The organism is Camelimonas sp. ID_303_24, from assembly GCF_053543495.1.
On record NZ_JBLLJM010000020.1, the window covers coordinates 1 to 57,118 of the forward strand.

General features: G+C 67.5%; 47 protein-coding genes, 1 tRNA gene and 1 other RNA gene (1 of these 49 cut by a window edge). 24 read left to right on the forward strand and 25 right to left on the reverse strand.

From position 1 onward, the window contains the following. Together ACERNI_RS15230 and ACERNI_RS15235 are read left to right on the forward strand one after the other, a co-directional pair. Positions 1-402 (forward strand): MucR family transcriptional regulator (locus ACERNI_RS15230; protein WP_448834109.1); only part of this gene is annotated, 402 nt, incomplete at its 5' end. 1,004 nt (positions 403-1,406) lie between these two features. Continuing rightward, on the forward strand, positions 1,407-2,486 hold the full coding sequence (locus ACERNI_RS15235; protein ID WP_448834110.1) for a helix-turn-helix transcriptional regulator: 1,080 nt from the start codon (positions 1,407-1,409) through the stop codon (positions 2,484-2,486). 304 nt (positions 2,487-2,790) lie between these two features. On the opposite strand, the gene ACERNI_RS15240 is transcribed toward ACERNI_RS15235, so the two are convergent. Further along, positions 2,791-2,867, reverse strand: a tRNA-His gene (locus ACERNI_RS15240). A gap of 299 nt (positions 2,868-3,166) precedes the next feature. Between ACERNI_RS15240 and ACERNI_RS15245 the strand changes: the two genes are divergently transcribed. Further along, positions 3,167-6,547 carry an ATP-binding protein gene (locus ACERNI_RS15245; RefSeq protein WP_448834111.1) on the forward strand — a complete coding sequence of 1,127 codons (3,381 nt, stop codon included), beginning with the start codon at positions 3,167-3,169 and terminating at the stop codon, positions 6,545-6,547. Positions 6,548-6,734: 187 nt separating this feature from the next. Here the strand turns inward: ACERNI_RS15245 and bfr are convergent, their stop codons facing one another. The 7 genes from bfr to ACERNI_RS15280 form a co-directional block, all read right to left on the reverse strand. Continuing rightward, positions 6,735-7,229 (reverse strand): bacterioferritin, encoded by a 495-nt coding sequence (gene bfr, locus ACERNI_RS15250; protein ID WP_448834112.1) that lies wholly within the window; start codon positions 7,227-7,229, stop codon positions 6,735-6,737. A gap of 468 nt (positions 7,230-7,697) precedes the next feature. Beyond that, complete coding sequence (locus ACERNI_RS15255; RefSeq protein WP_448834113.1) at positions 7,698-8,186, reverse strand: (2Fe-2S)-binding protein; 489 nt, start codon at positions 8,184-8,186, stop codon at positions 7,698-7,700. A gap of 281 nt (positions 8,187-8,467) precedes the next feature. Continuing rightward, positions 8,468-8,689, reverse strand: coding sequence for a hypothetical protein (locus tag ACERNI_RS15260; protein ID WP_448834114.1), 222 nt, complete (start codon positions 8,687-8,689; stop codon positions 8,468-8,470). Between the two features lie 88 nt (positions 8,690-8,777). Next, positions 8,778-9,461, reverse strand: coding sequence for a LutC/YkgG family protein (locus ACERNI_RS15265; RefSeq protein WP_448834115.1), 684 nt, complete (start codon positions 9,459-9,461; stop codon positions 8,778-8,780). Next, the gene (locus tag ACERNI_RS15270) at positions 9,458-10,927 is read right to left on the reverse strand and encodes a LutB/LldF family L-lactate oxidation iron-sulfur protein (protein ID WP_448834116.1); all 1,470 of its coding nucleotides are present in this window, start codon (positions 10,925-10,927) and stop codon (positions 9,458-9,460) included. The genes ACERNI_RS15265 and ACERNI_RS15270 overlap by 4 nt, the downstream gene beginning before the upstream one ends. 1 nt (position 10,928) lies before the next feature. Continuing rightward, on the reverse strand, positions 10,929-11,738 hold the full coding sequence (locus ACERNI_RS15275; RefSeq protein WP_448834117.1) for a (Fe-S)-binding protein: 810 nt from the start codon (positions 11,736-11,738) through the stop codon (positions 10,929-10,931). A 110-nt stretch (positions 11,739-11,848) separates the two neighbouring features. Then, positions 11,849-12,268 (reverse strand): c-type cytochrome, encoded by a 420-nt coding sequence (locus ACERNI_RS15280; protein ID WP_448834166.1) that lies wholly within the window; start codon positions 12,266-12,268, stop codon positions 11,849-11,851. Positions 12,269-12,604: 336 nt separating this feature from the next. On the opposite strand from ACERNI_RS15280, the gene ACERNI_RS15285 reads away from it, so the two are divergent. Beyond that, positions 12,605-13,486 (forward strand): DUF2076 domain-containing protein, encoded by an 882-nt coding sequence (locus tag ACERNI_RS15285; RefSeq protein WP_448834118.1) that lies wholly within the window; start codon positions 12,605-12,607, stop codon positions 13,484-13,486. Between the two features lie 198 nt (positions 13,487-13,684). Here ACERNI_RS15285 and ACERNI_RS15290 read toward each other — a convergent pair whose 3' ends face one another. Both ACERNI_RS15290 and ACERNI_RS15295 read right to left on the reverse strand, forming a co-directional pair. After that, on the reverse strand, positions 13,685-14,476 hold the full coding sequence (locus ACERNI_RS15290; RefSeq protein WP_448834119.1) for a L,D-transpeptidase: 792 nt from the start codon (positions 14,474-14,476) through the stop codon (positions 13,685-13,687). Between the two features lie 378 nt (positions 14,477-14,854). Continuing rightward, positions 14,855-15,352, reverse strand: a complete 498-nt coding sequence (locus ACERNI_RS15295) for a MarR family winged helix-turn-helix transcriptional regulator (protein ID WP_448834120.1) — start codon at positions 15,350-15,352, stop codon at positions 14,855-14,857. A 414-nt stretch (positions 15,353-15,766) separates the two neighbouring features. Here ACERNI_RS15295 and groES point away from each other — a divergent pair, with 414 nt between their 5' ends. From groES to ACERNI_RS15310, 3 genes are all read left to right on the forward strand, one after another. After that, complete coding sequence (gene groES / locus ACERNI_RS15300; RefSeq protein WP_132010087.1) at positions 15,767-16,054, forward strand: co-chaperone GroES; 288 nt, start codon at positions 15,767-15,769, stop codon at positions 16,052-16,054. Positions 16,055-16,201: 147 nt separating this feature from the next. Continuing rightward, a complete protein-coding gene (gene groL / locus ACERNI_RS15305) occupies positions 16,202-17,848 on the forward strand; it encodes a chaperonin GroEL (protein ID WP_448834121.1) in 1,647 nt (548 codons plus the stop codon). Positions 17,849-18,860: 1,012 nt separating this feature from the next. Further along, on the forward strand, positions 18,861-20,690 hold the full coding sequence (locus ACERNI_RS15310; RefSeq protein ID WP_448834122.1) for an ABC transporter ATP-binding protein/permease: 1,830 nt from the start codon (positions 18,861-18,863) through the stop codon (positions 20,688-20,690). 218 nt (positions 20,691-20,908) lie between these two features. On the opposite strand, the gene ACERNI_RS15315 is transcribed toward ACERNI_RS15310, so the two are convergent. The 5 genes from ACERNI_RS15315 to ACERNI_RS15335 form a co-directional block, all read right to left on the reverse strand. Continuing rightward, a complete protein-coding gene (locus ACERNI_RS15315) occupies positions 20,909-21,391 on the reverse strand; it encodes an META domain-containing protein (protein ID WP_448834123.1) in 483 nt (160 codons plus the stop codon). A gap of 278 nt (positions 21,392-21,669) precedes the next feature. Further along, positions 21,670-22,650, reverse strand: a complete 981-nt coding sequence (hisG, locus tag ACERNI_RS15320; protein WP_448834124.1) for an ATP phosphoribosyltransferase — start codon at positions 22,648-22,650, stop codon at positions 21,670-21,672. A 13-nt stretch (positions 22,651-22,663) separates the two neighbouring features. Continuing rightward, positions 22,664-23,800 (reverse strand): ATP phosphoribosyltransferase regulatory subunit, encoded by a 1,137-nt coding sequence (locus tag ACERNI_RS15325; RefSeq protein WP_448834125.1) that lies wholly within the window; start codon positions 23,798-23,800, stop codon positions 22,664-22,666. 304 nt (positions 23,801-24,104) lie between these two features. Further along, positions 24,105-25,652 (reverse strand): histidine--tRNA ligase, encoded by a 1,548-nt coding sequence (hisS, locus tag ACERNI_RS15330; RefSeq protein ID WP_448834167.1) that lies wholly within the window; start codon positions 25,650-25,652, stop codon positions 24,105-24,107. A gap of 215 nt (positions 25,653-25,867) precedes the next feature. After that, complete coding sequence (locus tag ACERNI_RS15335; RefSeq protein ID WP_448834126.1) at positions 25,868-26,737, reverse strand: VOC family protein; 870 nt, start codon at positions 26,735-26,737, stop codon at positions 25,868-25,870. A gap of 134 nt (positions 26,738-26,871) precedes the next feature. Here ACERNI_RS15335 and ACERNI_RS15340 point away from each other — a divergent pair, with 134 nt between their 5' ends. Further along, entirely contained in the window at positions 26,872-27,594 is a 723-nt protein-coding gene (locus tag ACERNI_RS15340; RefSeq protein ID WP_448834127.1) for an alpha/beta fold hydrolase, read from the forward strand. A gap of 437 nt (positions 27,595-28,031) precedes the next feature. Next, a complete protein-coding gene (locus ACERNI_RS15345; RefSeq protein ID WP_448834168.1) occupies positions 28,032-28,952 on the forward strand; it encodes a 50S ribosomal protein L11 methyltransferase in 921 nt (306 codons plus the stop codon). Positions 28,953-29,237: 285 nt separating this feature from the next. Here ACERNI_RS15345 and ACERNI_RS15350 read toward each other — a convergent pair whose 3' ends face one another. Continuing rightward, positions 29,238-29,456 carry a hypothetical protein gene (locus tag ACERNI_RS15350; protein ID WP_448834128.1) on the reverse strand — a complete coding sequence of 73 codons (219 nt, stop codon included), beginning with the start codon at positions 29,454-29,456 and terminating at the stop codon, positions 29,238-29,240. Between the two features lie 323 nt (positions 29,457-29,779). Between ACERNI_RS15350 and ACERNI_RS15355 the strand changes: the two genes are divergently transcribed. Continuing rightward, positions 29,780-31,606: an aminopeptidase P family protein gene (locus ACERNI_RS15355; protein WP_448834129.1), complete on the forward strand. Its 1,827-nt coding sequence runs from the start codon at positions 29,780-29,782 to the stop codon at positions 31,604-31,606. 106 nt (positions 31,607-31,712) lie between these two features. On the opposite strand, the gene ACERNI_RS15360 is transcribed toward ACERNI_RS15355, so the two are convergent. Next, on the reverse strand, positions 31,713-32,141 hold the full coding sequence (locus ACERNI_RS15360) for a hypothetical protein (RefSeq protein ID WP_448834130.1): 429 nt from the start codon (positions 32,139-32,141) through the stop codon (positions 31,713-31,715). Between ACERNI_RS15360 and ACERNI_RS15365 the strand changes: the two genes are divergently transcribed. Then, positions 32,131-32,448 carry a hypothetical protein gene (locus ACERNI_RS15365; protein WP_448834131.1) on the forward strand — a complete coding sequence of 106 codons (318 nt, stop codon included), beginning with the start codon at positions 32,131-32,133 and terminating at the stop codon, positions 32,446-32,448. The genes ACERNI_RS15360 and ACERNI_RS15365 overlap by 11 nt on opposite strands. Positions 32,449-32,551: 103 nt before the next feature. On the opposite strand, the gene ACERNI_RS15370 is transcribed toward ACERNI_RS15365, so the two are convergent. Next, the gene (locus ACERNI_RS15370; protein WP_448834132.1) at positions 32,552-35,020 is read right to left on the reverse strand and encodes an ATP-dependent helicase; all 2,469 of its coding nucleotides are present in this window, start codon (positions 35,018-35,020) and stop codon (positions 32,552-32,554) included. Positions 35,021-35,540: 520 nt separating this feature from the next. Between ACERNI_RS15370 and ACERNI_RS15375 the strand changes: the two genes are divergently transcribed. The 4 genes from ACERNI_RS15375 (at position 35,541) to ACERNI_RS15390 (ending at position 42,919) form a co-directional block, all read left to right on the forward strand. Then, the gene (locus ACERNI_RS15375) at positions 35,541-35,954 is read left to right on the forward strand and encodes a hypothetical protein (RefSeq protein ID WP_448834133.1); all 414 of its coding nucleotides are present in this window, start codon (positions 35,541-35,543) and stop codon (positions 35,952-35,954) included. Positions 35,955-36,523: 569 nt separating this feature from the next. Next, positions 36,524-37,516: an NADPH:quinone oxidoreductase family protein gene (locus ACERNI_RS15380; protein ID WP_448834134.1), complete on the forward strand. Its 993-nt coding sequence runs from the start codon at positions 36,524-36,526 to the stop codon at positions 37,514-37,516. An 82-nt stretch (positions 37,517-37,598) separates the two neighbouring features. Continuing rightward, on the forward strand, positions 37,599-39,044 hold the full coding sequence (locus ACERNI_RS15385; RefSeq protein WP_448834135.1) for an FAD-binding oxidoreductase: 1,446 nt from the start codon (positions 37,599-37,601) through the stop codon (positions 39,042-39,044). A gap of 95 nt (positions 39,045-39,139) precedes the next feature. Beyond that, entirely contained in the window at positions 39,140-42,919 is a 3,780-nt protein-coding gene (locus ACERNI_RS15390) for a hypothetical protein (protein WP_448834136.1), read from the forward strand. Positions 42,920-43,038: 119 nt separating this feature from the next. Here the strand turns inward: ACERNI_RS15390 and ACERNI_RS15395 are convergent, their stop codons facing one another. From ACERNI_RS15395 to ssrA, 5 genes are all read right to left on the reverse strand, one after another. Continuing rightward, a complete protein-coding gene (locus ACERNI_RS15395) occupies positions 43,039-43,281 on the reverse strand; it encodes a ribbon-helix-helix domain-containing protein (RefSeq protein WP_448834137.1) in 243 nt (80 codons plus the stop codon). Beyond that, positions 43,278-43,487, reverse strand: coding sequence for a DUF4169 family protein (locus ACERNI_RS15400; protein ID WP_448834138.1), 210 nt, complete (start codon positions 43,485-43,487; stop codon positions 43,278-43,280). Before ACERNI_RS15400 ends, ACERNI_RS15395 begins: the two co-directional genes overlap by 4 nt. Positions 43,488-43,710: 223 nt before the next feature. Further along, a complete protein-coding gene (locus ACERNI_RS15405; RefSeq protein WP_448834139.1) occupies positions 43,711-44,331 on the reverse strand; it encodes a glutathione S-transferase family protein in 621 nt (206 codons plus the stop codon). A 258-nt stretch (positions 44,332-44,589) separates the two neighbouring features. Beyond that, positions 44,590-45,312 (reverse strand): SspB family protein, encoded by a 723-nt coding sequence (locus tag ACERNI_RS15410; RefSeq protein ID WP_448834140.1) that lies wholly within the window; start codon positions 45,310-45,312, stop codon positions 44,590-44,592. A 23-nt stretch (positions 45,313-45,335) separates the two neighbouring features. Further along, positions 45,336-45,689, reverse strand: a transfer-messenger RNA (tmRNA) gene (ssrA, locus tag ACERNI_RS15415). A gap of 239 nt (positions 45,690-45,928) precedes the next feature. Between ssrA and ACERNI_RS15420 the strand changes: the two genes are divergently transcribed. From ACERNI_RS15420 to ACERNI_RS15455, 8 genes are all read left to right on the forward strand, one after another. After that, complete coding sequence (locus ACERNI_RS15420) at positions 45,929-46,771, forward strand: thymidylate synthase (protein WP_448834141.1); 843 nt, start codon at positions 45,929-45,931, stop codon at positions 46,769-46,771. Between the two features lie 67 nt (positions 46,772-46,838). Beyond that, positions 46,839-47,231 carry a DUF2946 family protein gene (locus ACERNI_RS15425; RefSeq protein ID WP_448834142.1) on the forward strand — a complete coding sequence of 131 codons (393 nt, stop codon included), beginning with the start codon at positions 46,839-46,841 and terminating at the stop codon, positions 47,229-47,231. 104 nt (positions 47,232-47,335) lie between these two features. Further along, the gene (locus tag ACERNI_RS15430; RefSeq protein WP_448834143.1) at positions 47,336-48,334 is read left to right on the forward strand and encodes a DUF1775 domain-containing protein; all 999 of its coding nucleotides are present in this window, start codon (positions 47,336-47,338) and stop codon (positions 48,332-48,334) included. Positions 48,335-48,477: 143 nt separating this feature from the next. Continuing rightward, on the forward strand, positions 48,478-49,017 hold the full coding sequence (locus ACERNI_RS15435) for a dihydrofolate reductase (protein ID WP_448834144.1): 540 nt from the start codon (positions 48,478-48,480) through the stop codon (positions 49,015-49,017). 389 nt (positions 49,018-49,406) lie between these two features. Further along, positions 49,407-50,570 carry an FtsH protease activity modulator HflK gene (gene hflK / locus ACERNI_RS15440; protein WP_448834145.1) on the forward strand — a complete coding sequence of 388 codons (1,164 nt, stop codon included), beginning with the start codon at positions 49,407-49,409 and terminating at the stop codon, positions 50,568-50,570. After that, positions 50,567-51,475 (forward strand): protease modulator HflC, encoded by a 909-nt coding sequence (gene hflC / locus ACERNI_RS15445; RefSeq protein WP_448834146.1) that lies wholly within the window; start codon positions 50,567-50,569, stop codon positions 51,473-51,475. Before hflK ends, hflC begins: the two co-directional genes overlap by 4 nt. Positions 51,476-51,577: 102 nt before the next feature. Further along, positions 51,578-51,784, forward strand: coding sequence for a DUF2065 family protein (locus ACERNI_RS15450; RefSeq protein ID WP_448834147.1), 207 nt, complete (start codon positions 51,578-51,580; stop codon positions 51,782-51,784). Positions 51,785-51,899: 115 nt separating this feature from the next. Further along, positions 51,900-53,378 carry a Do family serine endopeptidase gene (locus ACERNI_RS15455; protein ID WP_191320149.1) on the forward strand — a complete coding sequence of 493 codons (1,479 nt, stop codon included), beginning with the start codon at positions 51,900-51,902 and terminating at the stop codon, positions 53,376-53,378. A 160-nt stretch (positions 53,379-53,538) separates the two neighbouring features. On the opposite strand, the gene serB is transcribed toward ACERNI_RS15455, so the two are convergent. Further along, positions 53,539-54,492: a phosphoserine phosphatase SerB gene (gene serB / locus ACERNI_RS15460; protein WP_448834148.1), complete on the reverse strand. Its 954-nt coding sequence runs from the start codon at positions 54,490-54,492 to the stop codon at positions 53,539-53,541. Positions 54,493-54,542: 50 nt separating this feature from the next. On the opposite strand from serB, the gene miaA reads away from it, so the two are divergent. Then, complete coding sequence (gene miaA, locus ACERNI_RS15465) at positions 54,543-55,433, forward strand: tRNA (adenosine(37)-N6)-dimethylallyltransferase MiaA (RefSeq protein WP_448834169.1); 891 nt, start codon at positions 54,543-54,545, stop codon at positions 55,431-55,433. 1,554 nt (positions 55,434-56,987) lie between these two features. On the opposite strand, the gene ACERNI_RS15470 is transcribed toward miaA, so the two are convergent. Beyond that, positions 56,988-57,118 carry the final stretch of a hypothetical protein gene (locus ACERNI_RS15470; RefSeq protein ID WP_448834149.1) on the reverse strand. The gene runs 532 nt beyond the window's last position, so 131 of the gene's 663 nt are visible here — the last part of the coding sequence; its start codon lies beyond the right edge, outside the window; its stop codon occupies positions 56,988-56,990.

Sequence of the window (57,118 nt, forward strand, 5' to 3'; positions counted from 1 at the left end):
TTTTTACACAGCCTCGACTCGCTGGTGAAGCTGGCGACCGGCGTGACGGAAGTTGTTGCGGAGCCGCAGCAGCCGGCCGTGCCAGTCAAGCGCTCCGTGACGCCAGACTACATCGTCTGTCTGGAGGACGGCAAAAAGTTCAAGTCGCTGAAGCGCCACCTGCGCACGTCGTATGATCTGACGCCCGAGCAGTACCGCGCCAAGTGGGGTCTGCCGTCTGACTATCCGATGGTTGCTCCCAACTATGCGGCGTCCCGTTCGGCGCTTGCCAAGTCAATGGGCCTCGGCCAGCAGCGCCGTCGCGGCGCCGCCAACGATGCGCCGGTTGCCCGGACCGCGAACGCCGCCAAGAGCGCCGCGACGAGCACCCGCAAGCGCGGCCCGGCCAAAAGCGCCGAGTAAACCGCGGCGTCAGGTGCGCAGGAACGCTGGGTAATCATGCGGGATCTGCGCGCTGTCTGAAGGTCGCTGGGAAGTCTGGTTTCAGATTCTTTCAGTGAGCATGCCTGGAAGTATTGGCAGGCGCGGTCAATTTGGCCGCGCCTGTTTTTTTATTGGCGTGGTGGAGATGCGGCGCAAAAGCCGGTCCCATGCCGGGGCCCGGTGAGCCCCGGGCGCCGGGTTCAGGCCAGGCCATGCCAGGTCGGTCATTTCCGGCTCATTTCAGGTCAATACAAGTGGAGCCAAAGCAAGCCAGGCGGTTCATGGGTGTCGCTGGGCATCATGTCGCCGTCGTCTGACGCGCGTGGATGCGCCGGCAAGTTTGTGATCCCCCGTCAGAAACGGGTTGACGGCGTGCGGGCGGGCCATGGCGGCGACGGCGCGCCTGCGCCGCCTCCGGCAGTCTTCGAAGGACGGCGGGCGTCAGTTGTGAGTCTTGCGGGTTTCCCGCCCCGCGTTCGCAAAGTCCTGACAGGAATGGCCGCAACGTGACGCTGTCCCGTTGCCAGATGCGGCCATGGCCGGGCCAGTGTTTCAGGCGGCGGGGGCGGTGCGTGGTGCCTTTTTGTGCGGTCGCCTGCCTTCTGGCTGATGAAACTGCTGTCTGGTAATCTGCGTGCGCGGCCATCAATTTGTGCGCAAGCGCACATTGCGGACATTCAGAATGAATGCCGGACCCGGATTCAGAATACTCCGGTGGATGGGCGCGAGGATTTGCGTCTGGGTGCAGTTGTTCCATAAAACGCGATCGTTTATACGATGGCGATGTCAGGCGGCGGAGAGAATGGTTATCATCTGTGCGTCCATATCAAACGTTGTTTTCAGATCGCGCGCGCTGCCTCTTCTATAGTCGGCCTGGATATTATTTCAGCTTTCATAAAATTGCTCAAATTCCAAACGAGGACATATTTTCGAATATTATTACTGTTGAGGCATGAATATCAGGGGGCGGATGGTGGTGTACAGTGAATTTTCTTTTCCCAAGAGGGTCGGTCCAGAGCGTGCCGGTTGGCGCGCGCCTGCAGCTATGCGCTGAGGTGCTGACCAATTTGGCTGGATGCCGTTCGGGCATTCTGGCTCTGGTAAACGCGTCTGGCTTCGTGCAGGAATCCGTTCGCATCGGGCCGGCATCCGATGGTCCGGCGGGCGCGTCGGTCAACGATGACCTCCGGCTGCTTGCGCGCCAGGTGCCCCACGGCGCGGACCAGTTTGTTGGCCTGGCGCCCTGTCATCCTCTCATCGCCCGGCTGTTTGGCGAGCCGCCGGTTGGCAAGGCGCACAGCGTCATCGGTCGCATCGGCTGGCAAGCCGAGTGCGACCTCGTGCTGGTGGCCGGGTGGCGGCCGGCGTGCCTGGAGCCGCTGGAGGCGGCGCTGCTGGCGCGCGGCGCCAATGCCTGCCGCAACGCCGTTCAGGCCGATCGCGCCGATGGGGCGTCGGAGGGCGCGGGGCTTGATCTGATCAATTCCGTGGTTTCACCCGTCATTCGCGTCGACGAGCGCCTCACGATCGTCAACCTGAATGAGCCGGCCCGCAGAGAGCTTGCCCATGGCGGCGTCCTGTGTGAGCAGGCCGGCCGGCTGGCCAGCGCCACCTGCCACGCCATGGAGGAATTGCGCGCCGCCGTGCGCAGGTCCGTGCGCGAGATGGGAACTGAAGGGCGTCGTTCATCGATCATCCCCCTGACAGGCGACGCCGGACTGCCGCGTTTCGCCATTGTGGCGCCGTCGCCGTCCCATGGCGAGGACCCGACCGCGGTGGTTGTGTTGCCGGAGGTTGACGGCGAGGAGGGCGCCCGGCGGCTGTCCGCGCTTTACAATCTGACCAGGGCCGAGGAGGGGGTGGTCAGATTGATCCTCGTCGGCGCCGCGCCTGTGGGGATCGCTGCGGAGCTGGGGCTGACCGAGGCGACGGTGCGCACCTACATCAAGCGCATCATGCTCAAGCTGGGCATCAACCGCCGCTCCGAATTCTTCCTGCTTTATATATTGACCATGTCGCCGTTTCGTTTTCCGGCAGGGGCGCCCCAGGCCGGGGGCGCCTGACGTCAACGCCTGTTGGGTCTGGCCCATCGGGATCTGGCATGGGTGAAATCGCGCCGGGTTTCTGGCGCGCTTTCCGGCCGGACGGAATCGCCTGGTCGATCAGGGCCGGTTCAGGGCGAGGGCGCGCTGGAGCCATTCCCGATCCGTATCGATTGGAAATCGCGCCAGCCCCCGGCCGGGCGGTCTTGTGGGTGGCTCCTGGCCTGTCCGGGGGGGCGCTGTCCGGAAGGCGCTGCCCGGTGCGAACTGGCGGCAAAGAAAAAGCCGCCTCGCGGCGGCCTGTCATCCACGGCGGGATGAGAAATGGTACAGCTGCCCCGGCTCGAACGGGGGACCTCTAGATCCACAATCTAGCGCTCTAACCAACTGAGCTACAGCTGCATTCTGGGGCGGAACCTATGGCGGTCGGGCCGGGAAGGCAATACCCCGTCAACGCTCCGTCGCATTTATTCAACGACTTCTTTTGCGACATTCCGTCCCGTCAGGCGGTCTCTGGCGAAAACCGGGGAAAAAACGCCCCGCCCAGGCTCCGGCGCTGGTCCGGGCAAAAGCCGTTAACCTTTCCCTGGACGGCCCTGGGCCAATGGCTCTGTCGTCGCCGGATATTCTGCTAGTATATTGCGGAACTTGACCAAGTCGCGTTTGACCAGGTCGCGTCAGCAGGAGCACTGACCCTATCGATGACCGACCCGGCCAGCCACATATCGCTGACGGACTTGCTGGCCCGACCGGCTGACGCGCCTGTGGTCGCGGCGGCTGATGTCGCGTGCCTGCTGGCGGCAGACGGCTCCGTGTTGTGGGCGACGGGACCTGGACGGGCGCTGGCCGCGAGACTTGACCGCCCCTCACGGGCGCGCCTGTCGGCGCTGGCTGCCAGCGCGCCGGGCGCCGGGCGTGAGGCCATTCCCGTGCGGGCTGGCGGCGTTGGTTTTTCAGGGCGCGGCCACGTGTTGCAGCGCCATGACGGCGGGCGGGCCGTTCTGGTGCAGATCGCCGGCCGGATTCCCCGTGCGTGGGGCGCGGCTCCAGAACGTCTGGCGGCAGCGGAAATGGCCGGAGACCGCGACGCGCCGGCGAACGCCCTGAAAAAGCTGGCGGGCGCCCGGCCGACCTTGCGGTTCGTCTGGCATACGGACGCTGCGGGCGTCATCCGCTCCGTGTCAGCGGCGCTGGCCAGGGCGCTGGGCGGCGAGACGGTCATCGGCAAAACCTGGGCCGAACTTGCTGTGGGGATCGCCGCCGCGCCGGAGCTCGACGCGCGCGTTCGCTCCGGCCGGGCCTGGTCTGGGCTGGCGACCACCTGGCGTCTCGATGCGCTGGGGGCCAACATTCCCGTTGAGTTCGGCGGGGCTCCCATTCGTGACGCGGCTGGCGCGCCGGCGGGGCAGCGGGGCTATGGCCTGATGCGCCTGGATGCGGCGCAAGCCGTTGCGCCGCCGCCGCGGGCCGATGCCCCAGTGACAGACGTCCCAGTGGCAGACGCTCCAGTGGCAGACGCTCCAGTGACAGGCGCCGCTATGGCGGGCGCTCCGGTGGCAGGCGATCTGATGGCAGGCGTGGCCAGGGCCGGCGTGTCGACGGCGAGGTCGCAGGACGCGGTTTTTGAAGCAGAGGCGCGGCGCGTCATCCGGCAGCCGGAGGAGCCGGCGGCGGAGCCCGCCGAATCCGAGCTTGCCCAGGCGACTTCCACTGCCCAGGCGACTTCCACTGCCCAGGCGACTTCCACTGCCCAGGAGACTTCCACTGCCCAGGAGACCTCCACTGCCCAGGAGACCTCCACTGTCCAGGAGGCTTCCACTGCCCAGGAGGCTTCCACTGCCCAGGAGGCTTCCACTGCCCAGGATGCTTCCACTGCCCAGGAACCTTTCACCACCCGAGGGCCTGTTGCTGCTGAAGGGCCTGGGTCTGCCCAGGCGGCTGACGACGGTTTGTCCAGCATTGTCGCCAGGGTGGCGTCGGGCGGTCGGCTGCATGAGCCGGCGTTGCCCCTGTTTCCGCCCCTGGCCGATGCGCCGCCGGTTGAGCCCGGTCCCGCGCCATCCGTCCGGCATGCGGACATCAGGCGCAAGTCCGGCGTTGGCGGCTTGAGCCACGGCGAACGCCAGACCTTGCGCGATATCGCCCGGGCGCTTGGCGCGCGCGTGAGCGAGGATGACGTGCGGCGTCAGGCATCCATTATCCAGGCTTCCGCTATCCAGGAGCCGGAGGCGCCTGAAGGTCACGCCTCGGCGAGCGCCAGTTCCGCTGGTCCCGCCGCCGGCGCAGATCTGACGGTTTCTCCCGATCTCGCGCGCGCTGGGCCTGCCACCGTCGACGCGGTCTCGATCGAGCCGGCCCCTTTGGCGTCGTCAGTGGCGGCCGCCGGCGATGGCGTTGTCCTCACGACGCCTGACGCGCCTGCGGCGCCAGTGACGGCGCCAGCCAGCCAGGCGTTGACGGCTGAAGCGGCGCGCCCGTCCCGGGCGGCGGCTGCGGACAAGCCCGCTGATCCCGCGCCAGTTCAGGCGCTCGCTGGGGACGTTGCCCACAACCTGGCCCGGGATATTGAGAGGCAGCTTGGGAAGGAGCGCGCCGCCATTGCCCAGGAAGCCCGGGTCGAGGCGCTTCGCGGGCTGGTTCAGTCCATGCCGGTCGCTGCTTTGGTAAGCAGGGACGGGGTGGCGGTGCACGCCAACAATGCGTTTCTCGCCTTGTCGCGCCATGCCGGTTTCGGCGATGTGGCGGGGCAGCGGCTTGGCCTGCTGTTTCCGGAAACCGCTCTGAGCTCCTGTTTCAGCGGCAAGGGCGTTCTTGCCGGCGCCCGGGGCGTGCGCATGCCCGTGGAGTTGATCTGCGCGCCGGCGCCCTGGACCGACGGGGAGGCGCTGCTCATTCTGGCGTTGCGGGACGCCACGGCCGAGGTCGCCGCCCGCGCCGCCCATCTTGAAGATGAGCTGGCCGCCTCGGCGGCGCGCGAAGTCGAGTTGCGCGGTGTGCTCGACACCGCCACCGACGGCGTTGTGCTGCTGGACGCCCATGGCCGCATCCTGTCGGTCAACCGGTCGGCGGAGGCGCTGTTCGGCTATGAGCAGAACCAGCTTGTCGGCGAACCATTGACCCGCCTGCTGGCGCCGGAGAGTCACGCCGTCGCCAGCGATTATCTCGAGGGTCTGCGCGCTGGCGGCGTCGCCAGCCTGCTCAATGACGGGCGCGAGGTGACGGGGCGCGTGCGCCAGGGCGGCGACTGCCGCCTGTTCATGACGCTGGGCAAGGTCGGCGCTGGCGCCGGTCAGCGCTATTGCGCGGTGCTGCGCGACGTCACCGCCTGGAAGAAAACCGAGAGCGAACTGATTGAGGCGAAGCGCCAGGCCGAGGCTGCCAATGCGCAGAAATCGGATTTCCTGGCGCGCATGAGCCATGAGGTGCGCACGCCGCTCGGGGCGATGATCGGCTTTGCCGAGCTGATGCTGGAGGAGCGCTTCGGTCCCATCGAGAATCCGCGCTACCGCGAGTATGTGCGCGACATTCACGAGTCCGGCCAGTACGTCATCAGCCTCGTCAACGACCTGCTCGATCTGGCCCGGATCGAGGCGGGGAAGATGGAGCTGTCGTTCGCCAGCGTCGATCTCAACGCCGTGCTGAACTCCTGCGTGACGCTGATGCAGCCCCAGGCCAGCAAGGCGCACATCGTGCTGCGCAGTTCGCTGGAGACAAAGCTGCCGCCGGTGGTGGCCGATGAGCGCTCCATGCGCCAGATCACCCTGAATGTGCTGGGCAACGCGCTGAAGTTCACCGACGCCGGCGGCCAGGTGATTCTGTCGTCGGCCCGCATGCCGGGAGGCGAGGTGGTCATTCGCGTCCGCGACACGGGCATCGGCATGAATGAGCAGGAGGTGGTGGAGGCGCTGAAGCCGTTCCGCCGTCTGGCCCATGGCCGCAAGACCCCCGGCACCGGCCTTGGCCTGCCGCTCACCGCGGCCCTGGTAGAGGCCAATCGCGGCGCGCTGCGCATCACCAGCACGCCGGGCGAGGGCACGCTGGTGGAAATCGTGCTGCCGCCGTCGCGGGTGCTGGCGGGGTAACGCGCTTTCCGATCAGACGGAGCCGTCTGATCGCCCAGAATTCGCTCAAACCAAAGGACGCAGGAGCCCCTTCCGATCCATCTTGACCGGCTGTGAGGGGTGGGCAAACGCGAAAAAGGCCGGATTGCTCCGGCCTTTCTGATTTGGCTTCCACCTGCTGCAGGCGCCGGTTTCGCGCCGCCAGGATTCAGTGGTCCGAGCCGCTTTCTTCCAGGCCGCCCATGTGGTGCTGGCAATACAGCGCCTCGCCCAGACGGTTGACCAGGTCGAGCTGGGTTTCAAGGAAGTCGATATGGCCTTCCTCGTCCTTCATCAGTTCGACAAACAGATCGCGCGACGGGTAGTCCTTGACCTCGAGGCAGTAAGACGCGGCTTCCTGGTAGAGGGCGCGCGCGTCCAGTTCGGCGGCAAGGTCCGCCTGCAGGATCTCGGTGACGGTCTGGCCAATGCGCAGGGGGTCAAGCACCTGCATGTTGGGGAACCCTTCCAGGAACAGGATGCGGTCGGTGAACCGGTCCGCATGCTGCATTTCCTCGATCGATTCCTTGCGCCATTGCTGGGCGAGCTTCTTCAGGCCCCAGTTGTCGAGGATGCGGAAATGCAACCAGTACTGGTTGATCGCGGTCAGTTCGCTGCGCAGGCCACGGTTGAGATACTCGATGACCTTCTGGTCGCCTTTCATCGGGGGCTCCTTGTTTAGGATCGTTCTAATCTATGGCGAGGGGCATTCGAAAGCAAGGGCTGAAGCAGCCTGGGGGCTGTTTCGCTGATGACAGTCTATCAGGAGGCAACGACAGGCTGATCACATGTCGCTGCCTGCCTCACACATTTCAGGGGAGGACGCTGCGCGGACCAGAACGCGTGAAACAGGTCCGCCGGCCCGTTGACCTGGAGCAGTGGACTTCGACCTGTGGAGCAGTACTTGAGAACCAGGATTTGCGGCTCTGGACTTGAGAACCTGGACCGGCTGGCGTGGAAAGGCGGGCAGGCGCAGGTCCCGCCCGGGCGGGGCTGCCGGTCAGACCCTGGCCAGAAACAGTCTGGCCCTGCCAGAACAGTCAGCCAGAAACATTGAGGCGCGGCCACAAACAGGCCGGGCGACGGCGCCACGTTCTGCCGCGACTGCGCGTGAGTAGGGAAACGAAGCCAGTTATTCCGCCGCCATCAGCGTCAGGCCGGCATCGTCATTGGCCGGTCGCGCTGCCTGGTCGTGGCTGTGATCGCCGCATGTCGCGGCGCAAGCGCGGGAGGCGCAGAACCGCTGGGCCTCGGGCACAACCAGCTGGCGGCGTGGCGCAACGCCCCCAAGGCGCCAGTCCGGCGCTGCATGGGAAGAGGCTGGCGCGACTTCGGCTCGCGCGACTTCGGCTGACGCGACTTCGGCCGGCGCCACCTGAGCCTGCGTCATCTGGGCATGCGCGGCCTCGCCCGGGCACACGGCGCAGCCGATCTGGCAGGCGGCGCTGCTGGTGATGTCAGAAAACATCTGGCGAATTTGCTGGACGCAACGCCCGCAATTCGGCTTGCAGCCAAGGCACAGATAGACCTGCCCCGGCGAACGCGGACGCGTGGCCACTTCGCCCGTCAGCGAATCCAGCACCTGGCGGTCGGTCAACTGATTACAGGAACAGACGATCATCGCGTTCTTTAGAATTGTTAAAAACAGAAGCTCTTTCAATCACTTATTGTACAATACGACCCTGCGGTCAAGCGGGCCGCGCGCCAATGCCGCAGGCGCGCAAAACCCACGTCGGCCGGCAGGGCCGGCCGTAGCTGGCGTCAAAAGTCCCGGGCAGAGCAGGGCGCCGGTTTAACGAAACCGGCCAGGCCCTGGCTCTCCATTGCATCCGGCGCATCAGGGCGCCGGGCATCCATCAACCGTCTGCCCGCGCCAGGCGATCCGGCTGGCTGTTCCGCCGTTCAGGCTTCCGGTCCCGGGTGTGCAGGCGTCTGCCTGTCGGCGCCCTCTTTCGGCGCCTTGATGGCGTAGCGTTGATCGCGCGGCGCCCGCGTTACCGAGGAGGGGTCGCTGGCGGGGAAACTCTCATCAATGGATTCGTCGAGTTCCGCTTCCTCGTGCGCCCGTTCCTTTGACCGCTCCAGTCCGGGTTTGGGCCCTGCGCCCGGCTTGTTGTCATTCATGGCAGCCTCCTCTCACATATGGATAACGTGAGCATGGCCAGCCTGTTCCGCCAGATGCGTTCAGTCTGCTGACTTCAGTCTCCGCCGTTCAGTCCGCGGCGCTCCGGTCGATCACAATGACATGCAGGGCGCGCGGCCCGTGGGCGCCAAGGAGGATGGTGCGGTCGATGTCGCCGGAGCGGGAGGGGCCGGTCACCATGTTAACCGTGCGCGGCAACTGCCCGTGCGGGCTCCCGGCGCGCAACCGCGTCCACACGTCCTCCAGCGCCGGAACCAGATCGGCGCTGTCCAGCACGACGATATGATTGTCTGGCAGGAAGTTGATGGTGGTGGGGTTGTCCGGTCCGGACAGCAGCACCAGCGAACCCGTTTCGATGACGCCGGCGAAGGCGTGGCTGAGGCCATTGAGGTCATCGCCGGCGCTGGGGCCGCGGCTGGTCTCCAGCGTTGTGGCGCCCCATGGCATGGCGGCAAGGCGCGCGTCGGCGCCCATGCGCAGGCGGGCTGGCAAATTGTTCGCGCCCAGCCAGCGCGCCGCCTCGGCCGGAACCTGCTCCGGCCCGCTGACGATGGCGACCGATGTTTGCACCGCCTCGGCGTATTTGCGGAATGTGGCGATGGCTTCCGCGCCGGTTTTCTGGCCGCGCTCCGGCACGACGCCGCGCTCCGGGCGGGCCAGCCGGTCGGCCACGGCCTGGCGGCGCGGCTCTTCCCGCCCGGTAACGCCCAGCGACCGGCGAATGCCGGCGAAGATTTCGTCGCGCGCCGTCATGGGTTTTGTTCCTTTGCCCCCGTCTGGCCGCCGGCCCGCCGGCGCCTGCCAGCCTCCGCCGCCCACATCGCCTGGAATGTCTTGCCTTCGGGCGCCGGGAAATCCCGTCCCTGGGTCCAGCCGGAGGCGAGCGGCAGGGAGGCGAACCTGCCCTTGCCGCGCGCCGCCAGCGCCAGCGCCGCCGCGCCGAGGCGCGTCGCCTGGCGATAGAGCCAGGGCCGGCGGGCGAAGAAGCCCCACAGGGCAAGGCCCGAGCGGGTGGCCGCCGGCGTCAGATGCCGCTCGAATTCCTTCTCGCGCCAGTGGCGCATCAGCTTCGGCAGCGGAATGCGCACCGGGCAGACCGATTCACAGCGGCCGCAGAAGGTGGAGGCGTTGGGCAGGTGGCCGCCCTTCTCGACGCCGATCAGCGAGGGCGTCAGCACCGAGCCCATCGGCCCGGGGTAGGTCCAGCCATAGGCGTGGCCGCCAACCGCCTGGTAGACCGGGCAATGGTTCATGCAGGCGCCGCAACGGATGCAGCGCAGCATCTCCTCGAATGACGTGCCCAGCATGCCGGTGCGGCCATTGTCGAGCAGCACCACGTGATACGCGCCGGGCCCGTCCGGATCGCCGTCGCGGCGCGGGCCGGTGGAGAAGGTGGCGTAGACCGAGCTGTCCTGTCCGGTGGCCGAGCGCGCCAGCACCCGCAGCATCTGGGCGCAGTCGTCCAGGGTGGGAACCAGCTTCTCCAGCGAGGCCAGCACGATATGCGCCTTCGGCAGCGTCTGGGTCAGGTCGCCATTGCCCTCATTGGTGACAATGACCGAGGTCCCGGTTTCGGCGATGAGGAAATTGGCGCCGGTGATGCCAACGTCGGCGGTCAGAAAATGCTGGCGCAGCGCCTGCCGCGCTTCGTTCAGCAGGCTCACCGGCTCGGAGAGGTCGCGCTCCGGGGGCAATTGCGTATGGACGCGGCGAAAATCCTGCTCCACCTGGGCGGCGCTCAGGTGAAACGCCGGGGCGATGATGTGCGACGGCGTCTCGTGGCGCAACTGGATGATGTATTCGCCAAGATCCGTTTCGACCGGGGTGAAGCCCTCGCGCTCCAGATGGTCGTTGAGGCCGATCTCCTCGGAGATCATCGACTTGCCCTTGGTCACCGTCTTCGCGTCGAGCTCACGGCAGATGCCGGCGACGATGCGGCGCGCCTCGGCGGCGTCGCGGGCGTAGTGCACATGGCCGCCGCTGGCGATCACCTTCGCCTCAAACTGCTCCAGATAGAGATCGAGATGGGCGAGGGTATGATTCTTGATGTCGCGGGCGCTGTCGCGCAGCGCCTCGAACTCGGGCAGGGCGGCGGCGGCTTCGGCGCGTTTCACCGAGAAGCCGGTGCGCATGGTGCCGAGCACCGCCTGCAATTGTTTGTCTTCCAGCGCCCGGTGGGCATTCTCGCGGAAGGCCGGGGAGGTGATGGCGGCCGTCATCTCATGCGCCTCCCTTGCTGGCGGCGGGCGCCGGCGCGGAGATCGGCGGCAGGTCATCCATGCCCGCCAGCACCTCGGCCACATGGCGCACCGCCGTCGGGCTGTTCTGGCGCGACAGCTTGCCGGCCATGTTCATCAGGCAGCCAAGATCGCCGGCCAGCACCATGGGCGCGCCGGATTCGGTAATCCTGGCGGCTTTTTCGGCGACAATGGCGTTGGAGATCTCGCCGTATTTCACCGCGAAAGTCCCGCCGAAGCCGCAGCAGATGTCGGAGCCTTCCATCTCCACCAGCTTCAGCCCGCGCACCGAGCCCAGCAGCTTGCGCGGCTGCGCCTGCACGCCCATCTCGCGCAGCCCGGCGCAGGAATCATGGTAGGTCGCCACGCCGTCAAAGCTGGCGTTGACGGCGCTGACGCCCATGACGTCGACGAGGAAGCTGGTCAGCTCCCAGGTTTTTTCCGCGAAGGCATTGGCCTTGCCGCGCAGGTCCGGGTCGTCGGCGAACAGTTCGGGATAGTGCCGCCGCACCATGCCGGCGCAGGAGCCTGACGGCGCCACGACATAGTCCAGATGGCTGAATGCCCGGATCATCGCCCGCGCCAGATCGGTCGCCGTGGCCCGGTCGCCGGAATTGAAGGCGGGCTGGCCGCAGCAGGTCTGCGCCGGAACCTCCACATGGCAGCCGGCGTCCTGCAACAGCTTCGCCGCGGCGAACCCGACAGACGGCCTCATCAGGTCCACCAGGCAGGTGACAAACAACCCAACGCGGGGCTGTTGCGGGGGCTTTCGCGGAGCTGTCTGCTGCGGCATCGGCGCGTTCCTGTCGGGGGCGATGCCAGCGCTGGCTGGACAACGCGTGAGTTCAGAAAACGGGAGCAGGGGAGTGGTTCCGTGTGAACGGGCGCTGCTCTGGCGAAGGGTCAGGGCGTCTTTTTGCCGTCTGCGTCGAACTGGCCAACATAGGCCAGCAGATCATCGATATCCTTGTCCTTGGGCAGGCCGACGAAGATCATCCGGGTGCCGGTGACCTTGGCGCGCGGGTTCTTCAGATAGTCGCGCAGGGTGGCGGCGTCCCAGGTGAGGCCGGAATTCTTCATGGCGTCGGAGAAGTTGTAGCCGGCGACGGTTCCCGCCTTGCGGCCGATCAACCCGTTCAGTTCTGGACCAACCAGGTGTTTGGCGCCCGCGCCGATCTGATGGCAGGCGCGGCATTTCAAAAACACCTTCTCGCCAGCCTCGACGGAGCCGCCCGTCGCTACCGGCGCGGCGGTTTCCGCCCGCGCCGTCACGGGCAGGCCGGCGATGAACGCCAGGGATAACGCGGCGCCCATAAGGCGCATCAGTCCGGGACCGCCGCGGCGCCCGGTGTTGTCGGTCTGGCGGAGGCGGCGGGACGGATGCGCGATCATGGTATTGTCCTTGTTTGGCCGAAGCAGGCGCCGGCTTCGATATTGCCGGTTTTAGCACTTTGGAATCATTCTGCACACGCGGACGCGCGACGCAGCAAGGTATTTTGTCCAGGCCATCGCGAGCCCCCACGGCGGGCCGGCGCCTCTCGCCAGGCCTTGGCCAGGTGATGAAAAGTTCAGCTGACGCCTCTGGCGCGCGCGGGAAACCGTCCCCATGTCATCCATGGCCGCTCACAGGGAGCGGTGGGCAATCGGGAGAAGACGTATATGGATCCGCAAGAACGTGAGGTCATCGACGGGATTTTTCGGCGCCTGGGAGAGGCGGCGAACAACCCGCGCGACCCTGAGGCGGAGCGCTATATCGCTGATCTGGTCGCCCGCCAGCCTTATGCGCCATATGCGCTCGCCCAGGCCGTCTATGTCCAGGACATGGCGGTGCAGCAACTGTCCTCCCGCAATCAGGAGCTGGAGCAGCGCGCCCGGGAGCTTGAGGACGAGGCCCGCAGCGTGCGCGAGCAACTGGCGCGCGAGCAGGCTCAAGTTCAGGCCCAAGTCCAGGCTCAGGCCCAGCAGGCGCCTGCCGGTGGTTTCCTTTCCGGCCTGTTCGGCGGTCGCGGCAGCGTGCCGCAAACCGGGCCGGCGGCGCAGGCGCGCCCCGGTGGCTTTGGCCAGGGCGCGGCCCCACAGAACCCGGCTTTTGGTGCAGCGCGCCAGGGCGATTCCGAGGGGGCTCCCCAAGGGGCTCCCATGCCAGGCGGTCCATGGTCGCGCGGCGCGCAACCCGGCCAGGCCGCTGGACCGTGGGGCGGGCAACAGCCGCAGGCCCCGGCCGGCGGCGGCTTCCTGCGCGGCGCCCTGACCACGGCGGCGGGCGTCGCGGGCGGCGCGCTGCTGTTCGATGCGGTGAAGGGCATGATGGGCGGCTCGTCCGCCGCCAACGCCACGCCAGCCGACAAGGCGGAAGCGGGGAAGGCCGACGCGCAGCAGGACAACGCCAGCAAGGACAACGCCAGCGACCAGAAGGCGGACAACAACCAGAACGATAGTCAGAACGACGCCAGCTATCAGGACGCCGGTTACGATGATCCGTCCTATGGCGACCAGTCCTGGGACGATGGCGACTACGGCGGCGACGACGACTGGGCGTAAGCTCTGAAGCCCCGTCTGGAGGATATGGATGGCGCGCATTTCCATTGCGCGCCATTTCTTTTTTAAGGCCGGGCGAGCGCGCGGCGGATCAGCGCGCGATGATCGTCTCCGTTCGCGGCCGCCGCGAGGAAGCTATGGGCTTCGCCTGCACGCTTCAGTAGCGCGTGGTCTGGAAGCCGCGCCCGGGCGCCTCTCCCGTCACATCACCACCACCTTCGCCCCGACGTTGACCCGTGAATACAGGTCGATCACATCGTCATTGGTCAGCCGGATGCAGCCCGAAGACACGTTCTGGCCGATGGTGTTGGGCTCGTTGGTGCCGTGAATGCGATACAGGGTTGAGCCCAGATACAGGGCCCGGGCGCCGAGCGGATTATCCGGGCCGCCGGCCATGAAACGCGGCAGGTCGGGCCGGCGCCGGCGCATGTCGGCGGGCGGACGCCAGTCCGGCCATTCGCGTTTCATGGAAATGTGCTGGCTGCCCCGCCACTGGAAGCCTTCGCGACCGACGCCGATGCCGTAGCGGATGGCCATGCCGCCGCCCTGCACCAGATACAGATATTTTTTGCGCGTATCGATGACGATCGCGCCGGCGGGCTGGCCGCCGGAATAGGACACCGTCTGCCGGCGGAAGCGCGGCGCAACCTCCTGCTGCATGATCTCGCCGCCATAGATGTCGCCGCCTGGATAGCCCTGATCGTCCAGTTGCTGGGAGCTCCTGGCGGCGGCGCGCGTGCGTCGCTGGGCGCGTGGCCGGGCGTCGCTGTCATCAATCCAGTAGCCGTACTGCTGGCCATCCAGCGCCGGCGCGCCGCCGCGCCAGTAGCCGGGCGGGGGCGCGCTCCTTCCGCCGTAACCGCCGCCGTAACCGCCGCCATAGCCGCTGTCCTGCGCCCGGGCGGCCAGGGGCGTCGCCAGCAGTGCGATGGCGATGATGACGGTGCTCCGGATTGACGGGCGCGGGCGCCACAGGCGGGATTGCGCATCCATCGCCGGCTTTTGCTCCGCTCTGACCAGCACGGGCATTGGTTTGGGCAAGGGCAAGGGCAAGGGCACGGGCACGGTATGTGGCATTGGTTTTGGCATTTGCCTTGGGCCTCCACGCAATGTGACCCGACGCTGCCCGCCAAAGCGGGCGCCGCTTTTGCGGCAAGCGCGCTGGATCGATCAGGCTGGCGCATCGTCAACTCCCGCCGGAGATGACAGTTCGCCAGAGGGGAAGCGCAGGTCTGCCCGTCTTCCCGGTATGGTGTTCCCGAAATGATAATGCAGCGGCAACGCTGGCGGTTCCCCGCAGCGGAAGTATGACGACGCTGCCAGATCAGGCCAGATCAGGTCAGGCCAGATCAGGCCCGTCGCGGCGCAGGCCTATTTCGCCAGCAGGCCGTTTTGGGTTTTTCCCTGGGTCTTGCCTTGTTTCTGGCTCTGGCGTCGGGCGTGCGTCCGCGCGTCGGCCGCCACATCGGGCTCCTCCTGCGGCGCTGACTGGGCGCGCGCCACGCGCCGCAGGGCGCGCAGGCTGTCGCGCGCCTCCAGCCAGGCCTGCGATCCCATCTCCGTCTCGACCGCGTTCTGGGCCTTGCGCCACAGCGGCGTCGCCCGCGCCAGCGCCTCGCGCCCCGCGTCGGTGAGTTCATGCGCGACGGCGCGGCCGCCGCCGGCCCGGGGGGCGATCAGGCCCACATCGCCCAGCAGCCGCAGGTTGCGGGTGAGGGTAGTCCGCTCCAGCGCCAGCATGTCGGCCAGGGCGCTGATGGAGCCGGTGAGGCCGCGATCAATCGCCGCCAGCAGCGACAATTGCGTCACCTTCAGGCCCGTGGGACGCAGCGCCTCGTCATACATGCGGGTCAGCGCCCGGGCTGTCATACGGGATTGAAGACAGGCGCATATAGCTCCGGGACCGGAATGGGCGTCCCCGCGGCTGGCGGGCTGGTTGCCGGTCTGGCTGGCGGTCATGTCTGCCCCTGCGCTGTCTGTCGCTTGCGCGGTCGCGCGGAAGCGTCGGGCGAAACATGGCGCATTGCCGGCGTTTGGTAAACCGGCGGGACTGTCCGCCGGCTTTCGGGCTGGTTTCCGCCTGGCCTTCGGGCCGGCTGGTAACCCGGCGGGAGGAACGGCGATCGAACCAGGGAAAAAATGATCCCGCCCCTGTCGTGCGCTCCTTGACTCCCCGCGGGGCCACGCCTATCTCCCGGCCAGCGTTAGCACTCGCGCTTGCATAGTGCTAACGACCCCATTCGAACCATGCGCGTTTCGCGCCCCTATCAAGAGGAATGGTCCATGAAGTTCCGTCCGCTGCATGACCGCGTCGTCGTCCGTCGCATCGAAAGCGAAGAGAAGACGAAGGGCGGCATCATCATCCCCGATACCGCCAAGGAAAAGCCCCAGGAGGGCGAGGTCGTGGCTGCTGGCGCTGGCGCGCGTGACGAGCAGGGCAAGCTGGTTGCTCTCGACGTCAAGGCTGGCGATCGCGTGCTGTTCGGCAAGTGGTCGGGCACCGAGGTCAAGATCGACGGCGAAGACCTGCTGATCATGAAGGAGTCGGACATCCTCGGCGTCATCGGCTGATTTCAGCTGGCGCGATGCGGCTGGCCTGCGGGCCGGCCGGATGTTTCCGGATTTTCCAGACAGTGAATTCAGGGCTCCGCCAGAGCCGCGACGGATTGGGATCCGGCGCAGGTATCGGCGGGAGGTCCCGACAACAGGAGCAAGCACATGGCTGCCAAGGACGTAAAATTCGGCGGTGAAGCCCGCGACAAGATGCTGCGCGGCGTGGATATCCTCGCCAACGCCGTGAAGGTGACGCTGGGTCCGAAGGGCCGCAACGTCGTGATCGAGAAGTCGTTCGGCGCGCCGCGCATCACCAAGGACGGCGTTTCGGTCGCCAAGGAAATCGAACTCGCTGACCGCTTCGAGAACATGGGCGCCCAGATGGTGCGCGAAGTGGCCTCGAAGACCAACGACAAGGCTGGCGACGGCACCACCACCGCCACCGTGCTGGCCCAGGCCATCGTCAAGGAAGGCGCCAAGGCTGTGGCCGCCGGCATGAACCCGATGGACCTGAAGCGTGGCATTGATCTGGCCACCGCCGCCGCCATCAAGGACATCGCCGCCCGCGCCAAGAAGGTCAAGGATTCGTCCGAGATCGCCCAGGTCGGCACCATCTCCGCCAATGGCGACCGCTTCATCGGCGAGGAAATCGCCAATGCGATGCAGAAGGTCGGCAACGAGGGCGTGATCACGGTTGAAGAGGCCAAGACGGCCGAGACCGAGGTCGAGATCGTTGAGGGCATGCAGTTCGATCGCGGCTACCTGTCGCCGTACTTCATCACCAACGCCGAGAAGATGGTTGCGGACCTCGAAGATCCGTACATCCTGATCCACGAGAAGAAGCTGTCGTCGCTGCAGTCGCTGCTGCCGGTGCTTGAGGCCGTCGTCCAGACCGGCAAGCCGCTGGTCATCATCGCTGAGGACGTCGAGGGCGAGGCCCTGGCCACCCTGGTGGTCAACAAGCTGCGCGGCGGCCTGAAGGTTGCGGCCGTCAAGGCTCCGGGCTTCGGCGATCGTCGCAAGGCCATGCTTGAGGACATCGCGATCCTCACCAACGGCCAGACCATCTCGGAAGACATCGGCATCAAGCTCGAGAACGTGACCCTCGAGATGCTGGGCCGCGCCAAGCGCATCCGCATCGAGAAGGAAAACACCACGATCATCGACGGCGCCGGCGCCCGCGAGGAGATCGAGGCCCGCGTCGCCCAGATCAAGGCCCAGATCGAAGAGACCTCTTCGGACTACGACCGTGAGAAGCTGCAGGAGCGTCTGGCCAAGCTGGCTGGCGGCGTCGCGGTCATCCGCGTCGGCGGCTCGACGGAAGTCGAAGTCAAGGAGAAGAAGGACCGCGTTGACGACGCCCTGAACGCCACCCGCGCTGCGGTGGAAGAAGGCATCGTTCCTGGCGGCGGCACCGCCCTGCTGCGCGCCCGCGCCGCCGTGCAGGCCCTGACCTCGGACAACGCCGACATCCGCGCTGGCATCGCCATCGTCGCCCGCGCCCTTGAGGCTCCGATCCGCCAGATCGCCGAGAACGCCGGCGTGGAAGGCTCGATCGTTGTCGGCAAGATCACCGACAACAAGGACAGCGCCACGTTCGGCTTCAACGCCCAGACCGAAGAGTATGTCGACATGCTCCAGGCTGGCATCGTTGACCCGGCCAAGGTTGTCCGCACCGCTCTCCAGGACGCGGCTTCGGTCTCCGGCCTGCTGATCACCACCGAGGCCATGGTCGCCGACGCTCCGAAGAAGGATGCGGCTCCGGCGATGCCGGCCGGCGGCATGGGCGGCATGGGCGGCATGGACTTCTGATCCAGCCGGCTCAGGCGGTCCGGCCCGCGCCGGACCGACGGGATTGGGGCTCCGGAGTTTTCCGGGGCCCTTTTTTATGCGCTCCGCGCGGGTCGGATCGGGCGGGGTTGCGGCGGCGGCCGCCGCATGAGAGCAGTTTTCGATCAATCTGGATCGCAAACTGCTCCAGTTCTCCTTGTTTTGAGCGAATTCTGATCGATCAGCCGATTCCGGCTGATCGGAAAGCGCTCTAATCGCGGCGTCAACCAGGCGCGGGAATGTTTTGGCAAAAGCTGTTTCCCTTTTCGGGATGATGTTCTAGGACTGGACGCATGGAGCGTTCCGGCCAACGCTGGCGCGCCTGTTTGTTTGTTGTCGCAATTCCGCTTCGCACGGCGTCGCCGCCGGGGCCGGCGTTGCGCGGGAGCCTGGAGCGTTCTGGCGTCACGTGGCGCCGCAACGCGCCGTCTTGTTGTTTTGATGCATTTCCTCGCGGAGCGCCTGCTTCGTCCGGAAATGCTCCAGGGGGTGAAGCCATGAGCAATAATGATGAAGTCGACAGCCCGATCGCGGGCGTGTTCTGGTCGCTGGCTCTCGCCATCGTCGCCTGCGTCGCCATTTTCTGGCACAACTTCGGTTGAAGCCGGGCCGGGCCTGGCCCGGCGCTGACATGATTTTAGCCGCGCGCTCCCTTCCGGAGCGCGCGGCTTTTTTTATTGAACATCCGCCGCCGTGGACGCCGCTGGCGCACCATGACCAAAATTTAACGGACGATTGACCGCGACATCGCATAGGTTGCGTTGAGATTCCCTTCGCGGGGTTTCGGGCGGACATGCCGCGCGCTCCGGTCGCCGGGGGGAATGGCTGTTTCCGCCTGTCTCATGGAGACGGCGCGCGTGACCCGCGCTGACCGGGCTTTCCGATGATTTCCGCGTCCCGTCTGCTCCGGCCGGCGGGCGTCCTGCAGCATGCGACCTGGGCGGCGACCCGCCGCGGGTCCGCATGCGCCCACCCATGCGATCCGGCGGAACCCATGCACGGACTGAAACAGGCCCTTGCCGATATCTGGCGTCTGACGCTGCCCTATTTCACCTCGCGCGAGCTGACGACGGCGCGCATCTGGCCCCTGCCGGCCTTTGCCGTGCAGCAGCGCGTTCTGGCGTTCATCTTCGCCGCCGTCATCATCGCCATCGAATTTGCGCTGGTGGCGATCAACGTGCGCCTGTCCTATTTCTCGCGCGACTGGTTCAACGCCATCCAGAACAAGGACGCAGCCAGTTTCTGGAGCCTGCTGTTCACCGTGTTCCTGTTCTGGGCCGTGATCTACATCGTCGCCGCCATTTACCAGTATGCGCTGAAATCCTACATGCGCATTCGCTGGCGCACCTGGCTCACCGAGCGTTACATCGGCCAGTGGCTGGACCATAACGCCCATTATCACATGCAGTTGCTCGGCCATGGCGCCGACAACCCCGACCAGCGCATCCAGCAGGACATTGATTCCTTCATCCTGCGCACCATGACGCTGTTCCTCGGCCTGCTGTCGTCGGTGACGACCCTGGCCTCCTTCGCGGTGGTGCTGTGGCAGCTCTCGGCCGCCTTCACCTTCCCCGGGACGAATGTCCAGGTGCCGGGCTTCCTGCTGTGGGGGGCGCTGATCTTCGCGGTGCTGGCCACCTGGATCACCCACAAGGTTGGCAAGCCGCTGATCCGCCTGAACTTCGAGCAGGAGAAGTATGAGGCTGACTTCCGCTTCTCGCTGGCGCGTCTGCGCGAGTACGGCGAGCAGGTGGCGCTGATTGGCGGCGCGCCGGCGGAGAAGCAGCACCTGGCCGGCCGCTTCGGCTCGGTTATTGGCAACTTCCTCGCCATCGTCAGCCGCACCAAGAAGCTGACGGCGGTGACAGCAGCCTATGGCCAGATCGCCAACGTCATCCCTTACGTGCTGGTGGCGCCGTATTACTTCGCCGGCAAGATCACCCTCGGCGGCATGCAGCAGACCGCCAGCGCCTTTGGCCGGGTCAGCGATTCCCTGTCGTTCTTCATCAGCGCCTACGGGACCATCGCCGACTACAAGGCCGTCGTCGACCGTCTCACTACTTTCACCAGTTCGGTTGAGGCCGCGCGCGTCCTGGATGGTCATGGCGAAGGCCAGAGCCATGATGATGTCACCCGCATCGCCCGCGCCGAAGGGGCCGACGCGTCCCTGCACATCGCCGGTCTGGCCCTGAACCTGCCGGATGGAACCCAGATCGTGCGGGTGCAGGAACTGACCTTCCGGCCAGGCGAGACGGTGTTGCTCACGGGGCCTTCGGGCTCTGGCAAGTCCACCCTGTTCCGCGCCATAGCCGGCATCTGGCCGTTCGGTCATGGGGCCATCGCGCTGCCGCAGGACGAGAAGGGCGCGCCGGCCAGCCTGCTGCTGCTGCCGCAGCGGCCGTATCTGCCGATCGGGCCATTGCGCGAGGCGGTGTCCTATCCCTCCGCCGCTGACACATGGAGCGACGTGGAGCTGCGGCGGGCGCTGGAGGCCGCGCAACTCGGGCATCTGGTCAATCGCCTAGATGCGGACGGGCACTGGTCCCAGTCGCTGTCGCTGGGCGAACAGCAGCGCCTCGCCATCGCCCGGGCCTTGCTGGCGCGGCCGGACTGGCTGTTTCTTGATGAAGCGACCTCGGCCATGGATGAAGGGCTGGAAGCATCGGTCTACGCGCTGCTGGCCCGGGAGCTGCCGCGGACGACCCTGGTGTCGATTGGCCACCGCTCGACCCTGCACGCCCTGCACGGCCGCATCATTGACATGGTCAGCACAGGCAACCGCCTGTTCGAGCCGCGCGACCACGCTGCCAGAGGCAAAAGATGACCCGTTAGCGCAGATCCGTTAGCGCAGACCCGACTGCGCGGCTTCAGCTGCGCGGTTCCTGCGGGCCCTTTCCGCAGCGCCTTTTCGACTGAGGCGGGCGCCGCCAGCTTCAGGCAACAAAAAACCCCGCTGCGGCGCAGCGGGGTTTTTTTATGGCCAGGACGCGGGGGGGCGACCCACACCAGGGCCAGCCTCCAAAAAGCTAGCCAACGGCTGGCTCAGAACGTGCGGTCGAAGCGCAGTTCCCCAGCGGGACCCTTCATCACCAGCTGGCCGTTGATGATGTCCCACTTCTGGGCGTAGCGCAGGGCGGAGAGATAGGCGGTCTCGGCGCTCTGGGCGCCCTTGTCGCAGGCGCGGCGCGTCAGCGCCAGCGGGCCAACGGCGATGCCCATGTCGCGCAGCGGGAAGGCCACGGCGGAGAAATTGTTGCAGCCGCCAAAGCCACGGGCGCGGAACTGCGAGTCAAGCACGAAGGAGGGGCGCTCGGCGCCGCCATAGCGCTTGCCGTTCAGGCTGACGGCGATCCAGTTCTTTCCGAGTGGAAAGTTCTTTTCGATCTTCTTCGGCTGCGGCGCAGCCTGCTGTTGCGGCTGGCCCTGGCGGGCGTCTGCGGACGTCACGTTGAGAGCGCTCGCCGCAGCAAGCGCGGTGACAGCCGTCAGTGCAAGGCGAACAGTTTTCACGTGCATCCACTCCATCAACATATCCGCGGGCCCGGCGCACGGTCGCCCCGATCCGGTCAGCAACCGCAACGGCGTCGTCCCGCAGGAAGTTGTCGCCGTTCGCGGCTTTTTGCCAGCAACAGGGGCGTCTTTGCAAGCACTGACAGGACAGGGCCGCCCATGGACCGTTCCGGAAACTGCCCCGCTGGAGCTGGTTCCGGTCAATATTGGCCGGAAGTCGCGCCAGGTTTTCCTGCCTTGCGCGAAGCCTGACCGGCCATGCGCTCCATCTGGCTGCAAAGCGCTCCCGGATGTCAGCCCAGCCGGCGGAACAGCCGCTCGGCCAGCGCATTCTCCCGCCGGAAGGCATATTCCAGCTTGCGCACGCCCACATGGTCGGCCCCGGCGGCGGAAAGCGCGTCGACCAGCGCGAACACCTGCCCGGTGGGGCACACCAGCGTGGCGGGCGCCCCTGCGGCCGGCGCGCCAAACGGCAGGCGGGCGCTGAAGCGGTTCGCCAGATTCTCCAGCGCTTCCCGGTCCAGCGCCGGAACCAGCGCGGTGATCTCGCGCGTCGTGCGCGCCACTTCCTCGGCGGCGATCCGCGTCAGGATGGTGCGCACGGCGCCGCGCGCCGTGGGTCCCCAGTCGGCGCGCATGGAGGCGACCAGATTGGCCCAGGAGCGCAGCATGACGCCGTCATCGAGAATTTTCAGCGCATTGGCCGCCAGCGTCGCGCCGGTGGTGGTGATGTCGACGACAATCTCGGCCGATCCCGAGGCCGGCGCCCCTTCGGTCGCGCCCAGGCTTTCGACGATGCGATAATCGGCGAGGCCGTGGGCGGCGAAGAACCCCCGCGTCAGATTGATGTATTTGGTGGCGACGCGCATGCGCTCGCCGTGGCGGGCGCGCATGTCGGAGGCGACGTCGTCGAGGTCCGCCATGGTGCGCACGTCGATCCACGCCTGGGGCACGGCCACCACCACATTGGCGTTGCCGAAGCCAAGCGGCGTCAGCATCTCCACGGCGGCGTCGGCGTCCAGCACCTGCTCGCGCACCAGATCCTCGCCGGTGATGCCCAGATGCGCCGCGCCGCTGGCAAGCTGGGTGACGATCTCCGAGGCGGAGAGGAACAGCACCTCGACGCCGGGCAGCCCCCGGATGGCGCCGCGATAGTCGCGGGCGCCGCCTGGCCGGTGCAGCTCAAGGCCGGCGCGGGCGAAGAACGCCGCGGCGTTTTCCTGAAGGCGCCCCTTGGAGGGGACGGCGATGACAAGCGGGGTATCGGTTGACATGGTGTTCCCCGGATCAGGCGATGACGGCGAGGCTGTCGAAACGGTCGAGCCAGACGGCGCAGCCGACGGCGGGCAGGGGCGCGCTGGCCCCAAGCCGCTCGGCCAGGCCGTCATAACGCCCGCCCGCCGCCACTGGCCGGCGGTCGGCGCGGACCGGATCGTCGATCTCGAAAATGAAGCCTGAGTAATAGTCGAGATTGCGGGCGAACCTGGCGGAAAAGCCGATGCGCTCCACATCCACGTCGCGGGCGGCGAAGAAGCCCAGCCGCTCCTCGAACAGGTCGATGGCCGCGCTGAGGTCAAGGCCGGCGTCGCTGGCCAGCTTGCGCAGGGCAACCACCGCGTCGTCCGGGTTGCCGGCGATGGCGAGGTAGTTCTCCAGGATCTCCCGCTTCTCGCCCCCCAGCGCGGCGGCGCGGCGCTCGGCCCGGGCCAGAAAACGGCGGGCGATATCGCTGGCGCTGCGCCCGCCCACCGTGGTGATGCCGGCGATGGTCAGCACGTCCTCAACGAAGGCGCGGGCGGCGCGCGGGTCCTGGCCCTCCAGGGCGCCGAGCAGGCCGGCGTAATCGCCATCCGCATTGGCTTCGCCGGTGATGGCGGTCAGGGGCTGGCCGGCGGCGACGCCGCGCAGCAGGCGGCGGCGGGTTGGCGCATCGACGCCGAGCGCATCCACCACGGCGGTGAGCAGCCCCATGTCGCCGAGGCGCACGGCGGCGTTGCGCAAGCCGAGCGACGTGGTCGCCTCAACGGCGAGGCCAAGAATCTCCGCGTCGGCGGCGCTGCGGTCGCTGCGGCCGAACGATTCCACCCCGGCCTGGGGGAATTCGCCGGTCTCGCCGGCGCGCAGGCGGAAGACGGGGCCAAGATAGCTCACGGCGGCGTGCGGCTGCGCGCCCCGGGCCTGCGCCTCCAGAAACTGGCGGGTTACCGGAATGGTGTACTCCGGCCGCAGGCACAGTTCGGCGCCGTCACCGCTGGCGGTGACGAACAGGCGGCGGCGGATGTCCTCGCCGGACAGGTCAAGAAACACGCTGGCTGGCTGCAGCACAGGCGGCTCGACCCGGTGGTAGCCCTCACGCCCGAACAGCGCCAGGAGGCTGGCGCAGGCCTGTTGCGTGGCTGGTTCGTCGGTCAGCAGGGGCGACATCTGATCTACCTGTAGGAGGGCCGGGTGGGTGAGCGTTCCGGCGGTTGGGCCGGGATGGTGAGGCCGGGTTGCAAGGCCAGGCGGCAAGGTTGGCAAAGGATGGACGGAAGGGCGGAAACCGCCCCGGCAGGCCATCCGGGCGGTTGCATATCAGAAAACCGCGTTTCCCGCGACTGGCGCGGGAGCCGCGACCATGGAGATGCCTCCAGATCCGTGGATGGCCGGGTCAGGCCCGGCCATGACGGGGGCGTGGGGCGGGGCCGGCTATCGCCCGCTGGTCAACCACAGTCCCAACCTGATGCAATCAGCGGTAGCGGTCCAGCACCCGGTTCACCGCCGCGACCAGATCGGCCTCCGGCGCGGCGAACTGGGCTTCCGCCTGCTTCGCCAGATAGGTTTCGCGATCCTTGATCTGGCGGATGCTGGCGCCGAGGCGCAGGTCCTTGATGGTGACCTCGCCCTTTTCCTTTTCGTTGCTGCCCTGGATGACCACGCAGACGCTGCCGCGCTTGTCGGCATATTTGACCTGCGCCTGCATGCCGGCCTGGCCCATGTACAGCTCGGCGCGGATGCCGGCTGCGCGCAACTGCCCGACCATGGCCTGGTAGTCGCCAAGGCGGTCCCGGTCCAGCACCAGCACCACCACCGGCCCCAGCGGCGGCTCCACCGCCACCACAGGGCTTTTCACCGCCAGCAGGGCGGCCATCAGCCGCGACACGCCGATGGAGAAGCCGGTGGCCGGCACATCCTCGCCCCGGAAACGGCCGACCAGGCCATCATAACGGCCGCCGCCGCCCACCGATCCGAACCGGACCGGCCGGCCCTTGTCGTCTTTTACCTCGAAGGTCAGCTCCGCCTCGAACACCGGGCCGGTGTAATATTCCAGTCCGCGCACGACGGAGGGGTCGATGATGACCCGGCCGTCGTCATAGCCGGCGGCGCTGAGCAGACCGGCAATTTCGGCCAGCTCCGCGCAACCCTCGCGGCCTGTCGCCGTTTCGGCAAAGGCCCGCGCCATATTGGCGACGGTGGCGGCGTTGCTGTCTTCACGGGCCGCGAGAACCGCCAGCACCCTGTCCGCCGCTTCCGGCGTCAGCTCGGCGCCCCTGGTGAAGTCGCCGGAGGGGTCCATGCGGCCCTTGCCGAGCAGGTCGCGCACGCCCTCGACGCCGACCTTGTCCAGCTTGTCCATGGCCCGCAGCACCGTGAGGCGACGGCCGGCATTGTCATCGCCGCCGATGCCGATGGCCTCCATGACGCCGTCGAGCACCTTGCGGTTGTTGATCTTGATAACGTATTTGCCCGCAAGCCCGAGGGCGTCCAGCGTGTCCGCCGCCATCATGCAGACTTCGGCGTCGGCGGCGACCGAGGCGGCGCCAACGATGTCTGCGTCGAACTGCATGAACTGGCGGAAGCGGCCGGGCCCCGGCTTCTCGTTGCGGAACACCCAGCCGGCGCGATAGCTCTTGTAGGGCTTCGGCAGGCTGTCGAAATTCTCGGCAACGAAGCGGGCCAGCGGCGCCGTCAGATCATAGCGCAGCGACAGCCACTGCTCGTCATCGTCCTGGAACGAGAACACGCCCTCATTCGGCCGGTCCTGGTCGGGCAGGAACTTGCCGAGCGCGTCGGTGTATTCGATGAACGGCGTCTCGACCGCGTCAAACCCGTAGAACTCATAGGTCTTGCGGATTGTTTCGAGCATGCGGGCGCTGGCCGCCAGCTCGGCGGGACCGCGATCGACAAAGCCGCGCGCCAGCCGGGCCTTGGGGCGCTGCAGGGCCTTGTCCTGTGACTGCTCTTGCGACGCGGCGGCCGCGCCGGCGTCAGTGCGGGTCTGATCGTTCTGTGACATGGCGTTCGCATAGCGCGCGGCGGGGCGGGCGGCAATATGAAACACCGGCGCCATGTCGCCGAAAGCCGATTCCACGCGTCATGTCAGCCAGCCGCAACAGCGATCATGGCTTCGTGGCCGGGCCTGTACCGGCCATCCACGCCTTGCCTGCCGGCCGCCAGAGCGTCGGCCGCCGGCAATCACGCTCCCCAAAAGGCGTCAAAGCCGCTCCAGCCTTAATCGATCGCCGGAACCCGCGCCGGATCGCCGGACCAGGTCCAGGCCATGCCGGGGCGGGAGACGCCGAGCATCATGCCGCCAAGCGCATCCGGGTGCAGCCAGAGCTGGTCGGCCATGCGATCAGCCGGTCGCGCCGCAGGCCGGTCCACGGTCATGCCGGCGCCCGCGGCGCGAGCCCGCGCCTCGATCTCGCCGATCCGCGCTGACTCGGCGAAGCCCATGTACATCACCGGGCCAAGCTTCTGCAGTTGCCGGGCCATGGTCGTGCCGGGCTTCGACGGGTTGATCACCTCGAAGCGGTGCAACTGGCGCGGCTGGAACAGGGTCAGCGCGCCCTCATAGCCGAAGGTCTGCGAGGCGATTGGGCATTCAATGGCGCGGTCGATGCCGAACAGCGTCGCCAGCCGGGCGATCGCCTGCTCCGGCTCCGGGTCGAGCAGGGTGGCTTCGTAAAAGAAATCGGGCAGCCCGACTGCCGGGCGCTCCGCATGCGGCGAAACCACCACCCGCAGCCCGCGCACGCCCATCGTGGCCGGGTCCGGGTGCAACTGGCCGTGTTCCTCGGCCACGGCCACGCCCTGGTCGGCGAGGCGGCGCTTCAGGCCGGCCACGTCTGTCGTTGAAAATCCCGCCGCGAACATGTGCGCCCGCCCGCGCGTCGCCAGCGCGTCGGCGACCGGCCCGGCGCCGTCCGCCTCCAGCAGCTCGACGTAACCCTGGGCCAGGCGCAGCCGGGTGCGCCTGGCGCCCAGCGCGGCAATGCGATCGGCGCCATCCGGCTCCGCGCCCAGCAGGCTGATCCAGTTGCGCGCTGTTTCCGCAGCATCTGGCGTCGCGAGAACCATGCGGTCGATCTGGTTCAGCATGGGCGTTTTCTCCAGTCTGTTTCTGTTGGTTGACAGCAGATTGGCCCGCGCCGGTTTTCAGGGCAAGGTTGCGACGGTTCGCCCGTCAATGCCTCGGGCCAATGGTTCAGACAAATATAATGGGAGGAACATTCATGGTTGCCAGGACGCATGGCCCGCTGACGCATGAGCCGCTGGTGCTGGTTCCCGGGCTCGGCTGCTCGGCCCTGCTGTATGGGCCGCAGGTTCCGGCGCTGTGGCCGCTGGCGGCGGTGCAGATTGCCAACCACACGCGCGGCGCGACCATGGATGAGATCGCCGGCGCCATCCTTGCCGATGCGCCGCCGCGCTTCGCCCTGGCCGGCCTGTCCATGGGCGGCTATCTCGCCTTCGCCATCATGCGGCTGGCCCCGGAGCGGGTGAGCCGCCTGGCGTTGCTCGACACCGCCGCCACGGCGGACACGCCGGACGTGACGGAGCGGCGCCTTGCCGCCATCGCCATGGCGGAAGCCGGCGATCTGGACGGCGTCGTCAATGCCAGCTGGCCGCTGGCCGTGCATGCCGGCCGCGTTGGCGACGCGGACCTGAAGGCGGTCTACAAGGCCATGTACGCCGAGGTGAGCCTGCCAGCCTACGCCCGCCAGCAGCGCGCCATCATGGGCCGCCCTGATTCACGGCCCGGCCTCGCCGCCATCCGCTGCCCGACCCTGGTGCTGGTCGGCGACGGCGACCGGCTGACGCCGCCAGAGCGGGCCCAGGAGATCCACGCCGGGATCGCCGGCTCACGCCTGGTCGTGGTTCCCGAATGTGGCCACATCTCCACCCTGGAGCGACCCGGGGCGGTGAACGCGGCGTTGCGGGACTGGCTGGCGGGCTGAAGGCTTGCCGGATGCGGGCGGGGGCTGCGGGCCGCCCGCTGCCCCCGCCTCACGGCCGTGGCCTCCGCCTCCGCCTCTCTCGTCATGCCTCCGCCGTCCCCCAGCCGCCGTCATGGCCGGGCTTGTCCCGGCCATCCACGCAGGGGGCTTCGTGAGTCCATCGTCGTGAAGGCGTGGATGCCCGCAACAAGCGCCGGCATGACGATGGAGGTGGGGGGCGGTCGAGGCGGGCGTGATGACGGGGACATGACTGGCAGTGGCCTGGCGCGGCGGGCGATGGGCGATAGAATGAATTTCGCTTTAGCTTCAGGAGGCGCGCCATGGCGGAGGAGATCTGGATCGCCGGGGCGCCTCCCATCCGCAAGCCAGGGCGGGCGCTGTTCTGGCGCAGCGTTTTCGCCTCGCCGCGAACGCTGGCCTGTGCTAACGGCGTCCTCATGATCGAAGGACTGCAACCCCACAAGGCCACGCGGATCATGCGCCTCGTCACCGACGAAGGCAGCGCCCGCATGACCACCGAAATTCTCGGCGAGATCTTCGATCCCGTCGAAACCGCCGTGTCCGCCTTCGAGACGGATCAGGGCTGGCTGCTCGAAGCCTATTTCGCCCATCCGCCGGATGAGGCGATGATCCGCGACATCATCCGTCCCGTGGTCGGCGACATCGCCGATGATGCGGTGTTCGACGACATTCGTGAGCAGGACTGGGTGAAAGCTTCGCTGGACGGGCTGAAGCCGGTGCGCGCCGGGCGCATCCTGGTCTACGGCAGCCATGATCGCGCCGTGGTGAAGGCCAATGACGTGGCGCTTGAGATTGAGGCGGCGCTGGCCTTCGGCACGGGCCACCACGGCACCACCTCGGGCTGTCTTGACGCGCTGGTGCGCCTCGCCAACCGTCGCCGTCCCCAGTCCATCCTCGATGTGGGCACCGGCACCGGCATTCTGGCCATCGCCGCGGCGAAATGGCTGCGCGTTCCGGTGATCGCTGGCGATCTCGACCCCACGGCCATCGCGGTGGCGGCGGACAATGCCAAAGCCAATGGCGTCGCCAGCCTGCTGACCTATTACATCGCGCCAGGCGTGGAGAACGCCCACGCGCGTGGGCGCAGGTTCGAGCTGGTGTTCGCCAATATCCTGGCGCGGCCGCTGCGGCTGATGGCCGTGTCCCTGAGCCGCTCGGTCGCGCCGGGGGGCAATCTGGTGTTGTCCGGCCTGCTGGCGCGGGACGTGCCGGGCGTGCTCGCGGCCTATCGCGCCCAGGGCTTCGCGCTGGCGGAGCGACGCGATCGCGAGGGCTGGGCGGCGCTGGTGCTGCGCCGCGGCGGCGCGGCCCCCCGGCCAGCAAGGAAAAACGGATAACAGGACGGATAAAAGACCAGGGGCCGGTGATGCGTCCCTGGTTTCCGGGCCGGACCTGTATCACCGCGCATGGCGCGGCGGGCAAACCCGATCCGGCGCCCTCAAAAACAAGAAAAGCCGGCCATTGTGGCCGGCTTTTTCTTTGTCAGACAGTCCCTAAGAACAGGCGCCCGGTCGGGAAGTCTGTTCTGGGGGCGTCGCCGCGAGCGTATGAAACGTTCGCGGCTTTTTGCGATTGGCTGACGCCGCGCTGCGATTATTGAAAACCGCTATGGCGGGGCGGGATCAGCGGGTGGCGTAAACCAGACCCGTCTCGGAGTCCTGGACGCCGCCGACTTCCTTCAGCTGCTCCGGGCCAAGCTGGGCTGCGGTGTGCAGCACATCACCGGAAACGCCGTAGCGGAAGCCAGTGAAGAGCGAGCGAAGAGCCGCGCCAAAACCGGCGTGCTTTCCAGAGCGGGCGTTGTGGTTAGCCGAAACGTTAGCGAAAGTAGCAGTTGCCATTGGTCTATCTCCAAATCTGAAAGACAGCCCCAGCGTTCCTCTTGTTCTTGTGTGAACCCTATTTAGGCCAGACAGCGCGCCGCCAGTAGATGTCGCAGCGCATGGCGGCCATCACCCAAATGCATGACAGTTGGTTGCGGAAGGGACGGGTATGAATTCTTTAATCATTCAAATAATCGTCACATACACTACTTTCCGCAAATGGTACGCAAGCGTACGCGAACCTGCCTTATCCGTCTGGCGTCGCCGCGCCCCCGCGCCTTGCGCCGCCGGCATGAATGCGGCCATATCGGAGCAGGCGGGGGCGGTTGCGGGAGAACCTCATGTTCAGGGCGGTGTTCCAGAGTTTTGACGACGCGGCGGACGGCGCCGCCGGGCCTGGCCGCCTCGCCGCCCTGCGCGCCGAACTGCGCCGCCATGGCTTCAATGGCTTCATCGTTCCGCGCGCTGATGAGCACCAGGGCGAGTATGTGCCGGCGAACGCCGAGCGGCTGGCGTGGCTCACCGGCTTCACCGGCTCGGCCGGCCTGGCGGTCGTGCTGGAGGATCGCGCCGCCGTATTCGTGGACGGGCGCTATGTGCTTCAGGCGCCGCAGCAGGTCGACGAAACCGCATTCACCGTGGTTCCGCTGGCTGAAACAACGCCCGAAGCGTGGCTGCGGGCGCATCTGCCCGCCGGAGCGCGGCTCGGCTATGATCCCTGGCTGCATACTGCGGGCTCCGTCAGCCGCTTCGCCAAAGCGGCTGACGCTGCGGGCGGCCGGCTGGAGCCTGTTGGCCACAATCCGCTCGACGCGGTGTGGAGCGACCGGCCGCAGCCGCCGGCGGGCCGCATCCGCGTGCAGCCGGAGGCGCTGGCGGGTGAAAGCGCCGCGACGCGGCTGGCGCGGCTGCGCGACAGCCTCGGCAACGAAAAGCTGGACGCGCTGCTGATCAGCGATCCCCACAATATGGCCTGGCTGTTCAATATTCGCGGCGCCGATGTGCCGCACACGCCGCTGGCGTTGGGTTACGCGCTGGTTCCGCGCGACGGGCGGCCGGCGCTGTTTCTGGACGGCCGCAAGCTGACGGCGGAGGCGGGCGCGGCGCTTGCCGGGGTGGCGGATGTGGTCCCGCCCGCCGTGCTGGAGGAGCGTCTGCGGCAGGCGGCGGCAGGCGGCCGCATCCGCATTGATGCAGCGACCGGCGCCGCCGCATTGTCGACCATTGTGACGGGGGCGGGCGGCGCCGCCGATGTGGGCGAGGACCCGCTGACATTGATGAAGGCGCGCAAGAACCCGGTGGAGATCGCCGGCTCGCGCGCCGCCCATCTGCGCGACGGCGCCGCCGTCACCCGGTTTCTGCGCTGGTTCGACGGCGCGGCGCCGGCCGGCGGCGTCACCGAGATCGACGCGGTCAGCGCCCTCGAAACCTTCCGGCGCGACACCAATGTGCTGGAAGACGTGTCGTTCCCGACCATATCCGGCGCCGGGCCGAATGGCGCCATCGTCCACTACCGGGTCACCACGGCGACCAACGCGCCGGTGGGGACGGGGATGTTCCTGATCGATTCAGGCGCGCAGTACGCGGACGGCACCACGGATATCACCCGCACCATCGCCGTGGGCGAACCGGACGCCGAAATGCGCGACCGCTTCACCCGCGTGCTTCAGGGCCATATCGCGGTGGCGACGGCGGTGTTTCCCAGGGGAACCTGGGGCGCGCAGATCGACAGCTTCGCCCGCCGCCCGCTGTGGGAGGCCGGCCTCGATTTTGATCACGGCACGGGGCATGGCGTCGGCAGTTTCCTGTCCGTGCACGAGGGGCCGCAGCGCATCTCCCGGCTCGGCAATGTGGCGCTTGAGCCGGGCATGATCCTCTCGAACGAGCCGGGCTACTACAAGGCCGGCGCCTGGGGCATCCGCATCGAAAACCTGCTGGTGGTGGAGGAGCGGGACATCCCGGGCGCGGAAAAACCCATGCTCGGTTTTGAGACCCTGACCCTGGCGCCGATTGACCTGCGTCTCGTCGAACCGTCGCTGCTATCGGACGCGGAGCTTGCCTGGCTGAACGCCTACCATGCGCGCGTGCGCGAGGCGTTGACCCCATCCCTGGCCAGTGACGACGAGCGGGCCTGGCTGGCCGGGGCGACGCAGGCCATCGTGGCCTGACGCGGGAAGCCGGCGCAAAAAAATCGCCGCGAACCGGATGTTCGCGGCGACCCTGATTACGCAAGCCTGGGGCACATGACTCAGGCTGACAGATGACCCAGGCGGCTCAGGCGCCCGAACCGGCCGGGGTGGACGGCGCCGGAGTTGCTCCGCCGCTCTCCGGGCGCTGCAGCACCGGGCCACGGCTCAGGTGCGTGCTCTTCTCGGCGTTGCGCGGCACCAGGCTGGTCACGTCGCCACGGATGCTCTCCAGCAGGTCCAGGGCGTTGCGGCCATCGGGGAAGGTCAGTTCGCGCAGGGCCTGGGCCAGCACATCAATCTTGGTCGACAGTTCAAGGCCGCTGCGCGCGGACACGCGCGACATGGACTGCTCAACGCTTTTCAGCTCCTGCAGCAGCTCACGGCGCAGCTCGCGCTGGTCCTCGGCGTCGATCAACGGCGAGCCCAGCATGCCGCGCAACGCGGCCCAACGCAGGCCGAGTGCCGGAAGGGTGCTGGCGTCGCCTGAGTCGGAAGCCTGGGGGATGTTCGCCATCTGGGATCTCCTTGGTAACGGCGTTGAGCGGTGGCGCCCGGTTGTGGCGATTATGAGGCCCGGCGCGCGTCAGGGCGCGGGGCCTCAGGAAAACAGTAAACACAAGGTTTACATCATCCTGCCGTGGATCGGCCTTCGGGCGCAATCCCGTATTGGACGCTATGCCCGGCAAGTTTCGCGCGATGGTGAACGACAAGCCGCCGGCAGCCAGGAAAAAGGCCCGCCGGCAGCCAGGAAAAAGGCCCGGCGGCGGGCGGGCGAACGGGCCACTGGCGGGCAGGTGAACAGGCCACTGGCAGGCAGGTGAAAGGTCGGGCGGCGGGTTGGGGAATCGGGTCGCGTCTGGGGGCGGCAGAAGCGTCTTTCCGGGCGCCCGGCGGCCCCGGGGAGAAGCCGCCGCGGCCTGTTTGTCAGGTCGCCTCGACGAAGCTGTCGAGCACGGTCTTGCGGCCGGCCTTGTCGAAATCCACTGTCAGCTTGTTGCCATCGACCAGCGCCACTGAGCCGGGGCCGAACTTCTGGTGAAAGATCCGGTCGCCGACGCTGAAGGCCGAGGCGCCGGTGGAGCGCGCCACCAGTTCGCCCTCGATCACCGGCCCGCCCTTGCTTCGTGTGCGGGAGCCGCCGCGTCCGGCTGCGAATTGCGAACCGCCGGCGCCATGGCCGCCCTGGCCAAACCCGCCCTGGCCAAACCCGCGCGCCTGGGCCCGTTGCCAGCCTGGCGTTGCGTAACTGGAGGGGGCGGTTTCCGCGGCGCCGGCATAGCCGCCGGCGGCGCGGTCGAACCGGCTCTGGCCATAGCCATTGTTCTGGCCGTAGCCGCCGTAACCATAGGATGCGGGGGCGTCCAGAACCTCCACCGCGCTTTCCGGCAGCTCATCGATAAAGCGCGAGGGAATGGTGGCGTTCCACAGGCCGTGGATGCGCCGGTTGCTGGCGAAATAGATGCGGGCGCGCTTGCGGGCGCGGGTGATGCCGACGTGGGCGAGGCGGCGCTCCTCCTCCAGCCCGGCGCGGCCGCTCTCGTCGAGGGCGCGCTGGTTGGGGAACAGCCCTTCCTCCCAGCCAGGCAGGAACACCGTGTCGAATTCCAGCCCCTTGGCGGCGTGCAGGGTCATCAGCGAGACGCGCTCGCCGGTGTCGCCGTCCGCCGCCTCCATCACCAGCGAGACGTGCTCCAGGAAGCTCTGCAGGTCGGGGAACTCCTCCAGCGAGCGCACCAGCTCCTTGAGGTTGTCGAGGCGGCCGCTGGCTTCGGCGGAGCGGTCGCGCCGCCACATCTCGGTGTAGCCGGATTCGTCCAGCACCAGCTCCGCCAGCTCGCCCTGGCGCATGCGCGCGGCGGCGGCGCTCCAGCGGCCGAAATCCGCCAGCAGATCGCGGATGGTCTTGCGCGGTTTTGGCTTGAGTTCTTCCGTCTCCACCAGATAGCGCGCCGCCTCCATCAGCGGAATGCGCGCCGCCCGGGCGTGGGCGTGCAGGATCTGCAGGGTGGCGTCGCCAAGGCCGCGCTTCGGCGTGTTGACGATGCGCTCGAAGGCCAGATCGTCGGCGGGCGAGACGACGCAGCGCAGATAGGCCATGGCGTCGCGGATTTCCAGCCGCTCATAGAAGCGCGGGCCGCCGATCACCCGGTAGGGCACGCCGAGTTGCACCAGGCGATCTTCCATCTCGCGCATCTGCGCCGAGATGCGCACGAGGATCGCCATGTCGCCAAGCGAATGGTTCCTGGCCTGCAGGGCCTCGATTTCCTCGCCGACGAGGCGGGCCTCTTCCTCCGAGTCCCAGGCGCCGGTGATGGCGACCTTCTCGCCGTCCTCGTCCTCCGTGTGCAGTCGTTTGCCGAGGCGGCCCTCGTTGCGGGCGATCAATTCGGAAGCGGCGGTGAGAATGTGGCCGGTCGAGCGGTAATTGCGCTCCAGCCGCACCACCTGGGCGCCGGGAAAATCGTGCTCGAAGCGCAGGATGTTGTCGACCTCGGCGCCGCGCCAGCCATAGATCGACTGGTCATCGTCGCCGACGCAGCACAGGTTGCGGTGGGCCGGATCGCGCCCCTGGGCCAGCAGGCGCAGCCACAGGTACTGGGCGACGTTGGTGTCCTGATATTCGTCCACCAGCATGTAACGGAAGCGCTGCTGGTACATGGCCAGCACGTCCGGCTGCTCGCGGAACAGGCGGATGCTCTCCAGCAGCAGGTCGCCGAAATCGGCGGCGTTCAGGGTTTTCAGCCGCTCCTGATACATGGCGTAGAGCTTGCCGCCGCGCCCGTTGGCGAAGGCGGCGCCTTCGCCGGCCGGAACCTGCGCCGGCGACAGCGCCCGGTTTTTCCAGCCGTCGATCAGATTGGCCAGCTGGCGCGCCGGCCAGCGTTTTTCGTCGACGCCTTCGGCCTGCAGCACCTGCTTCATCAGCCGGATCTGGTCGTCGGTGTCCAGAATGGTGAAGGTCGGCTTCAGGCCGACCAGTTCGGCGTGGCGGCGCAACAGGCGGGTGCTGATGGCGTGGAACGTGCCGAGCCAGGGCATGCCCTCGGCGGCCGGGCCAACCAGATGGCTGATGCGCTCCTTCATCTCGCGCGCCGCCTTGTTGGTGAAGGTGACGGCGAGGATCTGCGACGGCAGGGCGAGACCGCTGGCGAGAATGTGACCGATGCGGGTGGTCAGCACCCGGGTCTTGCCGGTGCCGGCGCCCGCCAGCACCAGCAGCGGGCCTTCGGTGGTTTCGACGGCGAGGCGCTGCTCCGGATTGAGCCCGTCCAGATAAGACGGCGGCATGTGCGCCGCCATGGCGCCCTGACGGGCGCGGGCGGCGATGCCGCCGGCTTTCGGCGCATAAGCGGGCGCGGCCATATTGCCGGAATGATCGTCAGAACCTTGCATTGACCTGTTCAGTTTTTACTTTCCGGGGAAGCCGGCCCGGCTGCCGCTTGCCGGCTCCACATTGAACGGATTGGCTGCCCCCCGGTCCCACCGGCGCCGGTTTCGCCGGGACCAGCGCTGGGCAGGATCCTTGCTGGGCAGGATCCGCGTTAGCCAGGAGTCGAGCGGGCCGAGAGCCGAGCGGGCCGAGAGCCGGGCGGGCCGAGAGCCGGGCGGGCCGAGAGCCGGGCGGGCCATGAGCCGGGCGGGCCATGACCAGCGCTGGCCAGGCCGCGCACGAAAACGCGCCATCCCGCCAAATGTCCGCCAGCTCACGGAATATCCCGATTCGACGGTGCGCCGTAGCGTCAGCACATTGGACCATAAGGGGAACGAAAGTCGAGCATTCGTTTCCATCAGAAAGGCCTTCCAAAAGCCATATGGGCTTCTATATTAGTGAATGGAAGGTTTCAGAAGCCTTCTGGCGCGCTTGCCATTCAGTCTCTCCGGGTAGCGCGTCGACCCGTATCAAGGAGCCGCCATGCGCCATCATCCTGACACGCGTCAAGCATGGGCTGTCGCGCGCGAACGCGCGGTGCGCGGCAATGGTCGGCGTGGAAAGGCCACGGCCCGGGCGAAAGCCATCACTGCCCAGGAAGTTGCGCGCATGCGCCGCCGGGTGGCGCTGGGCGCCGCCGCCGCCGCCCTGGCGGCCGCCGCCGCCCTGTGGGCTGCCTCCGGCGTTCCGTTGCACGCCCAGGGCTATGATCCGGTGACGGGGGTTCGCGGCCAGTCAGTTGAGCAGTCGAACCGCTCGATGCAGCAACGCCTGGAAAACCAGCAGTACCAGCAGCAGAACCAGTTGCGGCAGATGCAGCAACAGCAGCAGATCCAGCAACTGCAAAACCAGAACCAGCCCGGCATGTTGCGCCCCTGCGCGACGGGTCTTTGCTGAGGGCCTGAAACGGGCGGGGCATTGGGTGATCCGGGTGGCCAAAGGCGCGGGCGAGCGACCGTTGCGGGTTCTTCAGCATGGCCCTTATTCGCGTCTCCCGCCCCCGTCACGGCGTAGCGCCGGCGGCTCCACCCTTTCTTGAACCCGCGCTTTACCCACACACGCCGCCAACAAAACCACGTCATGCCCGGACTTGATCCGGGCGTTTCCCGTTGCAGGCGCGCCGTTTGCGCGGATCGCCGGGTCAGGCCCGGCCATGACGGCCGGGCTTTGGGTGTGGGACGTGGGGCGCGGGCATGGAGCGGTGGGGCAGGAAGCGTGGGTGGGAATGAATGGTCGCCCCGGATGAAGGCGAGGCCTCCTGTGCACCCTCACGCCCCTTTCCCGGCGCCCCCTTTCCCCTGGTCCCCTGATGCCCCCCTTGCTCCCTCGCGCGGCCCTGGGCTCCTGGCGCCCCTTGCGCAACCTGCAGCTTCGGTTCAAAGCCTCTGACAAACGTGCCTGGTGCTTTCGTGCGCGGCGTGGTTCGCTGTCGTCGCAAAAGCCCAGGCGGGAGCAAACGCGCGAGGATGACGATGAAGGCTGTGCAGTGTCTCGAGTATGGCGATCCGAAAAACCTGGTGGTGAGGGATCTGCCTGAGCCGGCTCCCGGTCCGCGCGACGCCATCATTGCCGTTGAGGCGGTGGGTCTTGGGTTCGTCGACGGCCTCAATGTGCGCGGCGCCTATCAGGTCAAGCGCCCGCTGCCGTTCATACCCGGCAGCGAGCTTGCCGGCACGGTTGTCGCCGTTGGCGCCGAAGCCCCGCAGGATCTCGTCGGCAAGCGGGTGATGGCCCTGGCCGAGCGCGGCGCCCTGTGTGAGAAGGCGGTGGTGTTCGCGGCCCAATGCACGCCGTTGCCGGAAAAATTCAGCTCCGTCGCCGCAGCCGCCGCGCTGGTGAATTATTCCACCGCCATCTATGGCTTTGAGACCTGCGGACGCTTGCAGCCTGGCGAGACCGTGCTGGTGCTTGGCGCCTCCGGCGGCGTCGGCATGGCCGCCATCGACGTGGCCAAAGGCATGGGCGCGACCGTGATCGCCGCCGCATCGTCCGACGAGCGCCTCGCCGCCTGTGTGAAAGCTGGCGCCGATCTCACCGTGAATTACAGCGCGCCGGAGTGGCGCAAGACGCTGGAAGGCCTGCTCGACGGGCGCAAGCTCTCGGTGATTTATGATCCTGTCGGCGGCCAGTGGTCTGAGACGGCGTTCCGGTGCCTGGCCCCTGGCGGTCGCCATCTGGTGGTCGGCTTCGCGGGCGGCGAGATTCCGAAAATTCCGCTCAATCTGCCTTTGCTGAAGCGCGCCAGCATTGTCGGCGTCGACTGGGGTGGTCATGTGCGGGCCGAGGCCGGCGCCGCCGCCGTCATTTTCCAGCGCATGATCGAGCTGGTGAACGCGGGCAGCATCAACCCGCAGCCCACCGCCACCTTCGCGCTTGAGGAAACGCCCGCTTTGCTGACGCGCATGCTGAACCGCGAGAATATCGGCAAGCCTGTGGTGGCGATCGGTCAGGCCGGTTAAACTGGCCCCAGACAGCGCCGGTTGTGGCGTTTTTGCCGCGCTGGCCGGTTGGGCCACCTATGAGGCGGAGGGGAAGGCAGACATGGCAGCGACGATCCAGCCAGCACTTGTCGGGGACACGGCCGCGGCGCCTGGCCGCGCCGCCAGCCTTGCCAGTTGCCTTGCCGCCCTGCAGGCGAGGTTTGGCGAGCGTTTCACCGTCAATGAGACGATCCGCGAGCAGCACGCCAACACCCTCACCTGGCAGGGCAACCAGCCGCCGGACGCCGTGGTTTTTCCGGAGACGACGGAAGAGGTGGTGGAGATCGTCCGCCTGTGCGCCGCCCACCAGACGCCGATGATTCCCTATGGAACCGGCACCTCGCTGGAGGGGCACGTCAACGCGCCCTTTGGCGGCGTCTGCATCGACACCGGCCGCATGAAGGCGGTGATCGCGGTGCACGCGGAGGACCTCGACGTGGTTGTCGAGCCTGGCGTCACCCGCAAGGAGCTCAACGAATACCTGCGCGACGCCGGCCTGTTCTTCCCGATTGATCCTGGCGCGGACGCCTCCATCGGCGGCATGGCGGCGACGCGCTGCTCCGGCACCAACGCCGTGCGCTATGGAACCATGCGCGAGAACGTGCTGGCGCTTGAGGTGGTGTTGCCGGACGGCCGGGTCATTCACACCGGCACACGCGCGAAGAAGAGCGCCGCCGGCTACGATCTTACCCATCTGTTCGTTGGGTCTGAAGGCACCCTCGGCGTCATCACCAAAATCACCTTGCGGCTGCATGGCATTCCAGAGGCGATCTCCGCCGGTTGCTGCCCGTTCCCCAGCGTTCACGCCGCCTGCGACGCCACCATCCAGACCATCCAGTCCGGCATCCCGGTGGCGCGCATCGAATTGCTCGACGTTGCCTCGGTGCGCTCGGTCAACGGCTATTCGAAGATTGGCCTGCCCGAGACGCCGATGCTGCTGGTGGAATTCCATGGCACTGATGCTTCGGTGCAGGAGCAGGCGGCCCGTTTTGGCGAAATCGCTGAGGGGCTCGGCGGCGGGCCGTTCGAATGGGCCACGCGGGCGGAGGACCGCACGCGCCTGTGGCAGGCCCGGCACGACGCTTATTGGGCCGGCCGCGCCGCCAATCCAGGCATGCTCACCTTCGCCACCGACGTGTGCGTGCCGATTTCCCATCTGGCCGATTGCGTGGAGGAAACCACGCGCGATCTGGACAGCATCGGCATCGCCGGCGGCACCGTTGGCCATGTGGGCGACGGCAATTTTCATACCCAGCCCTTCTTTGACGTGAACGACGCCGCCCAGCGCGCCGCCATTGAGGGATTTCTGGAGCGGCTGGCGGCGCGGGCCCTGGCCTATGGCGGCACCTGCACCGGCGAGCACGGCATCGGCCAGGGCAAGATGAAATTCATGGCAGCCGAGCACGGTGAGGACGCCCTGGGGGTGATGCGGGCCATCAAGCAGGCCATTGACCCGGGGAACCTGATGAACCCCGGCAAGATCCTGCCGTCCCGGGCCGGCGCCTGAGCAAGGCGGCCCTGGGCGCCTGGGCTGCGCCGGCTTGTGGGCGGCGCGGCAAACCAGCCTTGCCAGCCCGACGTTTTGCATGATGGGGAGCAGCGTTGCGCGACTTCCTGACAGTGCTGGCCGTAGCGTTGATCGCGATCCTTGTTGTCGCGCTCGCCGGACCGCACTTCATTGACTGGACCAGCCAGCGCGACCGCATCGATGCGGCGCTGGGGGAAGCGCTCGGGTTGGACGTGCGGACCCGCGGCGCCGTCAGCCTGCGCCTGCTGCCGTCGCCCGTGCTGCAACTGGAGGGCGCGGAAGTCCGCGATGCGCCGCCTCCGGCTGAGACTGGGGTGGGGGCAGAAATGGGGGCGGGGGATGCCCGCAATGCTCCAGGCGCCGCCCCGCCGCTGCTGACCACCGGAAATCTGCGGGTTGAACTGGCGCTGACGCCGCTGCTGGGCGGCAAATGGCAGATCGCCGACGCTGTCGTTGACCGGCCGGCGCTGCGCCTCGTCTGGCCGCCCGCGCCCAGTGCGCGGCGTTCCGGCCCGGCGATTGCGCCCGCCCTCGATGCCTTGCGCATCAGCAATGGCGTGCTCACCGTCGTTGATCGCCGTGGCGCGCTGCTGTTCCGGCGACAGGGGATCAGCGCCCAGGTGCAGGCGGCGGCGCTGTCCGGGCCATGGCGCATCAACGGCGTGGCGGATGACGCGCCGTTCAGCCTGGCCACTGGCGAACTGGAGCGTGACGGCGCGCTGCGCCTGCGCGCCTCGCTTGGCCAAAACCAGGGCGGACGCGCGGAATTTGACGGCCGGGCGTTATGGCCCGACGCCGCATCCGGCAGGGAGTGGGGCCTGGCCGGCCGTCTCTCCCTGAGCCGCCTGCTGCAGCAGGGCGCGGCTGAAACCGGGCCGGAAGACGCGTCCCGCGCCAGCCTCACCGCCGATATCAGCCTGGCTGGCGAGGCGCTGGACGCCAGCCAGATCCGCATCGACATCGGCAACCCGCTGGCGCCGGTGCGCCTTGAGGGAAGCGGCGCAGGCGCTTTGGGGGGCGCCGGCAATCTGGCGCTTGATCTGAAGGCGCGCCGTCTTGATCTCGCCGGTTTGCATGGCGCGGATAGCGACGATGCGTTCGCCAGCGTCATGGCCGTGGTTGAGGAGCTTGCCAGGCTTGCGCCGTCGCCTGGGCTGTCAGCCCGCCTGTCCATTGACGCCCTGGCGTGGGGCGAGGAGGAAACCGGGCCCGCGCAACTGGAGGCGCGTCTGGTCGCCGGCGTGCTCACGTTAAGCGGTGGCCGCATCGCGCTGCCGGGCGCTGTGCTGGAACTGGCTGGCGACGCACGCGTGGCGCCGCGCCCGTTCATCACGCTGTCGCCGCGTCTGGAAACCAGCCAGCCGGCCCTGTTGGCGGCATGGCTGCGCCGGCTGGGCGCGCCGGGCGATCTGGCCGGCTGGGTTGGCCGGCAGAAAAGCCTGACGCTGTCGGGGCAGGCCGGCGCATCGCGCGAAAGCCTGTCGGTGCATGGCCTGCAACTGACAGTGGCCGACGGTGAGCTTTCCGGCCTGTTCGCCAGCCGGGCCGGAGACCTGCGCGCGCCGCCGCGTTTCGACGCGCAGTTCGCCGCGCGCGGCCTCGACCTTGCCGATCTGCCGCTGGCGCAGGGCCTGCTGGCGGGATGGTCGGGCGACGCCGGAGCGCGCCAGCCGGAAGGTTCCCTGACATTCACTGGCGAGCGCTTGCGGCTGGGCGCCACCGGCCCGGTCGGGGCCGTGCGCCTGCGCGCCAGCCGCGCCGGCGCTGACGTGGATGTGGCGCTGCTTGATGTCCGCAATCTCGGCGGCGTCGACATGACCGCAGCCGGCAGCCTGAGTGGAGCGGGCAAGCCGCTGGCCGGTGAGGTTCGCGCGCCTGGCATGGCGTCGCTGGCCGCTCTGGCTGATCGCCTGGGCGTTGGCGGTCCCGCCTGGTTGCAACGGGCGTTGCGCAATCCCGCGCTGGCGCGCCCGGTGCAGATCAGTTTTGGCGCCGAGCCGCAGCCAGGCGGCGGCGCGCTGTTCCGCTTCAATGGCGACGTCACTTCGGCCGGCGTGGCCATGGGCCGGCTGGCGTTGGCGCCGCCTGCGCCCGGCCGCGCCGTCAGCCTGAGCGGCGGCCAGATTACCTTGTCTGGCGGCGACGCGGCGACGCCATTGCGTCTGCTGGCCCCGGCTGGCTTCGCCCTTGCCGATCCACCGGCGGGGCAGGGGGCGTGGCGGGTGGCCGTCAATCTGAGGCCGGAAAACGGCGCTGTGCGCGCCGCCGTTGAGGCTCAGGCCGCAGGAGCGCGGCTGACCATAACGCCTGATGCTGGCGGCGCGCGCCTTGCCCTGGCAACCGATGACGCCGCCAGTTTGGCCAGATCGCTTGGCTGGCCGCGCCCGACCGCCGCGCCCCTGAAACTGGAGGGCCGCTTTAACTGGGGCCATGCAGCACAAGAGCAGGAGCAGGGGCGTGGGCCTGGCTGGAGCCTCGCCTTCCAGGGCCGCAGCGGCGACGCTCCGCTATCCGGCATGCTCAGCCCCCTGGGAGACAGCGCATCCGGCGACAGCGGGCTGGCGGCGCAGCTTAATCTGGAAACCCTGTCCCTGCCGGCGCTTGCCGGCGCCCTGGCGCTGGGTGAAGCTCCGCCCGACGCGCCGCAAGGCGATGGCCCATGGCCGTCACGGCGGTTCGCCCCGGCGCCGGTTTCGCTAACGGATCCGGCGACCGGCGCGCCGCGCGCCATGGAGATGTCGCTGAAGGCGCGGCGGCTCGATCTGGGGGCGGGCTTTATCGTGGCCGACGCCAATCTGGGCGTTGCATCCGTTGTCGATGGCGTGCGCATGGCCTTGCAGCCGGCGGCGCTGTCGACGCCCATGTTGACGTCCGGTGCGGCGTCCACGCCTGCATCCGCTGGCGGCAGGCTTGCCGGAACCCTGCTGCTGCGCCGCCAGGGCGCTGCGGCTGCCGTGGCGGCTGACCTTCGCCTCACCGGCGCGCCTCTGGCGGGGTGGGGCGTCGGCCAGGTGCAGGGCGTTGCCGATGTTGATCTGCGTCTTGGCGCTTCGGGGGAGAGCCCGGCGGCCCTCGTCGCCAATCTCGCTGGCAATGGTGAAATCCGCCTGCGCGACGGCCGGTTGTGGCAGGCTGCGCCGACGGCGCCAGGCGCTGTGGTCGACAGCCTGGCGGGAGACCCCACCGGGCTTGATGCGGCCAGGCTGTTGCAGACAACCCAGCGCGAACTGGCGCGGGCTTCGTTCAGGGTCGCTGAGGCGAAAGCCCCGATTGTCGCGGCTGGCGGGATTATCAGGATTGATCCGCCGCCGCTCGCCGATGGCGCCGGCAGTCTCGACGCCGAGGTGACGGTTGATCTGCGGGCGTTGCGTCTGGACGCCGTCGCCCGGCTGGCGTCGCTCTCCGCTCCGCCGCGCTGGAAGGGCGCGCCGCCAGCCCTTGTCCTGCACTGGCGGGGACCCCTGACGGAGCCGACGCGGACGGTGGATGTGGCGGCGTTGCAAACCGGCCTGGCCGCCATCCGGCTCGACGACGAATTGCGCCGGGTGGAGGCCTGGAAAGCGGAGGCGCGCCGGCTGGAGGAGGCCGAGCGGCGCCGGCGGCAAGAAAGCGACGCGCAAAAAGAAAGCGACGCGCAGAAAGAAAGAGCCGCGCAGGAGGAGCGTCAGGCTGATGAGGCGCGCCAGCAGGACGCGCCGCCCCGCTCTGGGGCCGGCGCGGCAAAGGATGCGCCAGCGCCAGCCGCGCCTTTGCCGCCGCCGCGTCCGGCCCTTGCTCCGGCGCGTCCCCAGGGGCAGCCAAAACCGCCTGCCGCCCTGCCGTTCACGCCGACGCCGACGCCGCGGTTTCAGTGAGGCCATGCACCGGGAACGGCGGGCCCAAACCAGCGCGCCGCCCAAACTTCGTCAAATCCCGGTTTCGTCGGGCCCCGTGAACCAGAGCTGAAGACGTGTGACGCATTGGGGTCGCGCAGCTATTCCGGCGCGGCCAGCCCCCGCTTTAACGCTTCGTTGAGCACGAACACCCGGATGGCGGATGACAGGTTCTCGCCGGCGCGGGTCTGGTCGATTTCGACGACAAGCCGCGCCACGGGGCAGCCGCGCGCCGCGGCGATGTCGCGCAACGCCTGCCAGAACGCCTCTTCCAGCGAGACGCTGGTGCTGTGTCCGGCGATGACGATGGAGCGTTTGACCACACCGGCGGGGCGCGCGTTCAAGCCGGCGTTTTCCCGTCGTCATCCACCGTCACGGGCGTCAGCCGGTGGCCTTCCAGCCGTCGTTCGGCCAGATCCGCGACGCTCTGGTCACGTTGCTTTTCCGTCTTGCTGCGGCCGAACGTCGTCCGGTTGCGCGCCGCCTCCGCATCCTTGTCCTGACGCGCCCGCTGTTTGCGCGCCTGGCGCAGATTGATGACGTCGCCCATCACCCGCCTCCTGTCATGGGGAGCCAAAACGGCTTCATCACGAAACATGGCGGCCGGCGTCGCCGGAAACGCTTCCGCGCAACGCCTCAGCCGGCTGGCTCCACTGTGCCAGTGAAATTGCGTCAAATAAATGGATGACGAGGCGCCCCTGCAACTTATGGTGGTTGGCGCAAGCAGTGCGTTGAGGCGGAATGCGCCGTTTCCGGGCCCGCCTCGCGGCCTGTCAGGAGCCGAAGCCTTCCGCCGCCAGGGCCCGCTGCACCGCCGGGCGCGCCAGCATGCGGGCGTAATGGGCGGCGAGATTGGCCGGCAGCTCTTCTTTCAGGCGGAAGACTTTCCACCAGGCGACATAGAACAGGGCGTAGTCGGCAACGGAAAGGTCTCCCGCCACATATTCCCTGTCGCCCAGCTCCCGCGAAAGAATGGCGAGGCCCTTGTTGACGTTTTCGGCGCCGAGGGCGCGGATGGCGTCGTATTCCGCCTCATGCGGCGTGAAATAATTGGGACGGAACATGCGGGTGAAGCCCTGCGGATGCACCGTGCCGGTGATGTAGCTGAGCGTCGACAGCGCCTGGGCCTGGGCGTCGATGCCTTGGGGAATGAGCTTGAGCTCCGGATTGGCGAGGCCGATCCACCAGGCAATGGCGGCGAATTCGGTCAGCAGACGGCCATCGTCGCGCACCAGCGCCGGCACCTTGCCCTTGGGGTTCACCGCCGCATATTCCGGCTTGCGCTGGTCGCCTTCCGACAGGTTCAGACGCAGGGCCTCATAGGGCTTGCCGGTTTCCTCCAGCAAAGCGTGAATGCCAATGGAGCAGGCGCCGGGGGCATAAAACAGCTTCATGTCGCTCACCTTCAGACAAAACGCCGGAGCAGCGCCGGCACAGCAAATCCGTTGCGGAGTGGCCGTTGCTTCGTGCGCCAGAAGCCGGCCCCGGCAAAGCGGCGACATTCCCGGGGCGATGCTTCCGTAAGGAACAATGGCTCACAAAACACAAATGCCCGCAACTGGTGCGGGCATTGTCTGGCGCGGCGCGGTCTGGCTCTGGCGCATCAGAAGGCGCCAGAAATTACCAGCGGCGCCGTGCGGGCGCCGGCCGCGTCAGTGCTTTTTGCGGAAGGCGTCGAGGCTGACGACCTGGGCGCCGCCGGAAGCTGGCGCGCCTGCGGTTTCCAGCTCTTCCTTGTCCGCAGCGGACGCATCGGCGTCGGCGCTGGCGGCTTCGCTGGCTTCAGCCGGCGCGTCATTCGCGGAGGCGTCCGCCGCGCGTTCTTTTGCCGTCGCGTCGCCTTTGCCGTCCCCTTTGCCTTTGCTGTCGCCGGCGGCTTCTGCTTCGGCGCCATCCTGGGCGGCGGCGCGTTCGCGCAGTGAGCGCGGCGTGAACTGGCGGGGCGCAGAGGCGGTTTCGCCTGTTGACGCCCCGTTCCCGCCCGCGTCTTTCTCGCCAGCCTTGTCGGCGGGCTCGTCGTCCTTCACCTCGAACTTGAGGCCGAACTCCACCGACGGATCGTAGAAGCCGCTGATGGCGTCAAACGGCACCGTCAACCGCTCCGGAATGCCGGAGAACGACAGCCCAACCTCAAACAGGTTGTCATTGACCGTCAGGTCCCAGAACTGGTGCTGAAGGACAATGGTCATCTCCTCCGGGTATTTTTCCCGCAGGCGGCTGGAGATCTTCACGCCGGAAAAATTGGTGCGAAACGAGACGTAGAAATGGTGCTCTGGCGGCAGGCCTTCCCGGCTGGCGTCGGTCAGCACCTTGCGAACGACGCCTTTGAGCGCGTTCTGGACAAGGAGATCGTAGCGGATGTGATCTTTCGACATGGAGCCCCGCGCGCCGCAAATCAGGTGGAGGCTTCTGTTGCCAGGCGCCTCCGGGCCCCGCCTTACGGGGCTAACCGCAAGGGCTTGAGTCGAGGATGCTCAACCGCTTACGCGGCCGCGCGGACCTCAGCAAAGTTGTCGTTGGCAACTATTGCAACGGCCCGATAACGGCGGAACCATGCCGGGCAAAAGTACACCCTTTACACCCTCGTCGATCCTGTTTCGCCCCCGCCAAAGCCCGGTGGAAGCCGGGTTTTGGTGGAGGCGCCGGGTACCGCCCCCGGGTCCGAAAGGCTTATTCCGATGACCATTTATCGCCATATCCGTCTTGCGACGGCGAGATGAATATAGGGCGTGGCGCCCCGGTCGGAAAGGGGCAAGCGCAACACAGGCGCCTTCAGGGCCAGGGATGCTGTGGGCAGCGGTGGGAAACCCGCGTCTGTGTGGCTTTTCCGCCATGCGTCGGCGACATCGCATGCATTTGCGAAGCGTTTTCCCGACAGGACAAACGCGCTTGGGCGCCGATACTTGCCGCCGGAGGGGGCGGCGCCTATGCTGCGCCGCCCGGAAAGGCCGTCGTGGTTTTGAGTCCGTTCCGGCCCCAACGGACAGCGCGATGCAAAGCTATCTTGACCTGCTCAACCGGATTCTCGCCGAAGGCGCGCGCAAGGGCGACCGCACCGGCACGGGCGTGCTGTCCCTGTTCGGCCACCAGATGCGCTTCAATCTGGCCGACGGTTTTCCCCTGCTCACCACCAAGCGGGTGCATTTCCGCTCCATCGCCCATGAACTGATCTGGTTTCTCTCCGGCGACACCCATGTGCGCTACCTGCAGGAAAACGGCGTCAGCATCTGGGATGAATGGGCGACGCCGGAGCAGTGCGCCAGGTTCGGCCGCCAGCCTGGCGATCTTGGCCCGGTTTATGGCCACGCCTGGCGCAATTTCGGTGCAACCGAACTGCCGGACGGCTCCTTCGCCCAGGACGGCGTCGACCAGATCACATGGCTGATCAGGGAAATCCGTCGTAACCCGGACAGCCGCCGGCTGATCGTCACTGGCTGGGACCCGGAGCAGCAGGACCGCGTTGCCCTGCCGCCGTGCCACACCCTGTTCCAGTTCTACGTCGCCAATGGCCGCCTGTCGTGCCAGCTTTACCAGCGCTCCGCCGACGTGTTCCTCGGCGTGCCGTTCAATATCGCCAGCTACGCCCTGCTGACTCATCTGATCGCCCAGGCCTGTGACCTGCAGCCAGGCGATTTCGTTCACAGCTTTGGCGACGTCCATCTCTATCTGAACCATGTGGAGCAGGCGAAGGAGCAGCTGTCGCGCGCGCCGCGCCCGCTGCCGAAGCTCTGGCTCAATCCGCAGGTGCGCGACATTTTCGCCTTCCGGTATGAGGATGTGCGGCTGGAGGGATACGACCCTCATCCGCTGATCCGCGCGCCAGTCGCGGTGTGAGGTCGTCGCCGTGAGGGGCCGCAGGTCAACCCTGGAACGAGCGTCTGGAACTGCCGGCCACCGGCGGGTGCGGGCCCTGTTCGCGCTGGTTCTGGCCTATGCGCTTGCTCTGCAGCCGTTGCTGATGGGGGCGGGCGTCGCCCACGGCGCGCCAGGCGTTTCCCAGATACTGTGTGGCGTCGACGGCGTCAGCGCGGCCGGCGCAAAACCTGCCGACCCCCATCCCGCTGGCGACGCCCCCCCCGCCGGCGGCGCTCGGGCCTCATGCTGCTGTCTCGCCGCCATCGGCGGCCCCCCCGTCACGCGGGCGGCGCCCATTGCGCTGCCCCGCGCGCCAGAATTCGCCCGCCTCACGACCCCTGTTATCGCTGATCTGTCCAGCGCATCGGCGGCCCTGGCGCGCCCTTCCGCCCGTCCCCGGGCGCCGCCGGTTCATCCGGCAATCGCGCAGGCGGCGTGAGGTTGAAGCCCACGCCCTTCGTTACCGGATAATGACAGGCACATTTCATGACAGACCCAATGATTTCACGCTCTCCGATCAGCTGGCGGGCTTGTGTTTCGCCGTTGGCGCGGCTGCTTGCTGGAGGCCTTCTCGCCGCGGGCTTCGCCAGCGCCGCATCGGCCCATGCCGTGCTGACGCCGCCTGAGGCCAGCGCCGGGGCCAACTGGCGCGGCGCGGTGCGCATCGGCCATGGCTGCGAGGGTACGCCAACGCGGCTGGTGCGCGTTACCATTCCCGATGGCGTTGTCGCGGTGCGGCCCAGGGCCAAATATGGCTGGCTGATCGAGACGACCTGGGCGCCCTATGCCAAACCCTTCGAGATCCACGGCAAGAAGGTGACGGAAGGGGTCAAAACCATCACCTGGAAGGGCTCCGCCCTGCCGGACCACATGTTCGACGATTTCGAGTTCATGGCGCGCATCCAGCCGGACGCAGCAGCTCAGGACGGCAAGCTGTATTTCCCGGTCTATCAGGAGTGCGAAAAGGGGTCGTTTGACTGGACGCAGGTTCCGGCGACGGGCCAGAACGCCCATGACCTGAAGTCGCCGGCGCCAGCGCTGGCGCTGAAGACAGCGGGACAGGGCGCCGCCAGTTCCCCGGTTTCGGGTTCCCAGGCTGCCAGCGCCCGTCAACTCACCGCCTCCGGCGGCTGGACCCGCGCCACGCCCAATGGCGCGAAGGTGGCTGGAGCCTATGTGGCGATCGCCAACGGCGGCCCGAAGGGCGATGTGCTGCTTGGCGGCCGGTTCGATGTGGCCGACCGGGTTGAGGTGCATGACATGACCATGACCGACGGCGTCATGCGCATGCGCCATCTGGAGCAGGGGCTGGAGATTCCCGCTGGCGGGTCTGTCGAACTGCGTCCCGGCGGCCTGCACCTGATGTTGATGGGGCTGAAGAAGCAGCTCAGGCAGGGCGACGCCATCCAGGGCGTGCTGACCTTCCGCGACGCTGGGGATGTGGCGGTGAGCCTGCCGGTGGAAGCGGCGGGCGCGCCAGGTCCTGGCAAGCCCCCGGCCGGGGCGGGCCATGACCATGGTCACGGCAATCACGAGCACTGATCGTCGCGCAGACGTGAAGGCGGCGCCTGTGAGGGCGTGGATGGCCGGGATTGTTCTGGCCATCCGCGAACGGCCATCATTCGCAGCCATATATTCATGCCGCGCGCCACGGCGACGCGGCCCCTTTTCGATCAGGCGGAGCCATGTCCATGGGCGCATCGTTGCAACTGGTTCTGGTGGTCGCCATGGGCGAAAACGGCGCCATCGGTCGCGATAACGCGCTGATCTGGAAGCTGCGCGCCGACATGCGCCGCTTCCGGGCGCTCACCATGGGCCATCCGCTGGTCATGGGGCGCAAGACCTGGGATTCGATCGGCCGGCCGCTGCCGGGCCGCGACACAATCGTGCTCAGCCGCGATGCGGCGTTCGCGCCGGAAGGCGTGCTGGTCGCGCACGATCTTGCCGGCGCGCTTGAACTGGCGGGCGTTTGCGCGGCGCGGCGCGGGGTCGATAGCGCCATGGTGGTGGGCGGGGCGCAGATTTATGCGGCGACCCTGCCGATGGCCGCCCGCGTTCACCTCACCCTGGTGCAGGACGCGCCGGAGGCGGACGCCTTTTTCCCTGGCGGGCCGACCGGCGCCTGGCGCGATGCTTTCGTCGAGACCTGGCGCGAGGCGCACCCGGCGGGGCCGGAGGACGAGCGGCCGTTCGCCTTCATCGACCTTTCCCGCCGTCCTGGCTGACGGGCGCCGCCTTCGGCGGCGGTCTCCAGAAGGCGCCTCCGGGTCAAAAGCCGCGTCGCGGCAAAATCCGCCCACGCCAAAAATCCGCCACGCGCCAAAAAACCGCTCCATGCCAAAAAACCGCTCCATGCATTGTGCCGCAAGGATTCAATGACTATCTGCCCTGGTTGACAGGCGCGCGTGGGCAACCAACAAAAGCAGACGTAAAAAGCATGGCGGCGAAGGGATCTGCGCCCGGCGCCAGAAGCATGTTCCGGCAGGACTTCCGCGTCAGGCCGATGCGAACCTGCTCCAGACACATGAAAACCGCTCTGTGCTTCTGCCCGCCGGCCTGGCGGGGCGGGAGAAAATGCGGAACCGGCGCGCTTTGAAAGGGGAATGACAGATCGATGCCTTGGAGCAATCAGAGTGGCGGCGGCGGTAGCGGCGGCAATGGCGGTGGCGGAGGCCCCTGGGGGCCGCGCAACCAGGGACCCTGGGGACAGGGGCCACAGAAGAATCCTGGCGGTCCGCCCGACCTTGAGGATTTGCTGCGTCGCGGCCAGGACCGGCTGAAAAGCGTCTTCCCTGGCGGACAGAGCGGCGGGCCCAGTGCACGCACCATTCTGCTGGCTGGCCTTGGCGCCATCGCGCTCTGGATGCTTACCGGCTTCTATCAGGTCACGCCCAACCAGGTTGGCCTCAATCTGGTGTTCGGCAAATATGTAGGCCAGACCGGCGAAGGCCTGCGTTACAACTTCCCGTGGCCGATCGGTCAGGTTATCCGCCTCGACGTCACGAACCGCCGCACCATTGAAATCGGCATGCGCACCACCGACAATTCTCGCAGCCGCTTGCAGCAGCGCCCTGTAACCGAGGAAGGCCTGATGCTGACCGGTGACGAGAACATCGTCGACATCAGCTTTGAGGTGCAGTGGACGATTAACCCCGCCCAGGCCCATGACTACCAGTTCAACCTGCAGAACCCGGATGGCACCATTCGCGTCGTCGCCGAGAGCGCCATGCGTGAAATCGTCGGTCGCCGCAACATCCAGGCCATCCTGACCTCGGATCGCGGCGCCATTCAGGACGACGTCCGCAAGTTCATGCAGGAGACCCTGAATAGCTATGGCGCTGGCGTGGTGATTGAACAGGTCAACCTGCAGCGGGTCGATCCGCCGCAGCAGGTCATCGACGCTTTCCGGGACGTTCAGGCCGCGCGGCAGGACCAGGACCGTATGCGGAACGAGGCCGAGACCTACGCCAGCCGCATTGTGCCTGAGGCGCGCGGCAAGGCGATCAGCGTCGTGCAGCAGGCTGAAGGCTACCGCGAGCGTTCAATTAATGACGCGGAAGGCCAGGCGGCGCGTTTCAATTCTGTCTACGAACAGTATCGCAAGGCGCCGGCGATCATCCGCGAGCGCATGTATCTCGAAACCATGGAAAACGTGCTGAAGGATTCCGACAAGGTCATCATCGACCAGAAGGGTGGGCAGGGCGTCGTGCCTTATCTGCCGCTTGACCAGTTGCAGCGTCGCCAGGGCGTGGCTGCCGATGGGGAGGCTGCACGATGAGCAATATCCTCAAGCCCGTCGGCGTAATTGTCGCCATCCTTGCCGTCCTTGCGCTCTATGCGGGCGCTTTCACCGTTGGCCAAACCCAGGAAGCTCTTGTGCTGCAGCTGGGCCGCGTCCGCGCCGTCATCAAGCAGCCCGGCCTTCACTTCAAGATTCCGTTCATCGAGAACGTTGTTTATATCGACCGGCGGGTGCTGGATCTCGACCTGCCGGTGCAGGAAGTCATCGCCGCTGACCAGAAGCGTCTGGTCGTTGACACGTTCACCCGTTATCGCGTCGTCAATCCGCTGCTGTTCTACCAGACCGTCCGCACTATTCCGGGCGCCAACCAGCGGCTGACGCCGATCGTCAACGCTACCACCCGCTCCGTGCTGGCGGAGGCGACCTTCACTGCCATCGTCAAGGATGAGCGCGACCGGCTGATGAAGCGCATCCGTACGGAGGTGAACCGTCAGGCAGCCAGCCTCGGCATCGAGGTGGTGGACGTGCGCCTGCGCCGGGTGGATCTGCCCGAGCAGAACAGCGAGGCGGTGTTCCAGCGCATGAAGACCGAGCGTGAGCGCGAGGCCGCGGATATCCGCGCCCAGGGTTCGCAGATCGCCCAAGGTATTCGCGCCAATGCGGATCGCGCCGTCACGGTGCTGCTGGCCGAGGCCAACCGCAAGAGCGAGGAACTGCGCGGCCAGGGCGACGCTGATCGCAACCGCATCCTGGCGGGGGCTTACAGCAAGGACCCGTCGTTCTTCTCTTTCTTCCGCTCCATGCAGGCGTATGAGGGCTCGCTGAAGGGCAGTGACACGCGCATGGTGCTGTCGCCGGATTCGGAGTTCTTCCGCTACTTCCACAATCCGGCCGCGGCGGCTCCAGGGCAGCCACAGACAGGCGCTCCAGCGCGTCCCTGAGCGCCCCGGAAGCGCACTTTTACAACCCGTTCAGGGGGCTTCGGCCCCCTGCGCCCTGTCAGGTGGTTGTGCAGGCCCAAATGGTTGTGCAAGCCGCAATGAATGCGCCAGAGAGGCCGCGTCGTGACTGATCTCGTCGTTGCCTTTGGCCTGCTATTGGCCATTGAAGGCCTGTTGATGGCCTGCGTTCCGGACTTTTCCCGCCGGATGGCCGCCGAAATTCTCAAAACGCCTGGGGAGCGCCTGCGCATGGCGGGCGTTGTCGCCGCGGTTGTTGGCGTCGCCATCATTTGGCTTTCTCGGGGGTAGATTGTGCTGCCCGGACATTTCTGATTCTGATGCATGATCGTGCTGGCGCTGGACCCGCGTCCTTCGTCTCCCAAACCGACCTGTTGCGGCGCGCGTGCGCGGGCAAGGAGGATTTATGAAGTTTGCTGGATTCAACATCATGGCGGCCGCGGCGCTGGCGCTCGGGCTGGCGTTTGGCGCCGCCCCGGCGCAGGCCCGCGGGCCTGCCGGGTTCGAGGATCTTGCCGATCAGGTCACCAACGCCGTCGTCAATATCTCGGCGACGACCACGGTGGAGCAGGGCAAGGACCGCATGCTGCCGCAGATCCCGCGCGGCACGCCGTTTGAGGACCTGTTCGAGGAGTTCTTCAACCGGCGCGGCGGTCCCGGCGGGCCGGGCGGCCCTGGCGAGGGTCCGCGTCGCCAGCGCAAGTCCAGCTCGCTCGGCTCCGGTTTCATCATCGACGCTGCCGGCGTGGTCGTCACCAACAATCACGTGATTGGCGACGCCAATGACGTTGAGGTGATCCTCAACGACGGCACCAAGATGAAGGCCGAGATCGTCGGCAAGGATTCCAAGCTCGACCTCGCCGTGCTGCGGGTCAAGCCGGGCGCGACGAAGCTGACCGCCGTGAAGTTCGGCGATTCCAGCAAGATGCGCATTGGTGAGTGGGTGCTGGCCATCGGCAACCCGTTCGGCCTCGGCGGCTCGGTTTCAGCCGGCATCGTCTCCGCCATCAACCGCAATATCGATCAGGGCCCCTACGACAGCTACATCCAGACCGACGCGGCCATCAACAAGGGCAATTCCGGCGGTCCGCTGTTCAACATGGCCGGCGAGGTGGTCGGCATCAACACCGCCATCCTGTCGCCCAGCGGCGGTTCGGTCGGCATCGGCTTCTCCGTGCCGTCGTCGCTGGCCGCGCCGGTGATCGAGCAGCTGCAGAAGTTCGGCGAAACCCGGCGCGGCTGGCTCGGCGTGCGCATCCAGAACGTCGACGACGCGACGGCTGAGGCGCTTGGCCTCGGCAAGGCGCGCGGCGCCCTGGTTGCCGGCATCGACGAGAAGGGCCCGGCGAAGCCAGCTGGCATGCAGGTGGGCGACGTGATCATTCGCTTTGATGGTCAGGACGTGAAGGACAGCCGTGAGCTGCCGCGCATCGTGTCGTTCTCGCCCGTCGGCAAGGAAACCGACGTGGTCGTTGTCCGCAAGGGCAAGGAAGTCACGCTGAAGATCAAGCTTGGCCGTCTTGAGGATGGCGAGAAGGAAATGGCCGCGCGCGGTGAGAACGTGCCTGGCGTCGCCAAGCCAACCGTCAGCAAGACCCTCGGCCTTGACCTGGCTCCGCTGACGTCGGAAGGCCGCAGCCGCTTCAACATCAAGGACGATGTCAAGGGCGCGCTGGTCATCCGCGTTGACCCCGACTCCCGCGCTGCCGAGAAGCGCCTGCAGCCTGGCGACACCATCGTCGAAGTGAATCAGGAGCAGGTGGCGTCCCCGGCCGACGTGACAAAGCGCATCGACGCCCTGAAAAAGGACGGCAAGAAGTCCGCCCTGCTGCTGGTCGCCAATCCGCGCGGCGACGTCCGCTTCGTGGCGCTGCCCATCGAGTAAGGACGGGCATATGGCTGGCCTGGCGCGCCCGGGCCAGCCCTGGTTCCGTCGCGGCCGTCATGTCAGACGGCAGGAAAAATGAAAGCCGGGTCCGCAAGGACCCGGCTTTTTTGTTCCGCCGTCCAGGCGCCCGATGGGCCAGGCCCACCAGGTTCCGGCGTCAGCGCACGAATTCTTCCTCGCGATAACCCTGCGCGAACAGCAAAGTGGCCAGATCCGTATGGTTGATGCGGGCGCTGGCGGCGGCGGCCACCGCCGGCTTGGCGTAATAGGCGACGCCGAGCCCCGCCTCCTGCAGCATGTCGAGATCGTTGGCGCCGTCGCCCACCGCCATCACGGCCTCAGGCGACAGCTTCAGCTCCTCGCGCAGGCGCAGCAACGTCGCCTTCTTGGCCTCGCGGCCCAGAATGGGATCGATCACCACGCCGGTGAGCTTGCCGCCCGCGTGTGCAAGCGTGTTGGAGTGGTGCTCGTGAAAGCCGATCTTCTCGCTGATCGGCCCGGTAAACACGGTGAAGCCGCCGGAGACGAGACAGGTATGGGCGCCATTGGCGCGCATGGTCATCACCAGTTCGCGGCCGCCGGGCGTCAGGATCAGCCGGTCGGCGACGATGGCGTCGACCACGGAAAGATCGAGGCCCTTCAGCAGGGCGACGCGCTCGCGCAGGGCTGGCTCGAACGCCAGTTCGCCGCGCATGGCCCGCTCGGTGATATCCGAAACCTGCGGCTTCAGGCCGACGAAATCCGCCAGCTCGTCAATGCACTCCTGGCCGATCATGGTGGAGTCCATGTCGGCGAGGAACAGCTGCTTGCGGCGGCCGGCGAGCGGCTGGACAATGATGTCCACCGGCGCATGGGCCTCGTCGATCAGGGCGCGAAGCTGCGCCTCGATCAGATCGGCCGGCGCCGGCGAGGAAAAGATCAGGTCGATGGCGCGGTTTTCCGCCAGCTCGCTGGTCAGCACCGGGCCGCTGGCCAGCGACGCCGCCAGCATCTTCAGCCGGGGGACGAGGCTGGCGGGGCCGTGGGCCGCCAGCAGGCCGGAGCCGGCGAGGGCTGGACTTGCGACCAGGGTCGCGACAGAAGCTTCGGTCTGGTGAGTTGCAAGGGACATGGCGCGTGGCTGCTATCGTGGAAGAACCGGAACGGAAGGCCCTCGCGGACGTGATCTTGCCCGGCGAACCCGTGGACGCGGTTCTCATCGCAGGCCCGACCGCATCCGGCAAGTCCGCATTGGCCATCGACATGGCCCGGCGGCTGAACGGCGTGGTCATCAACGCTGATTCCATGCAGATTTACCGCGACCTGCATACGCTCACCGCCCGCCCGTCCGCCGCTGATGAACAGGCCGCGCCGCACCGCCTTTATGGCGTCATCGACGGGGCGGAGAATTTCTCCGTGGCGCGCTGGCTGGCGGCGGCGGGGCAGGAGTTGCAGCGGGCCCGCGATCTTGCCCTGACGCCCATCTTCGTTGGCGGCACCGGCCTGTATTTCCGGGCGCTGCTGGAGGGGTTGTCGGATATCCCGCCCACGCCGCCGGCGTTGCGCGCCGCCCTGCGCGCTGAAGCTGAAACATTGGCTGGCGACGCCTTGCATGCACGCCTTGCAGCGCGCGATCCGCTGATGGCCGGCCGGCTCAGGCCCGGCGACCGTCAACGCATCCTGCGGGCGCTGGAGGTGGTGGAGGCGACCGGCCGCTCCCTGGCGACGTTTCAGGAGCAGCGCGTTCCAGGGCCGCTGGCCGGGGCGCGGACCCAGCGGCTGTTTCTGGCGCCGGAGCGGGCGACGCTGTATGGGCGCATCGACGCGCGCTTCGACCAGATGATGCAACTGGGGGCGGTGGAGGAGGTGGAGCGTCTTGCGGCGCGCGGTCTCGATCCGGCGCTGCCGGTGATGCGCGCCCACGGCGTTCCGGGCCTGACGGCCTGGCTGCGCGGCGCGGCCACGCGGGAAGATGCGGTGACGCGCGGCAAAGCCGATACCCGCCATTACGCCAAGCGCCAGTTCACCTGGTTCCGCCACCAGATGGCGGGCTGGACGTGGGTGGCGGTCTGAAGCATGGCCTTTATATTTCTGTGACCAGAAAGCCGGCTTTGTTCCGGTATGCGCGGAACCAGGGGCCGTCGGGTTTCATGACTTCCGCCTCATCGGCATGGCGTCCACGCGACGCCCGGCTGGAGTTGGCGGTTGCGCGTTGGGGGGCGGGGAAGTTCCAGAGGTTGGCGCCAGGCCGGGATCCTGAGCGCGCGTATGACAGGCATCTCCCATTCGGCTTCCTGCTGCTGGCGCGCCGCGCCCTGCTGAAAGGTTGGGGCGAATCTGTTGCGTCACGAAGCCGCGCGGCCGCCTGAACGCGCGGGCGCGCCGGGCATCCGGATGGCGGGAGCGGGCTGGCGGCTGGCAACCTGAACCGGGACGTGACTTCGGGTGTGCAGCGAAGCTCTGCGAGCCCGCTGTAAATGGCTTGAGGAAGTGGGTGAACAGACCAAATCCGCTGGCATCGTGCTGAACCCTTTGTCTGCGACCAGGCATCATCACGCGGCGCGTATCCGCATCATGCGCCATGAGCGCCCGGACGACGTGCATGCCATGGAAACGCGGGGATCGTTGATCCGGGCAGACGGGACCTTGAGCGGGGCGCCGTTGCCCGCGTCAGGCCGAAGCGCTGACGTCGCGCGGGCAGGGGGCCGTTGCTGCACCTCCGCTCGGGGAAACATGATCAAACTCTTTTCGCGGGATGATGCGGGCGCCATTTTGTGCGCCGGTAGCCTCGATTGGCCAGCCAGCTCGCAGGTCGGATGGCCGCTGTTTTGGTGAGCGACAATGATTGCGCCGTCGTTCAGCGCCGCAATTTAGCGATTTTGTCTCCGGCTCCTCTGGCGGATACCGCCAGTTGATGGGTCAAATGGCGCCGAAATATCTTGTGAGATCATCCAGGTCGGCCAGTAAATTTTCCAGCGTATCGTTGGGCGCGGCCCCGCCTCCCGCGCCCGCGTCAGCGACGGGCGCCGGGTCGCGGCCGGCGCCGATGGCTGGAGGGCGCACGCGGCCCGGCTGGGCTGGCGCCGCCGTTGCTCCCCAGGCCTGACCGGAGCTCTCTCCCTGACCGTTTCCGTTCCGCGGCGCCAGTGAGCGCATGCGCGGCGCCGGGACCGGCGTCGGGCGCGCCACAGCCGCGATGGGGAGATCGGCGACCTCCGCCGCCCCCGCGCCAGTGGGGTTTCTCATGGTGTGGGAGGCTGGCGGGGGTTCTGCCCATAGGCGCACGGTCCTGGGAAGTGGTTGGGGGGGAGTGAGCCGCCTGTTCGCGCCGCGAAGGCGAGGAGCTGGTGTGGGGACGCGGCCTTGCAGACGCAATCTGGGGCGAGGTATCGGCGGGATGTCCCACGGAAAGTCGGGGTTGGGCGGCGGGTTCGGGTTAACGGGTTGCACAATGCCCTGGATATGCTGGTCATTGCGGAGCGGGGCGATGTCTGGCGGATCTTCCGGATCTTCCGGATGAAGCAGGTAGGGCGTTGGTCGTCGCCACCATTCAGCCATGAGACATTCCTTGCTGTTCGGGGCCAGCGCGCACTGGGGACCCCGGGCCGTCGCCTTGAGATCGTTGCCTCAGGAAATGAGAATGAGCTCGTCCATGTCGCGGATCCCGTCCCTTACGGGGCCCTCTCCCGTGATCTGGCGAAGGCCTGTTCCATCGGGCAGATCGTCTTGCTTCACCCGGCCGGCGTTTCTGCCGGGCG

Bases quoted from the DNA above. Each gene is read 5' to 3' on its own strand.
- ACERNI_RS15360 (WP_448834130.1), bottom strand. From the start codon at position 32,141: ATGGCGAACATCCCCCAGGCTTCCGACTCAGGCGACGCCAGCACCCTT.
- ACERNI_RS15325 (WP_448834125.1), bottom strand. From the start codon at position 23,800: ATGTCGCCCCTGCTGACCGACGAACCAGCCACGCAACAGGCCTGCGCC.
- ACERNI_RS15245 (WP_448834111.1), top strand. From the start codon at position 3,167: ATGACCGACCCGGCCAGCCACATATCGCTGACGGACTTGCTGGCCCGA.
- ACERNI_RS15365 (WP_448834131.1), top strand. From the start codon at position 32,131: ATGTTCGCCATCTGGGATCTCCTTGGTAACGGCGTTGAGCGGTGGCGC.
- ACERNI_RS15275 (WP_448834117.1), bottom strand. From the start codon at position 11,738: ATGCCGCAGCAGACAGCTCCGCGAAAGCCCCCGCAACAGCCCCGCGTT.
- ACERNI_RS15385 (WP_448834135.1), top strand. From the start codon at position 37,599: ATGGCAGCGACGATCCAGCCAGCACTTGTCGGGGACACGGCCGCGGCG.
- ACERNI_RS15450 (WP_448834147.1), top strand. From the start codon at position 51,578: ATGCGCCAGAGAGGCCGCGTCGTGACTGATCTCGTCGTTGCCTTTGGC.
- ACERNI_RS15455 (WP_191320149.1), top strand. From the start codon at position 51,900: ATGAAGTTTGCTGGATTCAACATCATGGCGGCCGCGGCGCTGGCGCTC.
- ACERNI_RS15290 (WP_448834119.1), bottom strand. From the start codon at position 14,476: ATGGATGCGCAATCCCGCCTGTGGCGCCCGCGCCCGTCAATCCGGAGC.
- ACERNI_RS15370 (WP_448834132.1), bottom strand. From the start codon at position 35,020: ATGCAAGGTTCTGACGATCATTCCGGCAATATGGCCGCGCCCGCTTAT.
- ACERNI_RS15270 (WP_448834116.1), bottom strand. From the start codon at position 10,927: ATGACGGCCGCCATCACCTCCCCGGCCTTCCGCGAGAATGCCCACCGG.
- bfr (WP_448834112.1), bottom strand. From the start codon at position 7,229: ATGAAAGGCGACCAGAAGGTCATCGAGTATCTCAACCGTGGCCTGCGC.
- ACERNI_RS15280 (WP_448834166.1), bottom strand. From the start codon at position 12,268: ATGCGCCTTATGGGCGCCGCGTTATCCCTGGCGTTCATCGCCGGCCTG.
- ACERNI_RS15400 (WP_448834138.1), bottom strand. From the start codon at position 43,487: ATGGGCGACGTCATCAATCTGCGCCAGGCGCGCAAACAGCGGGCGCGT.
- ACERNI_RS15375 (WP_448834133.1), top strand. From the start codon at position 35,541: ATGCGCCATCATCCTGACACGCGTCAAGCATGGGCTGTCGCGCGCGAA.
- ACERNI_RS15355 (WP_448834129.1), top strand. From the start codon at position 29,780: ATGTTCAGGGCGGTGTTCCAGAGTTTTGACGACGCGGCGGACGGCGCC.
- hflK (WP_448834145.1), top strand. From the start codon at position 49,407: ATGCCTTGGAGCAATCAGAGTGGCGGCGGCGGTAGCGGCGGCAATGGC.
- ACERNI_RS15285 (WP_448834118.1), top strand. From the start codon at position 12,605: ATGGATCCGCAAGAACGTGAGGTCATCGACGGGATTTTTCGGCGCCTG.
- hflC (WP_448834146.1), top strand. From the start codon at position 50,567: ATGAGCAATATCCTCAAGCCCGTCGGCGTAATTGTCGCCATCCTTGCC.
- serB (WP_448834148.1), bottom strand. From the start codon at position 54,492: ATGTCCCTTGCAACTCACCAGACCGAAGCTTCTGTCGCGACCCTGGTC.
- ACERNI_RS15310 (WP_448834122.1), top strand. From the start codon at position 18,861: ATGCACGGACTGAAACAGGCCCTTGCCGATATCTGGCGTCTGACGCTG.
- hisG (WP_448834124.1), bottom strand. From the start codon at position 22,650: ATGTCAACCGATACCCCGCTTGTCATCGCCGTCCCCTCCAAGGGGCGC.
- ACERNI_RS15315 (WP_448834123.1), bottom strand. From the start codon at position 21,391: ATGGAGTGGATGCACGTGAAAACTGTTCGCCTTGCACTGACGGCTGTC.
- ACERNI_RS15435 (WP_448834144.1), top strand. From the start codon at position 48,478: ATGTCCATGGGCGCATCGTTGCAACTGGTTCTGGTGGTCGCCATGGGC.
- ACERNI_RS15410 (WP_448834140.1), bottom strand. From the start codon at position 45,312: ATGTCGAAAGATCACATCCGCTACGATCTCCTTGTCCAGAACGCGCTC.
- hisS (WP_448834167.1), bottom strand. From the start codon at position 25,652: ATGTCACAGAACGATCAGACCCGCACTGACGCCGGCGCGGCCGCCGCG.
- ACERNI_RS15380 (WP_448834134.1), top strand. From the start codon at position 36,524: ATGACGATGAAGGCTGTGCAGTGTCTCGAGTATGGCGATCCGAAAAAC.
- ACERNI_RS15295 (WP_448834120.1), bottom strand. From the start codon at position 15,352: ATGACAGCCCGGGCGCTGACCCGCATGTATGACGAGGCGCTGCGTCCC.
- ACERNI_RS15345 (WP_448834168.1), top strand. From the start codon at position 28,032: ATGATCGAAGGACTGCAACCCCACAAGGCCACGCGGATCATGCGCCTC.
- groL (WP_448834121.1), top strand. From the start codon at position 16,202: ATGGCTGCCAAGGACGTAAAATTCGGCGGTGAAGCCCGCGACAAGATG.
- ACERNI_RS15265 (WP_448834115.1), bottom strand. From the start codon at position 9,461: ATGACGGCGCGCGACGAAATCTTCGCCGGCATTCGCCGGTCGCTGGGC.
- ACERNI_RS15420 (WP_448834141.1), top strand. From the start codon at position 45,929: ATGCAAAGCTATCTTGACCTGCTCAACCGGATTCTCGCCGAAGGCGCG.
- groES (WP_132010087.1), top strand. From the start codon at position 15,767: ATGAAGTTCCGTCCGCTGCATGACCGCGTCGTCGTCCGTCGCATCGAA.
- ACERNI_RS15405 (WP_448834139.1), bottom strand. From the start codon at position 44,331: ATGAAGCTGTTTTATGCCCCCGGCGCCTGCTCCATTGGCATTCACGCT.
- ACERNI_RS15335 (WP_448834126.1), bottom strand. From the start codon at position 26,737: ATGCTGAACCAGATCGACCGCATGGTTCTCGCGACGCCAGATGCTGCG.
- ACERNI_RS15340 (WP_448834127.1), top strand. From the start codon at position 26,872: ATGGTTGCCAGGACGCATGGCCCGCTGACGCATGAGCCGCTGGTGCTG.
- ACERNI_RS15350 (WP_448834128.1), bottom strand. From the start codon at position 29,456: ATGGCAACTGCTACTTTCGCTAACGTTTCGGCTAACCACAACGCCCGC.
- ACERNI_RS15255 (WP_448834113.1), bottom strand. From the start codon at position 8,186: ATGATCGTCTGTTCCTGTAATCAGTTGACCGACCGCCAGGTGCTGGAT.
- ACERNI_RS15260 (WP_448834114.1), bottom strand. From the start codon at position 8,689: ATGAATGACAACAAGCCGGGCGCAGGGCCCAAACCCGGACTGGAGCGG.